General features: G+C 66.7%; 49 protein-coding genes and 3 tRNA genes (2 of these 52 running past the window's edge). 28 read left to right on the forward strand and 24 right to left on the reverse strand.

Going from position 1 to position 56,049, the window contains the following annotated elements; genetic code table 11:
* From IG194_RS05935 to IG194_RS05945, 3 genes are all read left to right on the forward strand, one after another.
* Positions 1-37: the end of a GreA/GreB family elongation factor gene (locus IG194_RS05935; RefSeq protein ID WP_058490866.1), read on the forward strand. The gene continues 446 nt to the left of window position 1, outside the view; only the last 37 of its 483 coding nucleotides appear in the window; the start codon falls outside the window, past its left edge; its stop codon occupies positions 35-37.
* A 71-nt stretch (positions 38-108) separates the two neighbouring features.
* On the forward strand, positions 109-450 hold the full coding sequence (locus IG194_RS05940; RefSeq protein ID WP_009620588.1) for a carboxymuconolactone decarboxylase family protein: 342 nt from the start codon (positions 109-111) through the stop codon (positions 448-450).
* A gap of 91 nt (positions 451-541) precedes the next feature.
* On the forward strand, positions 542-913 hold the full coding sequence (locus IG194_RS05945) for a hypothetical protein (protein WP_058490868.1): 372 nt from the start codon (positions 542-544) through the stop codon (positions 911-913).
* Here IG194_RS05945 and IG194_RS05950 read toward each other — a convergent pair.
* Complete coding sequence (locus IG194_RS05950; RefSeq protein WP_192353643.1) at positions 901-1,950, reverse strand: diguanylate cyclase; 1,050 nt, start codon at positions 1,948-1,950, stop codon at positions 901-903. The two genes, IG194_RS05945 and IG194_RS05950, sit on opposite strands and share 13 nt — an antisense overlap.
* A gap of 293 nt (positions 1,951-2,243) precedes the next feature.
* On the opposite strand from IG194_RS05950, the gene IG194_RS05955 reads away from it, so the two are divergent.
* The 3 genes from IG194_RS05955 to IG194_RS05965 all read left to right on the forward strand — a co-directional run bounded on the left by IG194_RS05955 (position 2,244) and on the right by IG194_RS05965 (position 3,875).
* Positions 2,244-3,080, forward strand: coding sequence for a 5'-nucleotidase, lipoprotein e(P4) family (locus IG194_RS05955; RefSeq protein WP_058490871.1), 837 nt, complete (start codon positions 2,244-2,246; stop codon positions 3,078-3,080).
* Positions 3,081-3,249: 169 nt separating this feature from the next.
* Entirely contained in the window at positions 3,250-3,678 is a 429-nt protein-coding gene (locus tag IG194_RS05960) for a hypothetical protein (protein WP_058490873.1), read from the forward strand.
* Positions 3,675-3,875 (forward strand): hypothetical protein, encoded by a 201-nt coding sequence (locus IG194_RS05965; protein WP_058490875.1) that lies wholly within the window; start codon positions 3,675-3,677, stop codon positions 3,873-3,875. The genes IG194_RS05960 and IG194_RS05965 overlap by 4 nt, the downstream gene beginning before the upstream one ends.
* A gap of 148 nt (positions 3,876-4,023) precedes the next feature.
* Here the strand turns inward: IG194_RS05965 and IG194_RS05970 are convergent.
* The 5 genes from IG194_RS05970 to dapA all read right to left on the reverse strand — a co-directional run bounded on the left by IG194_RS05970 (position 4,024) and on the right by dapA (position 7,733).
* Positions 4,024-4,113 (reverse strand) — tRNA-Ser (locus IG194_RS05970).
* A gap of 95 nt (positions 4,114-4,208) precedes the next feature.
* The gene (gene purC, locus IG194_RS05975; RefSeq protein ID WP_009620599.1) at positions 4,209-4,919 is read right to left on the reverse strand and encodes a phosphoribosylaminoimidazolesuccinocarboxamide synthase; all 711 of its coding nucleotides are present in this window, start codon (positions 4,917-4,919) and stop codon (positions 4,209-4,211) included.
* Positions 4,920-4,950: 31 nt separating this feature from the next.
* A complete protein-coding gene (locus IG194_RS05980; protein WP_058490877.1) occupies positions 4,951-5,709 on the reverse strand; it encodes an MBL fold metallo-hydrolase in 759 nt (252 codons plus the stop codon).
* Positions 5,648-6,844: an outer membrane protein assembly factor BamC gene (gene bamC / locus IG194_RS05985; protein WP_043271108.1), complete on the reverse strand. Its 1,197-nt coding sequence runs from the start codon at positions 6,842-6,844 to the stop codon at positions 5,648-5,650. The genes IG194_RS05980 and bamC overlap by 62 nt, the downstream gene beginning before the upstream one ends.
* A 10-nt stretch (positions 6,845-6,854) precedes the next feature.
* Positions 6,855-7,733, reverse strand: coding sequence for a 4-hydroxy-tetrahydrodipicolinate synthase (dapA, locus tag IG194_RS05990; RefSeq protein WP_043271110.1), 879 nt, complete (start codon positions 7,731-7,733; stop codon positions 6,855-6,857).
* A gap of 171 nt (positions 7,734-7,904) precedes the next feature.
* Here dapA and IG194_RS05995 point away from each other — a divergent pair, with 171 nt between their 5' ends.
* A complete protein-coding gene (locus tag IG194_RS05995) occupies positions 7,905-8,462 on the forward strand; it encodes a glycine cleavage system protein R (RefSeq protein WP_043271112.1) in 558 nt (185 codons plus the stop codon).
* A gap of 42 nt (positions 8,463-8,504) precedes the next feature.
* The gene (locus tag IG194_RS06000) at positions 8,505-8,978 is read left to right on the forward strand and encodes a peroxiredoxin (protein WP_009620610.1); all 474 of its coding nucleotides are present in this window, start codon (positions 8,505-8,507) and stop codon (positions 8,976-8,978) included.
* Positions 8,979-9,169: 191 nt separating this feature from the next.
* Here the strand turns inward: IG194_RS06000 and IG194_RS06005 are convergent, their stop codons facing one another.
* Complete coding sequence (locus IG194_RS06005; RefSeq protein WP_009620612.1) at positions 9,170-10,249, reverse strand: AI-2E family transporter; 1,080 nt, start codon at positions 10,247-10,249, stop codon at positions 9,170-9,172.
* Between the two features lie 50 nt (positions 10,250-10,299).
* Entirely contained in the window at positions 10,300-10,551 is a 252-nt protein-coding gene (locus IG194_RS06010; RefSeq protein ID WP_009620615.1) for a sulfurtransferase TusA family protein, read from the reverse strand.
* A 216-nt stretch (positions 10,552-10,767) separates the two neighbouring features.
* Between IG194_RS06010 and IG194_RS06015 the strand changes: the two genes are divergently transcribed.
* Positions 10,768-12,204, forward strand: coding sequence for a M48 family metalloprotease (locus IG194_RS06015; RefSeq protein WP_009620617.1), 1,437 nt, complete (start codon positions 10,768-10,770; stop codon positions 12,202-12,204).
* Between the two features lie 391 nt (positions 12,205-12,595).
* On the opposite strand, the gene nadA is transcribed toward IG194_RS06015, so the two are convergent.
* Positions 12,596-13,654, reverse strand: a complete 1,059-nt coding sequence (gene nadA / locus IG194_RS06020; RefSeq protein ID WP_009616958.1) for a quinolinate synthase NadA — start codon at positions 13,652-13,654, stop codon at positions 12,596-12,598.
* Between the two features lie 445 nt (positions 13,655-14,099).
* Here nadA and IG194_RS06025 point away from each other — a divergent pair, with 445 nt between their 5' ends.
* From IG194_RS06025 to IG194_RS06035, 3 genes are read left to right on the forward strand one after another with little or no spacing between them, the layout of a single operon-like run.
* Positions 14,100-14,903 (forward strand): energy transducer TonB, encoded by an 804-nt coding sequence (locus IG194_RS06025; RefSeq protein ID WP_058490879.1) that lies wholly within the window; start codon positions 14,100-14,102, stop codon positions 14,901-14,903.
* A gap of 31 nt (positions 14,904-14,934) precedes the next feature.
* The gene (locus IG194_RS06030; RefSeq protein ID WP_058490881.1) at positions 14,935-15,654 is read left to right on the forward strand and encodes a MotA/TolQ/ExbB proton channel family protein; all 720 of its coding nucleotides are present in this window, start codon (positions 14,935-14,937) and stop codon (positions 15,652-15,654) included.
* 1 nt (position 15,655) lies between these two features.
* Positions 15,656-16,057: an ExbD/TolR family protein gene (locus tag IG194_RS06035; RefSeq protein WP_009616955.1), complete on the forward strand. Its 402-nt coding sequence runs from the start codon at positions 15,656-15,658 to the stop codon at positions 16,055-16,057.
* 287 nt (positions 16,058-16,344) lie between these two features.
* Here the strand turns inward: IG194_RS06035 and gcvT are convergent, their stop codons facing one another.
* The 5 genes from gcvT to dinB all read right to left on the reverse strand — a co-directional run bounded on the left by gcvT (position 16,345) and on the right by dinB (position 23,783).
* Positions 16,345-17,457: a glycine cleavage system aminomethyltransferase GcvT gene (gene gcvT, locus IG194_RS06040; protein ID WP_058490883.1), complete on the reverse strand. Its 1,113-nt coding sequence runs from the start codon at positions 17,455-17,457 to the stop codon at positions 16,345-16,347.
* 93 nt (positions 17,458-17,550) lie between these two features.
* Positions 17,551-20,412, reverse strand: a complete 2,862-nt coding sequence (gcvP, locus tag IG194_RS06045) for an aminomethyl-transferring glycine dehydrogenase (protein ID WP_058490885.1) — start codon at positions 20,410-20,412, stop codon at positions 17,551-17,553.
* A gap of 14 nt (positions 20,413-20,426) precedes the next feature.
* On the reverse strand, positions 20,427-20,804 hold the full coding sequence (gene gcvH / locus IG194_RS06050; RefSeq protein ID WP_043271120.1) for a glycine cleavage system protein GcvH: 378 nt from the start codon (positions 20,802-20,804) through the stop codon (positions 20,427-20,429).
* Positions 20,805-21,069: 265 nt separating this feature from the next.
* Complete coding sequence (locus IG194_RS06055) at positions 21,070-22,596, reverse strand: sigma-54-dependent transcriptional regulator (protein WP_043271122.1); 1,527 nt, start codon at positions 22,594-22,596, stop codon at positions 21,070-21,072.
* Positions 22,597-22,655: 59 nt separating this feature from the next.
* Complete coding sequence (gene dinB, locus IG194_RS06060) at positions 22,656-23,783, reverse strand: DNA polymerase IV (protein WP_225617181.1); 1,128 nt, start codon at positions 23,781-23,783, stop codon at positions 22,656-22,658.
* Positions 23,784-23,930: 147 nt separating this feature from the next.
* Between dinB and IG194_RS06065 the strand changes: the two genes are divergently transcribed.
* From IG194_RS06065 to IG194_RS06085, 5 genes are all read left to right on the forward strand, one after another.
* Positions 23,931-24,007: transfer RNA gene (locus IG194_RS06065), tRNA-Met, on the forward strand.
* 114 nt (positions 24,008-24,121) lie between these two features.
* Positions 24,122-24,198: transfer RNA gene (locus tag IG194_RS06070), tRNA-Met, on the forward strand.
* A 164-nt stretch (positions 24,199-24,362) separates the two neighbouring features.
* On the forward strand, positions 24,363-26,996 hold the full coding sequence (gene mprF / locus IG194_RS06075) for a bifunctional lysylphosphatidylglycerol flippase/synthetase MprF (RefSeq protein WP_058490887.1): 2,634 nt from the start codon (positions 24,363-24,365) through the stop codon (positions 26,994-26,996).
* A gap of 1 nt (position 26,997) precedes the next feature.
* On the forward strand, positions 26,998-28,278 hold the full coding sequence (locus IG194_RS06080; RefSeq protein ID WP_058490889.1) for a virulence factor family protein: 1,281 nt from the start codon (positions 26,998-27,000) through the stop codon (positions 28,276-28,278).
* Positions 28,279-28,397: 119 nt separating this feature from the next.
* Complete coding sequence (locus IG194_RS06085) at positions 28,398-28,961, forward strand: cytochrome b (RefSeq protein ID WP_058073370.1); 564 nt, start codon at positions 28,398-28,400, stop codon at positions 28,959-28,961.
* Positions 28,962-29,210: 249 nt separating this feature from the next.
* On the opposite strand, the gene IG194_RS06090 is transcribed toward IG194_RS06085, so the two are convergent.
* Entirely contained in the window at positions 29,211-31,115 is a 1,905-nt protein-coding gene (locus tag IG194_RS06090; RefSeq protein ID WP_058490891.1) for a potassium transporter Kup, read from the reverse strand.
* Positions 31,116-31,365: 250 nt separating this feature from the next.
* On the opposite strand from IG194_RS06090, the gene rimO reads away from it, so the two are divergent.
* The 3 genes from rimO to tsaA all read left to right on the forward strand — a co-directional run bounded on the left by rimO (position 31,366) and on the right by tsaA (position 34,293).
* The gene (gene rimO / locus IG194_RS06095) at positions 31,366-32,688 is read left to right on the forward strand and encodes a 30S ribosomal protein S12 methylthiotransferase RimO (protein ID WP_058490893.1); all 1,323 of its coding nucleotides are present in this window, start codon (positions 31,366-31,368) and stop codon (positions 32,686-32,688) included.
* A gap of 53 nt (positions 32,689-32,741) precedes the next feature.
* Complete coding sequence (locus tag IG194_RS06100) at positions 32,742-33,203, forward strand: DUF1456 family protein (protein ID WP_058490895.1); 462 nt, start codon at positions 32,742-32,744, stop codon at positions 33,201-33,203.
* A gap of 382 nt (positions 33,204-33,585) precedes the next feature.
* Positions 33,586-34,293, forward strand: coding sequence for a tRNA (N6-threonylcarbamoyladenosine(37)-N6)-methyltransferase TrmO (gene tsaA, locus IG194_RS06105; protein ID WP_058490897.1), 708 nt, complete (start codon positions 33,586-33,588; stop codon positions 34,291-34,293).
* A gap of 243 nt (positions 34,294-34,536) precedes the next feature.
* On the opposite strand, the gene fpr is transcribed toward tsaA, so the two are convergent.
* A complete protein-coding gene (fpr, locus tag IG194_RS06110) occupies positions 34,537-35,313 on the reverse strand; it encodes a ferredoxin-NADP reductase (protein WP_009616858.1) in 777 nt (258 codons plus the stop codon).
* A gap of 233 nt (positions 35,314-35,546) precedes the next feature.
* Here fpr and IG194_RS06115 point away from each other — a divergent pair, with 233 nt between their 5' ends.
* The gene (locus IG194_RS06115) at positions 35,547-36,473 is read left to right on the forward strand and encodes a LysR family transcriptional regulator (protein ID WP_009616855.1); all 927 of its coding nucleotides are present in this window, start codon (positions 35,547-35,549) and stop codon (positions 36,471-36,473) included.
* A gap of 314 nt (positions 36,474-36,787) precedes the next feature.
* Here the strand turns inward: IG194_RS06115 and IG194_RS06120 are convergent, their stop codons facing one another.
* Positions 36,788-37,159 (reverse strand): diacylglycerol kinase, encoded by a 372-nt coding sequence (locus IG194_RS06120; protein ID WP_058070966.1) that lies wholly within the window; start codon positions 37,157-37,159, stop codon positions 36,788-36,790.
* Positions 37,160-37,241: 82 nt separating this feature from the next.
* Positions 37,242-37,892, reverse strand: a complete 651-nt coding sequence (gene erdR, locus IG194_RS06125) for a response regulator transcription factor ErdR (protein ID WP_009616852.1) — start codon at positions 37,890-37,892, stop codon at positions 37,242-37,244.
* Positions 37,893-38,118: 226 nt separating this feature from the next.
* On the opposite strand from erdR, the gene IG194_RS06130 reads away from it, so the two are divergent.
* Positions 38,119-39,000 (forward strand): DMT family transporter, encoded by an 882-nt coding sequence (locus tag IG194_RS06130; protein WP_058490901.1) that lies wholly within the window; start codon positions 38,119-38,121, stop codon positions 38,998-39,000.
* Positions 39,001-39,003: 3 nt separating this feature from the next.
* On the opposite strand, the gene IG194_RS06135 is transcribed toward IG194_RS06130, so the two are convergent.
* Positions 39,004-39,744, reverse strand: coding sequence for a tRNA-uridine aminocarboxypropyltransferase (locus IG194_RS06135; protein ID WP_058490903.1), 741 nt, complete (start codon positions 39,742-39,744; stop codon positions 39,004-39,006).
* 166 nt (positions 39,745-39,910) lie between these two features.
* Here IG194_RS06135 and IG194_RS06140 point away from each other — a divergent pair, with 166 nt between their 5' ends.
* Both IG194_RS06140 and IG194_RS06145 read left to right on the forward strand, forming a co-directional pair.
* Positions 39,911-40,318, forward strand: a complete 408-nt coding sequence (locus IG194_RS06140) for a quorum-sensing-regulated virulence factor family protein (RefSeq protein ID WP_043271144.1) — start codon at positions 39,911-39,913, stop codon at positions 40,316-40,318.
* Positions 40,319-40,328: 10 nt separating this feature from the next.
* The gene (locus IG194_RS06145; RefSeq protein ID WP_058490905.1) at positions 40,329-40,550 is read left to right on the forward strand and encodes a DUF3820 family protein; all 222 of its coding nucleotides are present in this window, start codon (positions 40,329-40,331) and stop codon (positions 40,548-40,550) included.
* A 6-nt stretch (positions 40,551-40,556) separates the two neighbouring features.
* Here the strand turns inward: IG194_RS06145 and IG194_RS06150 are convergent, their stop codons facing one another.
* Entirely contained in the window at positions 40,557-42,962 is a 2,406-nt protein-coding gene (locus IG194_RS06150) for a xylulose 5-phosphate 3-epimerase (protein WP_058490907.1), read from the reverse strand.
* Between the two features lie 128 nt (positions 42,963-43,090).
* On the opposite strand from IG194_RS06150, the gene IG194_RS06155 reads away from it, so the two are divergent.
* Together IG194_RS06155 and IG194_RS06160 are read left to right on the forward strand one after the other, a co-directional pair.
* Complete coding sequence (locus IG194_RS06155; RefSeq protein WP_009616845.1) at positions 43,091-44,512, forward strand: MBL fold metallo-hydrolase RNA specificity domain-containing protein; 1,422 nt, start codon at positions 43,091-43,093, stop codon at positions 44,510-44,512.
* Between the two features lie 85 nt (positions 44,513-44,597).
* The gene (locus tag IG194_RS06160) at positions 44,598-45,689 is read left to right on the forward strand and encodes an LOG family protein (RefSeq protein WP_058490909.1); all 1,092 of its coding nucleotides are present in this window, start codon (positions 44,598-44,600) and stop codon (positions 45,687-45,689) included.
* A gap of 472 nt (positions 45,690-46,161) precedes the next feature.
* Here the strand turns inward: IG194_RS06160 and IG194_RS06165 are convergent, their stop codons facing one another.
* Complete coding sequence (locus IG194_RS06165; RefSeq protein WP_176707149.1) at positions 46,162-46,311, reverse strand: hypothetical protein; 150 nt, start codon at positions 46,309-46,311, stop codon at positions 46,162-46,164.
* A 353-nt stretch (positions 46,312-46,664) separates the two neighbouring features.
* Here IG194_RS06165 and IG194_RS06170 point away from each other — a divergent pair, with 353 nt between their 5' ends.
* Positions 46,665-50,864: an Ig-like domain-containing protein gene (locus IG194_RS06170; RefSeq protein ID WP_153010647.1), complete on the forward strand. Its 4,200-nt coding sequence runs from the start codon at positions 46,665-46,667 to the stop codon at positions 50,862-50,864.
* 949 nt (positions 50,865-51,813) lie between these two features.
* Here IG194_RS06170 and recX read toward each other — a convergent pair.
* From recX to IG194_RS06185, 3 genes are all read right to left on the reverse strand, one after another.
* Positions 51,814-52,278, reverse strand: coding sequence for a recombination regulator RecX (gene recX / locus IG194_RS06175; protein ID WP_043271149.1), 465 nt, complete (start codon positions 52,276-52,278; stop codon positions 51,814-51,816).
* An 8-nt stretch (positions 52,279-52,286) separates the two neighbouring features.
* Complete coding sequence (recA, locus tag IG194_RS06180; protein WP_043271151.1) at positions 52,287-53,348, reverse strand: recombinase RecA; 1,062 nt, start codon at positions 53,346-53,348, stop codon at positions 52,287-52,289.
* 87 nt (positions 53,349-53,435) lie between these two features.
* The gene (locus IG194_RS06185; protein WP_058490911.1) at positions 53,436-53,948 is read right to left on the reverse strand and encodes a CinA family protein; all 513 of its coding nucleotides are present in this window, start codon (positions 53,946-53,948) and stop codon (positions 53,436-53,438) included.
* Positions 53,949-54,030: 82 nt separating this feature from the next.
* Between IG194_RS06185 and mutS the strand changes: the two genes are divergently transcribed.
* Positions 54,031-56,049: the 5' portion of a DNA mismatch repair protein MutS gene (mutS, locus tag IG194_RS06190; protein WP_192353644.1), read on the forward strand. 555 nt of this gene lie beyond the right edge of the window; the window shows 2,019 of its 2,574 coding nt (coding positions 1-2,019); the start codon lies at positions 54,031-54,033; the stop codon falls past the right edge of the window.

The following is a 56,049-nucleotide window of genomic DNA, read 5'->3' on the forward strand; positions in this document are numbered from 1 at the left end:
GGCGCGCCAGGCCTACGAGATCGTCGCGACGCTCTGAGCACCCCGCCCGCAGACCGGCGAATCCCGGACTAAGCTGCATGGCCGTCAACCCGAAAAGGAGATGCCGCCATGCTGTTCAACTGGTCCGAATACGTTCCCGCGGTGAAGAAGGCCTTCGGCTCATTGGGTAAGAAACATCCGAAGATGATCGCCGCCTACCAGGCGCTGGATGCCGCCGCCGCGGATGGCGATGCGCTGGACGCCAAGACCCGCGAGCTGATCTCCCTGGCGGTGGCCATCACCACCCGCTGCGACGGCTGCATCGGCGTGCACGCCGAGGCCGCGCGCAAGGCCGGCGCCAGCGAGGCCGAAGTAGCCCAGGCGCTGGCCACGGCGATCGCCATGAACGCCGGCGCCGCCTACGTCTACTCGCTGCGCGCGCTGGAGGCCTTCGAACAGCCGCAGGGCTGAGGTTCAGGCGCGGCGCCGGGCGCCGCGCCCAGGCTTTCTCCGGCGGCAGAATTGGGTTATCCATTGCGTTTTCGCCCGACGATGAGCCGCCATGTCCTCGCCCAGCATCAGTTTCTGCAAACTCGCCCTCGGCATCGCCGCCGGCATCTGGCTGGGCTTCGTCGCCGTTGCCCTGAGCTGCGTCCTGCTCCTGCGCTTGTGGCCCGGCGCGCCCCTGCCATTGCCCGCCGGCCTGTCGCCGGCGCCGGCCAGCGCTCCGGCGCCCACCCCGGATGCCAACGCGGCGATGTTCCAGCAGTACCTGGAGAACCAGCGCAAGGCCCAGGCCGAGCAGAGCCGGCAGGTCGAGCAGAGCGAGCGGGAGCGGCGCTTCAACAGCGCGCCCTGCCAGTTCTGGCGCCAGCAGTACCAGGCCGACCCCAGCGAGAAGAACCGGCTGAAGATGGACGGCTACTGCGGCTGAGGCCCGGCGCCCACCACCTGGTTGCGGCCCTGGTGCTTGGCCCGGTACAGCGCCTTGTCCGCGTCGCTCAGCCAGGCGCTGGCATCCACCTGGTAGGGGCTGTAGGACGCCACGCCGATGCTCAGGCCGACGGACAGGTCCGTCGCCAGCTGGTAGTGCTTTTCCGCGAAGCTCTGGCGCAGGCGCTCCATGATCTCCACCGCCAGCGTCTGGGTGGTGCCGGGCAGGATCACGCAGAATTCGTCGCCGCCATAGCGTCCCGGGGTGTCGGTTTCACGCAGCGAATGGGTGAGCAGGTGGCTGAGCTCGGTGATGACCATGTCGCCCAGCACATGGCCGAAGCGATCGTTGATGCCCTTGAAGTGGTCGATGTCGATCAGCACCACGCTGGCCCGGGTGTGCTGCTGGCGGCACTTCTGGAATTCGTTCTCCAGCTGGTCCATCCAGGAACCATGGTTGAGCAGCCCGGTGAGGCTGTCGGTGCGGCTGACCGCGCGCAGCGCCTGCTTGTGCTCGGACAGGCGCCTGGCCAGGCTGTAGCTCACGCCGCCCACCGCCAGCGGGTAGACCACCAGCATCGGCAGGCAGGCATACACCTGCAGCGGCGTGGCCATGGCGGTGAAGGCGATGCCGAAGCACAGCCAGGCCAGCAGCACGCCCAGCAGCTGCGCCACGCTGCCCAGCAGGAAGAAGCGCAGGCCACCGGCGGCGATGTTGTCCATCGCCATCATCGACAGGATGGTCACGCTCGGCAGCGGGTTGAGCTGCATGGCGCCGGCCCAGAAGCCGCCGAACAGCGAATCCAGCAACAGGTTGCGCCGCTCCGCCTGGTACGGCGCCCGCGACAGGCGCGCCAATTGGTAGGCTAGGTGCGGCCAGAGAAAGCCGTTGGCCACCAGCAGAGCCCAGGCCCAACCCGGCCGCTGCAACGGCTCCAGCGCCGCCGCCACGCAGAAGAAGCCGATGCCCAACCCGACCATGCGCGGCACGTAGATGCGCCTGGCGAAAGACAACCCCTTACCGACCACAGCCCCCATACATCATCCTGATCCAGGCATCCGATAGAGCAAGCTAGCAGATCGGCAGGAAAGCGCCTACGCGGATTGGCGGCAATTTGACATTACCTCCCGCCCACGCCATCGCCCGGCTACAGCGCCAATCCCATGGCGGAACGAGTCTGTAGGCCATCCCCCGCGACCGGGTCCGATCCTTCCGCAAGCACGCCAACTCCTTACGGATATGCGTCGCCCCGATTGAGGCCCGCCCCCGCCTGGGGTATGAGAACTCCACCCCCGCCGCCATGGCACACAAGCCACAAGGATCGTCACCCATGCCCAATCCAGGAACGACAATCGCTGCCGCCCTGCTCGTCCTCGCCGCGCCCTTCCAACTGGCACTGGCTGACACTGCGAAAACCGACACCGCCTCGCCCAACCTGCTGACCGCCGCCGTCGCCTGGCGGCAGACGGCCGCCGAATACCGCGCCCTCTACTACCAGGGCTTCAACCTGGCCAAGCTGCGCCTGGACCAGGCCCTGGCCGAACGCAAGCCCGGCGCCAGGCCACCGGCGATCATCAGCGACCTCGACGACACCATCCTCAGCAGCAACAGCTATTGGGGCGCCCTGCTCAGCCAGGGCAAGGACTTCTTCGACGATGCCCTCTGGGACCGCTGGGTAGCCGCCAACGGCCCCACCCTGACGCCCGGCGCGCTGGACTTCCTCGACTACGCCAAGTCCCGGGGCGTGGAAATCTTCTACGTCTCCAGCCGCGACCAGGGCGACAGGACCGACGAATACGCCCTGAACAACCTGCGCAGCCTGAAAGTGCCTTTCGCCGACAAGGAACACGTCACCATCCTGCGCGAAAGCTCCAACAAGGAACCCGCGCAGAAAGCCATCGCCGAACGCTACGACGTGCTGCTGATGCTGGGCGACAACCTCAACGACTTCAAACGCCGCTACTACGTCGACGACGCCAGGCAACGCGCCGCCCTGCTCGACGAGGACCGCGCCCAGTTCGGCGAGCGCTTCATCCTCTTCCCCAACCCCACCGACGGCCACTGGATGAAAGCGATCTTCGGCGAGTCGGAACCGGCCGACACCCCGGCCAACCGCGCCAAGTTCCGCGCCGCGGCGACTTCGGGGGCGTGGAAGGGGCAGGATTGAGGGCTGCCTGAGAGCGAGCTCCTGAGTACGCGAGCGCGCCTCAGTGCTCACGCCTTCCGCATACCGATCGAAGCCATGCCTTTCCTACAAATCAACAGGAAGGAACCTGCATACCGCCCATGCGCTGAAGGGAACCCTCCATGAGTTGATTCATGGAGGAGGCGCAGGAATGTCATCGTTCTACAGCTATTTCAAGGAAAACATGGAAGCACTGGGCCTGCCGGCGCCCGAATCGCTTTACGGCACAGCCGCTACCGCGCTCGCCACACTCTCGACCCTGAATACCTTGCTCGAGAAGTTCGGCCGAAACGTAACGGTGACTGAGCTGGCTAGGGCCGGACTCAAGGGTGAGCGCCTGCTGACCATGGGCTCGATGCTGGCGAGCTTCTACATTGGCGCCGTCATCGGCAGCCTGGCCGTGGCATTGGGCAGGACGCTATCTGGAGGAACGCGCCTGGCCGATGCGCTTGCCCTGGCGAGCCGAAACGAGGTGTACAGTTTCGACGTGCACCTGGTACTCAGGAACAACCCCGGCCTGTACGATCGAGCCATGCCTGCGAACGTCCGCCGAGCCATGACGTGGAGAGCCTGCGTGTGAAGGACCGCATCCTGTTGATTCTTGCGAGCCTGCTGGCGGCCGGGCTTGCCTGGGCATTCTTCCATTACCTCGGACAGGACGCGTGGTCCCTCCTTTCGGGCGCACTCATCGTAGCCCTGGGTTGCCAGAACGTTCGGCTGCAGCGGAAGCTCAAGGCGTTAAGATCCGATATGGATTCGCAGTCACACAACATCTAAATCGCTTTGTCGTGCTCGCAGCTATGCCATGGGGCGATAGGATTTCGCAGGTAATGGGATTCAGGGGAGAAGCCGCCCTAATTCACAGGACCAGAAAAGACAAAACCCCTGAAACGCTAGGCATTTCAGGGGCTTTGGCTATCTGTAATGGCGGAGAGATAGGGATTTGAACCCTAGGAGCCATTGCTGACTCAACGGATTTCGAATCCGTCCCGTTCGACCACTCCGGCATCTCTCCGTGCGGCGCGCATCATATCAGCTTGATCGGCGAACGCGAAGCCTTCTTTTGAGAAATTTTCGCGTGCTATCAGATGCTTGCGCGCCTGGAACAGGTCAGAGCGGTACGCCCAGGCGCTGCGCCACTTCCTCGTAGGCCTCGATCACGCCGCCCAGGCCCTGGCGGAAGCGGTCCTTGTCCATCTTCTTGCGGGTTTCCTTGTCCCACAGGCGGCAGCCGTCCGGGCTGAATTCGTCGCCGAGGACGATCTGGCCGTGGAACACGCCGAATTCCAGCTTGAAGTCCACCAGCAGCAGGCCGGCGTCGTCGAACAGCTTGCTCAGCACTTCGTTGACCTTGAAGGAGTAAGCCTTCATCTGCGCCAGCTGTTCCAGGGTCGCCCAGCCGAAGGCCTGGACGTGGGATTCGTTGATGAAGGGGTCGCCCAGGGCGTCGTTCTTCAGGAACAGCTCGAAGGTCGGCGGGTTGAGCTGCAGGCCCTCTTCCACGCCCAGGCGGCGCACCAGGCTGCCGGCGGCGTAGTTGCGCACCACGCACTCGACCGGGATCATCGCCAGCTTCTTCACCAGCACTTCGTTGTCGGCCAGCAGCTTGTCGAACTGGGTCGGGATGCCCGCCGCTTCCAGCTTCTGCATGATGAAGGCGTTGAACTTGTTGTTCACCATGCCCTTGCGGTCCAGCTGTTCGATGCGCTTGCCGTCGAACGCCGAGGTGTCGTTGCGGAACAGCAGGACGAGGCGGTCGGGGTCGTCGGTGGTGTAAACCGATTTGGCCTTGCCGCGATAGAGTTCTTCGCGTTTTTCCATGATGGGCTCCGCTTGCTAGGTTGGTAGGGGGTCAGGCGATTTCGCGCCAGTCCAGCCCCGAATGCTGATCGGCTACCTGCAGCCAGTCCGGGTCGCACCCGAGGGTGTCGACGAAACATTGCCGGGCCAGCTGCGGCGTGTTGTTCTTTTCGCTGAGGTGGGCCAGCACCAGGTGCTGCAGCCCTTCCCAGCCCAGTTCCGCGACGAATTGCGCGGACTGGCGGTTGTTCAGGTGTCCCCACTGGCCGCCCACGCGGACCTTCAGCGGGTAGGGATAGGGGCCGCGCGCCAGCATGTCGCTGTCGTGGTTGGCCTCCACTACCAGGGCATCCAGGCCACGATAGCATTCCAGCACCTCGGCGGTGACGCTGCCCAGGTCGGTGAGCTGGCCGAAACGCCGCCGGCCATCGGAAATCACGTATTGCAGGGGCTCGCGGGCATCGTGGGCCACGCCCACCGCGGTCACTTCCAGGCCCTTCAGCTCCAGGCGCTCGCCGGCCTTGAGCAGGCCCGCCGGCTGCAGCGGCTTGCGCAGCCCGCGCAGGGTGCCGTCGCTGAGGTACACGGGAATGCCGTAGTGCCGGGCCAGCAGCTCGACGCCGTGGACATGATCGGAATGCTCGTGGGTCACCAGGATGGCGTCCAGCTCGCCGGGGTGCATACCCAGGCGAGCCAGACGCTTGATGGTTTCACGCAGCGCAAAGCCGCAATCGATCAGTACCCGGGTGTCAGAACTGCTCACCAAGGCCGAATTGCCCCGGCTTCCGCTCCCCAGTACCGCGAAACGCATTGCGCATGCTCTCTTGAAGTTTTTCCAGGACGCTCTGCGCGACGTCGGTCGGCGCGGAAGTGTTGATGTCCTTGTCGAGGGTGACCTGCACCGTGTTGCTCACGGTGGTCAGGCGCACCTGGTAGCGCTGCGCCTTGGCGTCTTCCTCGGCCTTGGCCTTCTCTTCGCTGGCGCCGAACAGGCGGCTGAAGAAGCCGGGCTTCTTCGCTTCCTCGAGCTTCTTCGCGCCCTCGGCGACGTTCACGTAGTAAACGCCCAGGCTGCGGTTGAGGTCGTCGACGCGGATGTCGGCGCGCTCCAGGGCGCGGCCGACACTGACCCAGGCGCGGTCGAAGTCGGAGTCGAGGGTCAGCATCGGGTTGCCGTTGCCGTCTTTCTCCAGGGTCACGCTGCCGGGGGTGTCGTAGGTGGAGTGCGCGGCCAGCAGGGACACCGAACCGCCCTTCTCGGCGCTGGTGGACATGTTGGCGAGCATTTCGTCGAGCAGCGCGGCGTCCAGCGCCGGGACCACCGGCTTGCCCGGCCAGTCGGCGCTGGCGCTGCTGCCGGCCGGACGGGTTTCGCTGAGGACGTAGACTTCGCTGGTGTTGGTCTGCACGCCCGGCTCGATGCGCACGCGCACGCGCGCCTCGCTGCTGGGGTCGACGCCGGCGACGCGGCTGCCCAGGCGGCGGGCCAGGGGCGCGGAGAGCTGCGTCAGCGGCTGCCAGTTGGTGGAGAACTCACCGGTCTGCGGACGCTCGTCGGCGAAGGAGAAGCCGTTGTCCTGGAAGAACTGGTGGGCCACCGGCCAGACTTCCGCCGGCGGGCGCTGGGCGATCAGCCAGCGCGAATCGCCGCTCTTCTGCAGGCTGTAGTCGCTGGAGCTGCCGGCGTTGGCCAGGGGCAGCGGGCGCGGCACTTCGAACTCGCCGGCCTTCTCGTGGCTGTCGGCGATGTTCATGGGAATCGGCAGCAGCGGGTCGAGCTGCTTGCTCTGCAGCCCCTCGGGCACCTTCATCGGCCCGGTCTGCCGGGAATCCAAGTAGTCGGTGCCGCGGTCACGGAAGTAGCCGTCCTTGCCCCACAGCCAGCCGCAGCCAGAGGTGTTGCCGATGACCAGGGCGAGCGCGGTCAGTCCTGCCAGTCGCTTCATGCGATGCTCCTCAGGCCAGCACGCCGGTCTGGCGCATGGCCTGACGCAGCGGCTCGTGGCAACGCGGGCTGAGCCAGGTCAGGGGCAGGCGGATGCCCTCGGGGATCAGGCCCATCTCGTGCAGGGCCCATTTCACCGGAATGGGGTTGGATTCGATGAACAGCGCCTTGTGCAGCGGCATCAGGCGGTCATTGATGGCGCGCGCGGCGGCGGCGTCACCGCGCATGGCGGCGGCGCACAGCTCGCTCATGGCGCGCGGGGCGACGTTGGCGGTCACCGAGATGTTGCCCTTGCCGCCCATCAGCATCAGCTCGACGGCGGTGGCGTCGTCGCCGGAGTAGACCAGGAAGTCCTTGCCGACGCGCTCGAGCACTTCCTTGCCGCGCTGCAGGTCGCCGGTGGCTTCCTTGATGCCGATGATGTTCGGCACCTTGGACAGGCGCTCGATGGTCTCCGGCAGCATGTCGCAGGCGGTGCGGCCGGGGACGTTGTAGAGGATCTGCGGGATGGCCACGGCTTCGGCGATGTGGCGGAAGTGCTGGTACAGGCCTTCCTGGGTCGGCTTGTTGTAGTACGGGGTGACCAGCAGGCAGGCATCGGCGCCGCCGCTCTTGGCCGCCTCGGTCAGCTCGACTGCTTCGCGGGTGGAGTTGGCGCCGGTACCGGCGATCACCGGGATGCGGCCCTTGACCTGGTCGACCACGCGGCGGATGACTTCCAGGTGCTCGGCGACGTCGAGGGTCGCCGATTCACCGGTGGTGCCGACGGCGACTATGGCGTTGGTGCCTTCCTGCAGGTGGAAGTCCACCAGCTTGGCGAGGCTGTCCCAGTCCAGTCGACCCTGAGCATCGAAGGGGGTGACCAGCGCCACCATACTGCCCGCAATCATGCAACCGCTCCTGCCGGAAAAAGAAAGCCGTAATGGTACTGGTGCCACCTGCCTTGCACAAGCTGAGCGCGGCGCCCGACGCACGCCGGACATTCCCCTGGCGGCCGCTTTTCGCTACCCTTCCCCCTTTGTCGACGCGGCCCTCTTGGCCGCCCATCCCAGGAAAGCTGCATGTCCGCCTCACACCCCCGTGAACAATTCCTGCTGATCAGTGCCCTGGGGCCCAACCCCATGGAGCTGACCAGCGTGCTCTGCCGCACCTGCGTGGACAACCGCTGCTCGGTCGTCAGCAGCCGCCTGACCCGCCACGGCGAGTTCAGCGCGCTGGTGCTCCAGGTGTCCGGCAGCTGGGACGCCCTGGCCCGCCTCGAGGGCGGCCTGCCGGCGCTGGCCAAGCGCCATGCCTTCACCCTCAGCCTGACCCGCAGCAACGCCCATGTCACCCGAGCCCAGGCCCTGCCTTACGTGGCGTACGTCAGCGCGGTGTACCGCCCGGACATCCTCAACGAGCTGTGCCAGTTCTTCATCGACCACAACATCGAGCTGGAGAACCTGACCTGCGACACCTACCAGGCGCCGCACACCAACACCAGCATGCTCAACGCCACCATCACCGTGACGCTGCCGGCCGGCACCCAGATCAGTTGGCTGCGCGACCAGTTCCTCGACTTCGCCGACGCCCTGAACCTGGACGCGCTGATCGAACCCTGGCGCCCGCAGCACCCGTAAGTCGCCAGTATTTCCAAGGCCGATATTTCCAAGGAGAGCTCCATGGCCGTCGAACTCGACAAACCCGTCGCCGATTTCCAGGCCCCGGCCACCAGCGGCCAGCAGGTGCAACTCTCGGCCCTGAAAGGCCAGCAGGTGGTGCTGTACTTCTACCCCAAGGACAGCACCCCGGGCTGCACCACCGAAGGCCAGGGCTTCCGCGACAAGATCGAGGCCTTCGCCAAGGCCAACACCGTGATCTTCGGCGTCTCCCGCGACGGCCTGAAGTCCCATGAGAACTTCAAGGCCAAGCAGTGCTTCCCCTTCGAGCTGATCAGCGACAAGGACGAGGCGCTGTGCCAGCTGTTCGACGTGATCAAGCTGAAGAAGCTCTACGGCAAGGAATACATGGGCGTGGACCGCAGCACCTTCCTGATCGACGCCAAGGGCGTGCTGCGTCGTGAGTGGCGCGGGGTCAAGGTGCCTGGCCATGTCGACGAGGTTCTTGCCGCTGCGCAGGAACTGGCCAAGGCCTGAGCCCGCTGCCAGGAAATCCCTCTCACCCCAGGAGAGGGAGCTGTTCGTGCCACCGGGACGGCCGGCACGGCCGGAGAATCCAATCGCGGACAGAGTCCGCTCCTACGCCCGCGCTTCCCTGTAACCGTAGGAGCGGACTCCGTCCGCGATGTGGGAGGGAGCGGCCTGGGCTCCCCCGCTCAGCCAAACGCTCACATCATCGGACTGACCTGAGGCTGCGCCTCCGGCTGCCGCGGCCAGGCATCGAGCACCGCCTTGACCAGGGTAGCCAGGGGAATGGCGAAGAACACCCCCCAGAATCCCCACAGCCCGCCGAACAGCAGCACCGCGCAAATGATCGCTACCGGATGCAGGTTCACCGCCTCGGAGAACAGCAGCGGCACCAGCACGTTGCCATCCAGCGCCTGGATGATCGCGTGGGCGGCCATCAGGTAGATGAACTGGTCGCTCCAGCCCCACTGGAACAGCGCGATCAGCGCTACCGGCACGGTCACCACCACCGCGCCTATGTAGGGCACCACCACCGACAGGCCGACCAGCAGGGCCAGCAGCGCCGCGTAGTTCAGGCCCAGGGCGACGAAGGCCACGTAGGTGACGCCGCCGGTGATGATGATCTCGATCACCTTGCCGCGGATGTAGTTGGCGATCTGCTTGTCCATCTCCGCCCACACCTGCTTCATCAGCCCGCGCTCGCGCGGCAGGTAGCTGCGGAACCAGTTGTAGAAGCGCCGGCGGTCCTTGAGGAAGAAGAACACCAGGATCGGCACCAGCACCAGGTAGATCATCACGTTGACCAGCACCGGCAGGCCCGACAGGGAGAAGGTCAGCGCCCACTGGCCGAGCTGGCCGAGTTCGTTGCGCGCGGTCTCGATCAGGCGCAGCACCTGCTCCTCGGTGACCATCGCCGGGTAGCGCTCGGGCAGCATCAGCAGCACCGACTGCCATTCGCCGAACATCCGCGGCAACTCGTTGAGCAGGGTGAACAGCTGCTTCCAGATCAGCGGCACCAGCACCAGCAGGAACAGCGCGAGCATGCCCAGGAACAGCGCGTAGACCAGCCACAGGGCGAACAGGCGCGGCACCCGCAGGCGCTCCAGGTGGCCCTGCAGGCCCTTGATCAGGAAGGCGATGACCATGGCCGCGAGCACCGGCGCGAGCATGCTGCCGAAGGCCAGGATGACGGTGAAGCCAAGGGCCAGGATGACCGCCAGCACCACTGCTTCCTCGTCGGAAAAGTAGCGCTGCATCCAGCCTTGCAGAACTTTGAGCATCGGGGTTCCTGCGATCGATGAGGACGCCGTCCCGGGCGTCCGGGGGCGGGTTACTTCTTGCGCAACCAGTAGCGGTACAGGCCGTCTTCGACCTCTTCATGCAGCAACTGGTGCCCGGCCAGCTGGGCGAAGGCGCGGAAATCGCGCTGCGAGCCGGCATCGGTGGCCGTCACCTTGAGCACCTGGCCACTGGCCAGGCGGTTGAGCTCCAGCTTGGCCTTGAGCAGGGGCAAGGGGCAATTGAGACCGCTGGCGTCCAGTTCCGCGTCACAAGGAATTTCGGCGGACGAGACAGGTGGCATGGCGAAGCACTCCGAGATGGGCGCCCAAGAATACCGAATCCGTTGGAAAAGCCGCCAGGGGCCGGCGCGCACGCGGCCTTAAGCGATCCTTCAGGCGCGCGGCCTACAAGGGTTGGACGGCCTTCGCACAGACGGCCGCCGGGCGCCGCCCCGACCTAGGCATGGGCGACGACCTGCGGCTAAAGTAGAGCCTTTCCCGGAACGAGCTCCCTGTACATGAAAGTACTGCGCCCCGCCCTGCTGTCGCTTGCCTGCCTGTTGGCCATGCCCACCCTGGCCGACGACCTGCCCGCCCTGGGCGACGCCAGCTCGTCCATCGTCTCGCCGGAACAGGAGTTCCAGCTCGGCCGCGCCTGGCTGAGCATGCTGCGCAACCAGGTCGACTCGATCAACGACACCCAGCTCAAGGACTTCGTCGAAAGCAGCGTCTACCGCCTGGCGGAAACCAGCGACCTGCAGGACCATCGCCTGGCCTTCATCCTGATCAAGGACCCGCAGATCAACGCCTTCGCCGCCCCCGGCGGCGTCATCGGCGTCAACGGCGGCCTGTTCCTCTACGCCCAGACCGAAGGCGAGTACGCCGCGGTGCTGGCCCACGAACTCGGCCACCTGATCCAGCGCCACTTCGCCCGCGGCCTGGAAGCGCAGAAGCAGATGCAGCTGCCGGTGATGGCGGCGATGCTCGCCGGCATCGTGGCCGCGGCGGCGGGCGCCGGGGATGCCGGCATCGCCGCCATCGCCTCGACCCAGGCGGCGGCGATCCAGAACCAGCTGCGCTTCTCCCGGCAGAACGAGCAGGAGGCCGACCGCGTCGGGGTGACCAACATGGTCCGCGCCGGCTACGACCCGCGCTCCATGCCGACCATGTTCGAGCGCCTGGCGCGGCAGTACCGCTACGACGCCAGGCCGCCGGAGTTCCTGCTCACCCACCCGGTGACCGACTCGCGTATCGCCGACACCCGCAACCGCGCCGAGCAGTACCCGCAGGGCGGCAAGGAAGACTCGCTGCGCTACCAGCAGATGCGCGCCCGCGTACAGCTGCTCTTCGAGGAAACCCCGGGCATCGCCGGCAAGCGCTTCCGCGCCATGCTCGACGACAATCCCAAGCTCGACGCCGCGCGCTACGGCCTGGCGCTGTCGCAGATCCGCGTCGGCCAGCTCAACGACGCCCGCGCCACCCTCCAGCCGCTGCTGGCCAAGGCGCCCAACGACGTGGCCTACAACCTGGCCCAGGTCGACCTGGACATCACCTCGAACAAGCTCGGCGACGCTCTCGCCCGGGTACAGCGCCTGCTCGGCCAGTACCCCGGCAACTACCCGCTGGTCCAGGCCCAGGCCGACATCCTGCTCAAGCAGAACAAGGCCGCCGACGCCGAGAAGATCCTGATCAAGCTGACCCAGGACCGCCCGCTGGACCCGGACGTCTGGAGCCGCCTGGCCGACGCCCGCACCATCGACGGCAACGCCATCGGCGTGCACCAGGCCCGCGCCGAGTACCTGGCGCTGACCGGCGACTACCCCTCGGCCATCGAGCAGTTGGACTTCGCCAAGCGCCGCGCCGGCGGCAACTTCACCCTGGCGGCCAAGCTGGACGCGCGCCAACAGGCGTTCCGCGAGCAGGAGAAGATCCTCAAGGAGATGATGCGCGGTTAACCGGATCGCGGTCGTAGAAGCGATTGCGGGCTCTTCGTAGGAGCGGACCTTGTCCGCGATAGCCGGACGTTCCGGCGCGATTCGCGGATAAGATCCGCTCCTACGCCGCCCCACCCGCGCCATTCCCCTGTAGGAGCGCGCCCTGCGCGCGAATCGCGGGCAGGGCCCGCTCCTACAACTCACCATGAGGCATGGCGTCCCCCGTAGGAGCGGACCTTGTCCGCGATAACCGGACGTCCCGGCGCGATTCGCGGATGAGATCCGCTCCTACGCCGCCCCACCCGCGCCATTCCCCTGTAGGAGCGCGCCCTGCGCGCGAATCGCGGGCAGGGCCCGCTCCAGTAAAAGAAAAGCCCGGCATCGCCGGGCTTTTTCATCTCCGCTGGAAGGCTCAGGCGTTGCCCGCCACCTTCAGCCTCGCCGCCTGGGTGAACTCCAGCATGCGCTTGAGCGGGCGGATGGCCCGCGGGATCAGCGCCGGGTCGACGAAGATCTCGCCGCTGCCTTCCTTCAGGCAGGCCAGGGTGCGTTCCAGGGTGTTCATGGCCATCCACGGGCAGTGCGCGCAGCTGCGGCAGGCCGCGCCGTTGCCGGCGGTGGGGGCCTCGATGAATTCCTTGTCCGGGCACAGCTGCTGCATCTTGTAGAAGATGCCGCGGTCGGTGGCGACGATGAAGCGCTTGTTCGGCAGGGTCTGCGCGGCCTTAATCAACTGGCTGGTGGAACCCACCGCGTCGGCCAGCTCTACCACCGCCTCGGGCGATTCCGGGTGGACCAGGATGGCCGCGTCCGGGTACAGCGCCTTGAGGTCTTCCAGCTGCTTGGCCTTGAACTCCTCGTGGACGATGCAGGCGCCGTCCCAGAGCAGCATGTCGGCGCCGGTCTCGCGCTGGATGTAGCGGCCCAGGTGCTGGTCGGGGGCCCAGAGGATCGGCTCGCCGTTGTCCATCAGGTGCTCGACGATCTCCACCGCGCAGCTGGAGGTCACCACCCAGTCGGCGCGCGCCTTCACTGCCGCCGAGGTGTTCGCGTACACCACCACGGTGCGTTCCGGGTGCTGGTCGCAGAAGGCCGAGAACTCCTCCACCGGGCAGCCCAGGTCCAGCGAGCAGGTGGCCTCGAGGGTCGGCATCAGCACGCGCTTCTCGGGGTTGAGGATCTTCGCCGTCTCGCCCATGAAGCGCACCCCGGCCACCACCACGGTCTGCGCCGGGTGCTGGTTGCCGAAGCGGGCCATCTCCAGGGAGTCGGAGACGCAACCGCCGGTCTCCTCGGCCAGGGCCTGGATCACCGGGTCGCAATAGTAGTGCGCCACCAGCACGGCGTTCTGCGCCTTCAGCTCGGCGGCGATGGCCGCGCGGTACTCGGCCTCTTCCTGCGCGCTCAGCACACGGGGCTGCTTGGCGGCGAGGTGGGCCTGGACCAGGAGGCGTTCGGATATCTGCGTCATGTCTTCACTGCACCTGCGGGGTACGACCAGCTGTGGGGGCGATTTTACATCGCCGCGAAAGCGAGCGCGCGATCTTGCGGGGAAAGCCGCCGGGAGGCAAGCGCCAGGCGGCCGCGGGCTGGCGCGGGCCTGGGTGTGGGACTCGGCAACGGCGATGGTTTCGGGGCACCTGGCGACGCCCTGTCGCGAAGGCTCTGGAACGGGCTCCGGCGCCCAGCCCTGCGGGCATATTTTTCATGCCGCAAAGGCATGAAGGCTTCCAGCGGATCGGCCAAACCCTAGTGCCACGCCGCCTGCAGCGATCCGCACGAATCACTTATTCCTTAAGGAAATTTAAATAAGGCAAACAATTACTTTAATAGCTAAGGCGCTCCCTCAATCATCCAGCCCGTACCCGGCACCTCCACGGTGCCGCGCTTTCGCTAGAAACCCGAGGAGATCGTCCATGGCCAACCCCCAGCCCGCCGTCGCGCAGGACCCGCTCCTGCGCCACGCGCCCGGTGGCGATATGGTCGAGCTGGGCCGGCCGCTGCGCCCGCCCCTGCAGCTGGTGCGCCACGTGCCGGCGAAACACAGTGTGCTGGGCCGCCGCGAAGCGCTGCTGCTCGGCCTGCTGGTCCTGACCCTGCATGGCTCCGTGGCCTACTGGCTGAGCCAGCAGCCCACGCCCAGGCTGCCCGAGGTGCCGCCGCAGGTACCGCCCATGACCATCGAATTCAGCGCCCCCACCCCGCCGGTGGTGGAACCGCCGCCACCCGAGCAGACGCCGCCGGTGGTGGAGGAACCGCCGCCGCCCGTGGTGGACGAGAACGCGGTGAAACCGCCGCCGTCCAAGCCGATCCCCAAGCCCAAGCCGAAACCGGTGGCCAAGCCCAAACCCAAGCCGGTGGAACAGCCGCCCGCGCCGCCCAAAGCGGAAACCCCGCCGGCGCCGCCCGCGCCCCCGGCTCCACCGGCGCCGGCCCCGGTCACGCCACCCTCGGCCCACGCCGGCTACCTGCACAACCCGGCGCCGGAATACCCGGCCCTGGCGCAGCGCCGCGGCTGGGAAGGCACGGTGCTGCTGCGCGTCCACGTGCTGGCCAGCGGCGGCCCGAGCGAAATCCAGGTGCAGACCTCCAGCGGCCGCGAGGCCCTCGACCAGGCGGCGATCAAGGCCGTGCAACGCTGGAAGTTCGTACCCGCCAAACGCGGCGACGTGGCCCAGGACGGCTGGGTCAGCGTGCCCATCGACTTCAAACTGAATTGATCTGCGATCCGTTCGCACAGGAGAGAACCCCATGAGTCTGCCCCTCAACCCCGTGGAATCCGTCGAAGGCGCGGTGATCTGGCTGCTGGCCGGCTTCTCCGTCCTCACCTGGAGCCTGGCCCTGGTCAAGGGCATCCAGTTCGGCCGGCAGAAATCCCAGGACCGCCGCTTCCAGAAGCAGTTCTGGGGTGCCACCAGCCTCGAATCGGCCGGCGAGCAGTCCGCCGGCCAGCCCGGCGCCGGCGCCCGCGTGGCCCAGGCCGGTTTCGCCGCCATCCAGGTGCCGGACGGCAACCAGCATGACCTGGCCCAGTCGATCAACCACCAGGACCGCCTGGAGCGCGCCCTGCGCCAGCAGATCCAGCGCGAGCGCCGCTCCCTGGAATCGGGCCTGGCGGTGCTCGCCTCGATCGGCTCCACCTCGCCCTTTATCGGCCTGTTCGGCACCGTGTGGGGCATCATGGAAGCGCTCAAGGGCATCAGCGCCGCGGGCTCGGCGAGCCTGGAAACCGTGGCCGGCCCGATCGGCTCGGCACTGATCGCCACCGGCGTGGGCATCGCCGTCGCCGTGCCCGCGGTGCTGGTCTACAACTACTTCCTGCGCCGCCTGAAGCTCACCGCGGCCGACCTCGACGACTTCGCCCACGACTTCTACAGCCTCGCCCAGAAGAGCGCCTTCCGCGTCATCGTGCACCCCGCCACGGCCCGCAAGCCGGTGGCCGGCGGCAAAAGCGTGAAGGAGGCGAGCTGACATGGCCTTCTCGACCCAGGACAGCGATGAGGTTCTTTCCGAGATCAACGTCACCCCGCTGGTGGACGTGATGCTGGTGCTGCTGGTGGTGTTCATCGTCACCGCGCCGCTGCTGACCAACGCCATCCCGATCAACCTGCCCAAGACCGAATCGGTGGCCCCGCCGGAACAGAAGGATCCGCTGGTGGTGAGCATCGACGGCGCCGGCAAGTGGTTCATCAACAAGGACGAAATCCAGCCCGAGCTGCTGCAGGGCAGCCTGGAGGCGGCCAAGGCCAAGGAACCTGAACTGCGCGTGCAGCTGCAGGCCGACGAGGGTGTGAACTACGGCCAGGTGGCCAAGGCCATGGCCTCGATCGAAAAGGCCGGGATCACCAAGCTGTCGGTGATCACGGCACGCTGAGAGGTTCCGCGCGGTTCTTCGTGTAATACCCCATCGAAACATCCGTTCTTCCAGGTCGCTTTCTTCAACTCAGGCAGGGGAAAGCGGCCTTTTTTTATCTTCGCGAAAGAGCCTTGAGGTCGGACACATCGACCGTAGGGCGCATAACGCCTGCGGCGTTATCCGCCGTTCGGACGCTTCATTTCGCACCCGCATGACCATGGCGCTCGGAACTACGGCGTATAACCGCGAACGGTCATACGCCCTACCCCGCTTTTCGTAGGAGCGGACTCCGTCCGCGATGCTCTTCAGCCGCGGTAATACCGCTGCGGCACGAACGGCGTGCGCGCCACCTTCATCGGCACGCGCTTGCCGCGCACCATGGCGAAGACTTCGCTGTCCAGCGTCGCATGGGCGCTGGCCACGTAGCCCATGGCCACCGGCGCGCCCAGGCTCGGGCCGAAGCCGCCGCTGCTGACCTTGCCGATCACCGCGCCATCCGCGTCGACGATCTCCGCCCCTTCACGCACCGGCACGCGCTCCTGCGGCAGCAGGCCGACGCGCTTGCTGGCCACGCCTTCGCGCTGCTGGGCGAAGATGCGCTCGGCGCCGGGGAAGCCGCCGGCACGCTCGCCATCGGCGCGGCGCACCTTGGAGATGGCCCAGCCCAGGCTCGCTTCCACCGGGGTGGTGGCGCTGTCCATGTCATGGCCGTACAGGCACAGGCCGGCTTCCAGGCGCAGCGAGTCGCGCGCGCCGAGGCCGATCGGCTGCACTTCTTCCTCGGCCAGCAGCGCGCGGGCCAGGGCTTCGGCGTGGGCCGCGGGCACGGAAATCTCGTAGCCGTCCTCGCCGGTGTAGCCGGAGCGGCTGACGTTGCATTGCGCGCCCAGCAGCTCGACGCTCGCTACCTGCATGAAGGTCAGGTCCTTCACCGCTGGGGCGAAGCGCGCCAGCACCTCGGCCGCGGCCGGGCCTTGCAGGGCCAGCAGGGCGTGGCTGTCGAACAGCGACTCGATCTCGCAGCGCGCGCCGATGTGCTGGCGCAGGTGCGCCAGGTCCTGGTCCTTGCAGGCGGCGTTGACCACCAGGAACAGGTGGTCGCCGGCGTTGGCCACCATCAGGTCGTCGAGGATGCCGCCCTCGGCGTTGGTGAACAGCGCGTAGCGCTGCTGGCCGACCGGCAGGTCGAGGATGTCCACCGGCACCAGGCTTTCCAGCGCAGCAGCGGCGTCGGCGCCGCGCAGGCGCAGCTGGCCCATGTGCGACACGTCGAACAGGCCGGCCCGGGCGCGGGTGTGCAGGTGCTCCTTGAGCACGCCCAGCGGATATTGCACCGGCATCTCGTAGCCGGCGAAGGGAACCATCTTCGCACCCAGTTCCAGGTGCAGGTCGTACAGCGGCGTCTTGGCGAGGCTCATGGCGTCTCCTTGGCGAAAAAAAGGCCGCGCCGGCGCATCCGGCGCCCACCGCGGCCACGGCGCCCGCAGGAGCGGGCACAGGGACTTAAGGGTTCACGCGTCCTGGTAGTCGGCGATCGACGGGCAGGAGCAGGCCAGGTTGCGGTCGCCGTAGACGTTGTCCACGCGGCCCACCGGCGGCCAGTACTTGCCGTCCACCAGGCTCGCCAGCGGGTACACCGCCTGCTCGCGGCTGTAGGGGTGCGACCACTCGCCAACCAGCTCCGCCGCGGTGTGCGGAGCGTTCTTCAGCGGGTTGTCGTCCTTGTCCAGCTCGCCGCGTTCCACCGCGCGGATTTCCTCGCGGATGCGGATCATGGCGTCGCAGAAGCGGTCCAGCTCCTCTTTCGACTCGCTCTCGGTGGGCTCCACCATCAGCGTGCCGGCCACCGGGAAGGACATGGTCGGGGCGTGGAAGCCGAAGTCGATCAGGCGCTTGGCCACGTCGTCGACGTTGATCCCGCTGGTTTCCTTGAGCGGGCGCAGGTCGAGGATGCACTCGTGGGCCACCAGGCCGTTCTCACCGGTATAGAGCACCGGGTAGTGCTCTTCCAGGCGGCGGGCGATGTAGTTGGCGCCGAGGATGGCCGCCTGGGACGCGCGCTTGAGGCCCTGCCCGCCCATCATGCGGATGTACATCCAGGTGATCGGCAGGATGCTGGCGCTGCCGAAGGGCGCCGCGCTCACCGCGCCCTGCTTGCGCTCCAGCTGCTCGCCGTGGCCGGGCAGGAAGGGCGCCAGGTGCGCCTTCACGCCGATCGGGCCGACGCCCGGGCCGCCGCCGCCGTGGGGGATGCAGAAGGTCTTGTGCAGGTTCAGGTGCGAGACGTCGCCGCCGAACCTGCCCGGCGCGCACAGGCCGACCATGGCGTTCATGTTGGCGCCGTCGATGTACACCTGGCCGCCGTTGTCGTGGACGATGGCGCAGATGTCGCGCACCGCTTCCTCGAACACGCCGTGGGTCGACGGGTAGGTGATCATGATCGCCGCCAGGCGCTCGCGGTGTTCCTCGGCCTTGGCCTTGAGGTCGGCCAGGTCGACGTTGCCGCGCGCGTCGCAGGCGGTGACCACCACGCGCAGGCCGGCCATCTGGGCGGTGGCCGGGTTGGTGCCGTGGGCCGAGGACGGGATCAGGCAGATGTCGCGGTGACCTTCGCCACGGCTGGCGTGGTAGGCGCGGATGGCCAGCAGGCCGGCGTACTCGCCCTGGGAACCGGCGTTGGGCTGCAGCGACACGGCGTCGTAGCCGGTGGCGGCGCAGAGCATGGCCTCCAGTTCCGCGGTCATGGCCCGGTAGCCGGCGGCCTGCTCGGCCGGGGCGAAGGGGTGCAGGTTGCCGAACTCGGCCCAGGTGATCGGGATCATCTCGCTGGCGGCGTTCAGCTTCATGGTGCAGGAGCCCAGCGGGATCATGCTGCGGTCCAGCGCCAGGTCCTTGTCGGCCAGCCTGCGCAGGTAGCGCATCAGCTCGGTTTCCGAGTGGTAGCGGTTGAACACCTCGTGGCGCAGGAAGGCCGAGGTGCGCAGCAACGCTTGCGGCAACTGGTCGCCGACACTGGCGGCCAGGGCGGCGAAGTCCGGCAGCGTCTGGCCGGCGGCGAACACCGCCCACAGGGCTTCGACGGCGGCCTGCTCGCAGGTCTCGTCGAGGGAGACGCCGACGCGGCCGTCGTCGATCACCCGCAGGTTGATGCCGGCGGCCTGGGCGGCGGCATGGACTTCGGCGGCCGGGCGCGCGGTGGCGACGCTCAGGGTGTCGAAGAAGTATTCCTGCTCGACCTTGTGGCCCAGCTGCGCCAGGCCGGCGGCGAGGATGGCGGTCAGCCGGTGCACGCGCCGGGCGATGTCGCTCAGGCCCTGCGGGCCGTGGTAGACGGCGTACATGCTGGCGATGTTGGCCAGCAGCACCTGGGCGGTGCAGATGTTGCTGGTGGCCTTCTCGCGGCGGATGTGCTGCTCGCGGGTCTGCATGGCCAGGCGCAGCGCCGGGTTGCCGAAGCGGTCGATGGAGATGCCCACCAGGCGGCCGGGCATGTCGCGCTTGAAGGCGTCGCGGGTGGCGAAGTAGGCCGCGTGCGGGCCGCCGAAGCCCAGCGGCACGCCGAAGCGCTGGGCGCTGCCGAGGACCACGTCGGCGCCGAATTCGCCCGGCGGGGTGAGCAGGGTCAGCGCCAGCAGGTCGGCGGCCACGCCCACCAGGGTGCCGGCGGCGTGGGCGCGCTCGATCAGCTCGCGGTAGTCGATGACCGCGCCGGTGCTGGCCGGGTATTGCAGCAGCACGCCGAAGTAGGCGGAAAAGTCCTGCAGCGCGGCTTCGTCGCCGACCACCACTTCGATGCCCAGCGGCTCGGCGCGGGTGCGCAGCACGTCGAGGGTCTGCGGGTGGCAATGCATGGAGGCGAAGAACGCCTGGGCGGCCTTGTTCTTCGACAGGCGCTTGCAGAAGGTCATGGCCTCGGCGGCGGCGGTGGCTTCGTCCAGCAGCGAGGCGTTGGCGATCTGCATGCCGGTGAGGTCGCCGATCAACGTCTGGAAGTTCAGCAGCGCTTCCAGGCGGCCCTGGGAGATTTCCGGCTGGTAGGGCGTGTAGGCGGTGTACCAGGCCGGGTTTTCCAGGAGGTTGCGCAGGATCGGCGCCGGGGTGTGGCAGGGGTAGTAGCCCTGGCCGATGTGGTTGCGCAGCAGCTGGTTCTGCGCGGCGATGGCGCGCAGGTCGGCCAGGGCCTGGGCCTCGCCCTGCCCCGCGCTGCCGTCGAGCACGCTGGTGCCCTTGATGCTGTTGGGGATGACGCTGTCGGTCAGGGCGTCGAGGCTGGCGTAGCCGACCAGTTCGAGCATGGCCTGGGTGTCGGCCTCGCGCGGGCCGATGTGGCGGGCGATGAATTCGTTGCTGGTGCTCAGTTGGACCTTGCTCATGCGGGCTCCCCGGTTCAGGCGCGGGCGGACAGGTAGGCTTCGTAGCCGGCCTGGTCCATCAGGGTGTCGAGGGCGGCGGCGTCATCCAGGCGGATGCGGAAGAACCAGCCGTCGGCCAGCGGCGCCTGGTTGACCAGCTCCGGGCCGTCGATCAGCGCGGGGTTGACCTCGGTGACCTCGCCGGCCAGCGGCATGACGATGTTGCTGGCGGCCTTCACCGACTCCAGCACCGCCACTTCGGCGCCCTGCTCATGGCGGCCGAGCTCCGGCAGCTGGACGTAGACCACGTCGCCCAGGGCCTCCTGGGCATAGTCGGTGACGCCGACGGTCACTTCGCCGGAAGCTTCGAGGCGCAGCCATTCATGGTCGGGTGTGAAGCGCAGGGTGGTCATGGGTCGTCCTCTTGGTCTCGAATCGAGCCGTCGGGTGGCTCGCGATTTTTCCCGGCACGAGAGCAAGGGCGATGCCAAAACCAATAAAACACTTACAAATCAATTAGTTGATCAATATAACCGCCAGGTGCGATCCAGCCTTTGGAACGAAATCATTCCACAAAAACCAACCAGTCTCCTGGCCTTTAGCGCATCAGGGCCCCGGCTGGCGCGGCCGCCGCCAAATGGAACGAAAACGCTCCACCGGAGCGAAATCGTTCCACTCTCAGCGCTCGCCGATCCCGTACTTGCGCAGGCGCTGGCCGATGGCGGTGTGCGAGGTGCGCAGCCGCGCGGCCAACTGGCGCGTCGAGGGGTAGGCCGCGTAGAGCCGTTGCAGCAGCGACTTCTCGAACTGCTGTACGGCCTCCTCCAGGCTGGTGACCTCCTCGTCGGCGGCCTGGCGGGTGTCCAGTTCGGTGCCGGCCACTTCCAGGTCCTCGACGCCGATCACCTCGCCCTCGCCGATGGCCGCGGCGCGGAAGATCTTGTTCTGCAACTGGCGCACGTTGCCGGCCCAGCGGTTGCCCAGCAGCAGCGGATGGGTTTCCGGCGCCAGCCGGCACGGCGGGCGCTGGATCTGCGTGCAGGCCAGGCGCAGGAAGTGCTCGGCCAGCAGCAGGATGTCCTGGCCGCGCTCGCGCAGCGGCGGCACCTGCAGGTTGAGCACGTTGAGGCGGTAGTAGAGGTCTTCGCGGAAGCTGCCTTCGCCGACCATCTTCGCCAGGTTGCGGTGGGTGGCGCAGAGCACCCGCACGTTCACCCGCACCTCGCGCTCGCCGCCGATGCGGCGGAAGCAGCCGTCGCTGAGGAAGCGCAGCAGCTTGGCCTGCAGGTAGGGCGACATCTCGCCCACTTCATCGAGGAACACCGTGCCGCGGTCGGCCAGTTCCAGCAGGCCCGGCTTGCCGCCGCGCTGGGCGCCGGTGAAGGCGCCGGAGGCGTAGCCGAACAGCTCGCTCTCGGCCAGGCTTTCCGGCAGCGCCGCGCAGTTCAGCGCCAGGAAGGGTTCCTCGCGGCGTGCGCTCAGGGCATGGCAGGCGCGCGCCACCAGTTCCTTGCCGGTGCCGGTTTCGCCCTGGATCAGCAGCGGCGCGTCCAGCCCGGCAACCTTGCGCACCCGCGCCTTGAGTTGCATCAGCGGCGCGGAACGACCGATCAGGCCCTGCAGGCCCTCGGCATGGTCGTGGTGCAGCAGCGACAGACGTTCGCCGATGCGGCTCGGCGGGTAGAGGGTGAGCAAGCCGCCGTCCAGCGCGTCACCGGTGCCGCGGATCGGCGTGGCGTCCAGCAGCAGCGGCTGGCCACCCAGGCTGACCTCGTGCATCGGCAGGCGGAAGCCCTTCTCCATCAGGTGCTCGGCCAGGCCCGGCTCGTCGAACAGGGTGGACAGCGACTCGCCGGCCGGCTGGCGGCCGCACAGGTCGATCAGCCGCGGATTGGCGAGGAGCACCCGGGCCTGGGCGTCCACCGCCAGCACCGGGTCGCCCATGGCCGCCAGCAGCGCATCCAGGTGCAGGCTGCGGCGCTGGCCGGGGAGCATGTCGACGATCTGCACCGAGAGCACGCCGCGCACCCGCAGCAACGCGCCGTGCAGTTCGTGGAGCACTTCCTGGCGCAGCTCGGGGGCATCTATATAGACGTTCGGCGGCACCATCTCCACCGCGTCCAGGTTCAGGTTGCGCGCGCCCAGCAGCGCCAGGACTTCCTGGGTGATGCCGACGCGGTCGGTGAAGGTGACGTGGATTCGCATGCTCGGGGCCCTGGCTACGCGCTGCGCATGATCGGACTTTTACCCAACGCCGGCAACGCTCAGAACAGGCTGAGTTGCTCGGCCCTGCCACGCAGGTCGACCAGGCGCACGCCCACGCCAATCAGCCGCACCGGCCGCTCGCCGCGCTGGAAGGCCTGGGCCAGCAGCAGCCGGTAGCTGTCCAGGTCGCGGCTGGCGTTGGCCTGCTCCAGGGTGGTCTGGGTGAAGTCGTGGAACTTCAGCTTGACGAAGGGCTTGCCCGGCCGGTAGCTGGCGTCCAGGCGCTGCATGCGCCGCTGCAGTTCGTCGAGCAGGCCGGGCAGCTCGGCCAGGCAGGCGTCGACGTCGGGCAGGTCGCGGTCGAAGGTGTTCTCCACGCTGATCGACTGGCGCCGGCTGTCCACCTGCACCGGGCGCTCGTCGATGCCGCGCGCGAGGTTCCACAGGCGCTCGCCGAAGCCGCCGAACTCGCGCACCAGCGCCAGGCGCGACCAGTCGCGCAGTTGCCGGCAGTCCTGCACGCCCAGGCGCGCCAGCTTCTCGGCGGTGACCTTGCCCACGCCGTGGAGCTTCTTCACCGGCAGTTCGGCGACGAAGTCCTCGACCTGCTCCGGGGTGACCACGAACAGGCCGTTGGGCTTGCGCCAGTCACTGGCGATCTTGGCCAGGAACTTGTTCGGCGCCACCCCGGCGGACACCGTGATGCCCAGCGACGACCAGACGCGCCGGCGGATGTCCTGGGCGATCAGCGTGGCGCTGCCGGAAAACTGCTGGCAGTCGCTGACGTCGAGGTAGGCCTCGTCCAGGGACAGCGGCTCGATGAGGTCGGTGTAGTCGCGGAAAATCCCGTGGATTTCCCGCGACACGCCTTTATAGACGTCCATGCGCGGGCGCACGATGGTCAGGTCCGGGCACAGCTTGACCGCGGTGCGCATGGCCATGGCCGAGTGCAGGCCGTAGACGCGCGCCTCGTAGTTGCAGGTGGCGACCACCCCGCGCTTGTCCGGCGAGCCGCCCACGGCCAGCGGCTTGCCCGCAAGGCTCGGGTCGTCGCGCATCTCGATGGCGGCGTAGAAGCAGTCGCAATCGATGTGGATGATCTTTCGCTGCCGGGAACTCAACGCGGAACCTGCTCGGAGGGGATAGCGCCGGAACTCGGAGGAGATACCCCGTCCGTTCCTGCGCATTAGCTGAAGGCTTCCATGGTAATGCAAAACGGCGCGAACGCCTGCGCCGCCCGCCCGCTGCGGCCCCGCTTCGCTAAGCATCTGAAGAAAAACCAGTTTTTCTGAAAAAACGGTTGACAGGGTGGCCGTCCTGAGTAGAATGGCCGCCGCGGGATGGAGCAGTCTGGTAGCTCGTCGGGCTCATAACCCGAAGGTCGTTGGTTCAAATCCAGCTCCCGCAACCAACATAGAAAAAGGCCACTCTTCGGAGTGGCCTTTTTCGTTTGCGCTCAATTTAAATAATTGATCGGAAAGCAGAAATCGATTGACAGGGTGTTCATCCCGAGTAGAATGGCCGGCGCGGGATGGAGCAGTCTGGTAGCTCGTCGGGCTCATAACCCGAAGGTCGTTGGTTCAAATCCAGCTCCCGCAACCAACATAGAAAAAAGCCACTCTGCGGAGTGGCTTTTTTCGTTACAGCGGAAAAAGACCGAGCCTGATCCAGGCCGCGGCCCCCATAATTGCAGTCATTTGTTCCCATGGACTTGGGAATTCGCGCGGGTGCCCCCACCTGTCGCGCAACAGCCATTGAGGTGCCCGATGCGCGTCGACTCCACCGCGCCTGAGACTCCGGAAACTGCCAGCGCTCCTTCCCGCCCGCGCCTGATCGAACGGCTCGGCGCCCACCGCCAGGCCATCGGCGTCGGCGTCACCCTGCTGCTGTTCGCCCTGGCGCTGGTGGCCTGCTACCACCTGCTGCGCGACATCGACCCCTATTCCCTGCACGACGCCCTGCTGGACATCCCCGGCAACGCCCTGCTCGGCGCCCTGGCCGCCACCGTGGCCGGCTTCGTCTGCCTGCTCGGCTACGAATGGTCGGCCACCCGCTTCGCCGGGGTGAAGCTGCCGCTGCCGACGCTGCTCACCGGCGGCTTCAGCGCCTTCGCCATCGGCAACGCGGTGGGCCTGTCGATGCTCTCCGGCGGCTCGGTGCGCTACCGCCTGTACGCCCGCGCCGGGCTGAACGCCATGGAAGTGGCGCGCATGACGCTGTTCGCCAGCCTGTCCCTGGGTTGCGCGCTGCCGGTGCTGGCGGCCATGGCGGCGCTCAGCGACCTGCCCGACGCGGCCCTGGCGCTACGCCTGCCGCAGTGGCTGGTAGCGGTCCTGGCAGTAGCGATCCTGGCCTTCTGCGTGCTGCTGGTGATCGGCATGGAGCGGCGCCGCGAGGCGGAACAGCCGTCGCCGGACAGCCAGCTGATCCGCATCGGCCGACGCTCGGTGCGCCTGCCGGGCCTGCGCCTGTCGCTGCTGCAGCTGCTGATCACCGCGCTGGACGTGGCCGCCGCCGCCACCGTGCTCTACCTGCTGCTGCCCGAGGCGCCGCCGTTCGGCGCCTTCCTGCTGGTCTACATGATCGCCCTGGCCGCCGGCGTGCTCAGCCACGTGCCCGGTGGCGTCGGGGTGTTCGAGGCGATCCTGCTGGCGGCCTTCTCCGGGCAGATCGGCGCCGCGCCCCTGGCCGCCGCGCTGCTGATGTACCGCCTCATCTATGTGGTGCTGCCGCTGCTGCTGGCCTGCCTGCTGCTGCTGGTGGTCGAGGCGCGGCGCATGCTCCTGGCGCGCCAGGCCATGCGCGTGGCCTCCGGCCTGGCCGCGCCGGTGCTGGCGGTGCTGGTGTTCATTTCCGGCATCGTCCTGCTGTTCTCCGGCGCCACCCCGTCCATCGACACCCGCCTGGAGGAGCTGGACTTCCTGGTCCCGCACCGCCTGGTGGACGCCTCGCACTTCGCCGCCAGCCTGATCGGCGTGCTCTGCCTGCTGCTGGCCCAGGGCCTGCGCCGGCGCCTGTCGGCGGCCTGGGCGATCACCCTGGTGCTGCTGCTCAGCGGCGCGGTGCTGTCGCTGCTCAAGGGCGTGGACTGGGAGGAAGCGTCGATTCTCGGCGTCACCGCCCTGCTCCTGGCGATATTCCGCCGCTCCTTCTACCGCCGCAGCCGGCTGATGGAAGTGCCCTTCTCGCCGCTGTACCTGGCCGCCGCCGGCTGCGTGCTGGCCAGCTCCATCTGGCTGTTCCTCTTCGCCTACCAGGACGTGCCCTACAGCCACGAGCTGTGGTGGCAGTTCGCCCTCGACGCCGACGCCCCGCGCGGCCTGCGCGCCCTGCTGGGCAGCTGCCTGCTGCTGGCCGCGGTGGGCCTGACCTGGCTGCTGCGCACCTCGCCGCCAGCGATCCACGAGCCAACGCCCGAGGAACTGGACCGCGCCGCCGCCATCCTCGCCCGCTCCGAGCAGCCCGACGGCGGCCTGGCGCTGTCCGGCGACAAGGCCCTGCTGTTCCACCCGAGCCAGGACGCCTTCCTCATGTACGCCCGCCGCGGCCGCAGCCTGGTGGCGCTGTACGACCCGATCGGCCCGACCCAGGCCCGCGCCGAGCTGATCTGGCAGTTCCGCGACTTGTGCGACCTGCACCACGCGCGCCCGGTGTTCTACCAGGTGCGCGCGGAGAACCTGCCGTTCTACATGGACATCGGCCTGACCGCCCTCAAGCTCGGCGAGGAAGCGCGCGTGGACCTGCAGCGCTTCGACCTGGAAGCCAAGGGCAAGGACATGAAGGACCTGCGCTACACCTGGAACCGCGGCCAGCGCGACGGCCTGGCCATCGAGTTCCACGAGGCCGGGCAGGCGCCGCTGGACGAGCTGCGGGCGATTTCCGACGCCTGGCTGGGCGGCAAGGCCACCCGCGAGAAGGGCTTCTCCCTGGGCCGCTTCACCCCCGAGTACCTGCGCTACTTCCGCGTCGCCGTGGTGCGCCACCAGGGCCGCGCGGTGGCCTTCGTCAACCTGCTGGAAACCGCCAGCCACGGGCTGGCCAGCCTGGACCTGATGCGCGTGGTGCCGGACGCGCCGAAGATGACCATGGAATTCCTCATGCTCGGCCTGATCCTGCACTACAAGGAGCACGGCTACGCCCGCTTCAGCCTCGGCATGGTGCCGCTCTCGGGCCTGCAGCCGCGCCGCGGCGCGCCGTTGGCCCAGCGCCTGGGCGCGCTGGTGTTCCACCGCGGCGAACAGTTCTACAACTTCCAGGGGCTGCGTCGCTTCAAGGACAAGTTCCAGCCCGACTGGGAACCCCGCTACCTGGCCGTGCCCGCCGGACTGGATCCGCTGGTGGCGCTGGCCGATACCGCCGCCCTGATCGCGGGCGGCCTGTCCGGACTGGTGAAACGCTGATATGTCGAAACGTCGCTGGCGCCTGTTGGCCATCGTCCTGCTGCTGATAGTCGCCGCTGCCGCCGTAGCCGTGGCGCTGTGGTTCCACCCGCTGTCCCAGGCGCGCCTGGAGCACGGCAAGCTGCCCGACGGCAGCCCGGTGAGCCTGGCCATTCCCGCCCGCCATCCGACCGCCACCGTGCTGCTGGCGGTGCCCCAGGACAACAAGCTGGACGACGCCCAGCTGCTGGCCCTGGCCCACGACAATGGCGCCCGGGTGGTGCAGTTCCTCTTCCCGGACAATGATTGCGTGGCCCAGCAGCACCGCGTGCAGGCCGCGCTGAACCTGCTCGACGCCCAGCCCACCCTGGTCGCCGGCGTGCACCAGGGCGGCGCCTGGGCCTGGCGCTGGCTGGCCGGGCAGAACAGCGACAAGGCCAAGGCCCTGTCGGTCGGCTTCGCCCTCGACAAGCCCGACTGCGCCGCGCCTAAGCTGCCGCAGAGCGCCCCCCACGGCCACTGGACCGCGGCCTGGAACGACAACCCGGACGACGGGACCGCGCGCTTCGCCCGCAGCCAGCAGAACGCGGAGACCGTCATCGCCAACTACTACGACAGCCTGCCGGTGGTCCTCGACGACCAGCTCAAGCGCCTGATCCAGGGCAGCGGCGACGACTTCCCGGTGGTCGAGGTGCCGGCCGCCAAGCCCTCGCCCACCGTCACCCTGTTCTATTCCGGCGACGGCGGCTGGCGCGACCTGGACCGCGACGTCGCCGGGCAGATGGCCGAGCTGGGCTACCCGGTGGTGGGCATCGACGCGCTGCGCTACTTCTGGGAGCACAAGAGCCCCGAGCAGAGCGCCGCCGACCTCGCCCTGCTGATGCAGCACTACCGCGAGAAATGGGGCGCCACCCACTTCGTGCTGGCCGGCTACTCCTTCGGCGCCGACGTGCTGCCGGCCATCTACAACCGCCTGCCCGAGGCCGACAAGCAGCAGGTCAGCGCCGTGCTGCTGCTGGCCCTGGCGCGCAGCGGCAGCTTCGAGATCGAAGTGCAGGGCTGGCTGGGCAAGGCCGGCCAGGAAGCCGCCACCGGCCCGGAACTGGCGCGCATGCCCGGGCCCAAGGTGCTCTGCGTGTACGGCATCGACGAGAAGGACGAGAGCGGCTGCACCCAGCCCCAGGCCATCGGCGAGAACCTCGAACTGCCCGGCGGCCATCACTTCGACGAGAACTACCCGGCCCTGGCCAAGCGCCTGGTGAACGCCATCCGCGCGCGCCAGGTGCCGCCGAACGAGTCCTGAGCCGAAGGCTGGCTTACACTTCAGGCATTGGCTGCGTCTTCAGCCCAGCTTCAGGCTGCGGACGCAAGCTGCCCCGACCCGCCGCCACGAGCGGGACAGCCTGAAGAGAAGGAGTTTCCATGAGCCAGCCCCCCTACCCGCGCCGCTACGGCAGCCTGTCCATCGCCCTGCACTGGCTGATGCTGGTGCTGATCGCCGGCGTCTACGCCTGTATCGAACTCAAGGGCAACTACCCCAAGGGCAGCGACACCCGCGCCCTGCTAAGCCAGTGGCACTTCATGCTCGGCCTGAGCGTGTTCTGCCTGGTCTGGCTGCGCCTGATCGGCCGTTTCATCTACCCCACCCCACCGATCGTGCCCGCCCCGCCGGCCTGGCAGATGCTGCTGGCCAAGACCGTGCACGTGGCGCTCTACGCGATGATGATCGGCCTGCCGCTGGCCGGCTGGACCATCCTCAGCGCCGCCGGCAAGCCGATCCCCTTCTGGGGCCTGCAACTGCCGCCTCTGGTGGCGGAGAACCCGGACCTGGCCAAGCAGGTCAAGGCCGTGCACGAGACCGTCGGCAACATCGGCTACTTCCTGATCGGCCTGCACGCCGTCGCCGCGCTGTTCCATCACTTCATCAGCCGCGACAACACCCTGGTGCGCATGCTCCCCGGCGCCGGCGAGGCGCGGCCGGAGTAACCGCGCCATCCCACACCTGCGCGCGAATCGCGGACGGAGCCCCGTAGGATGGGTTGAGCCTGCGAAACCCATGCGGTTGCGCTGATGGGTATCGCTTCGCTCAACACCATCCTACGAAAAGCCGTGCATCCTGGAACCGTAGGAGCGGACTCCGTCCGCGATCGGCCGATCCCACGCACGGTCGATTGGCGAGGCCCCAAAACGAAAAAGCGCGCCCGAAGGCGCGCTTTGTCTTCCCGATAAAGCCGGTCAGATCTCCACCTGCGTCCCCAGCTCGATCACCCGGTTCAACGGCAGGTTGAAGTAGCGCAGGTTGCCGTTGGCGTTCTTCAGCAGGAAGGCGAACAGCCCCTCGCGCCAGCGCGCCATGCCGATGCGCCGGGACGGGATGACCGTCTCGCGGCTGAGGAAGTAGGTGGTGCGCATGGGGCTGAAGTCCAGCTCGTTGAGGTGGCAGTACTTCAGCGCCGCCGGGATGTCCGGGTCCTCCATGAAGCCGAAGTGCAGCAGCACGCGGAAGAAGCCCTCACCGTAGGCATCCACCTCGAAGCGACGGTCGGTGGCAACCCGCGGGCTGTCTTCGTTGACCACGGTGAGCAGCACCACCTGCTCGTGCAGCACCTGGTTGTGCAGCAGGTTGTGCAACAGCGCGTGGGGCACGGCGTCGGAGCGCGCGGTGAGGAACACGGCGGTGCCCTGCACGCGGTGCGGCGGCTGCGAGCGGATGCTGGCGATGAACAGCGGCAGCGGCAGCGAGCCCTCGTCCAGGCGCTCCACCAGCAGCTGGCGGCCGCGCTTCCAGGTGGTCATCAGGATGAACAGGGCGATACCGGCCACCACCGGGAAGGCGCCGCCCTGCACCACCTTCGGCAGGTTGGCCGAGAAGAACAGCACGTCCACCAGCAGCATCAGGCAGAAGAACGGAATGGCCAGCCACAGCGGCCACTTCCAGTGCAACCAGAGCACCACGCCCATCAGCAGGGTGGTCACCAGCATGGTCCCGGTCACCGCCACGCCGTAGGCCGAGGCCAGCGCCGCGGAGGACTCGAAGCCCAGCACCAGCAGCACCACGCCGACCATCAGCGCCCAGTTCACCCCGGCGATGTAGATCTGCCCCTGCTCCTGGCTGGAGGTGTGCTGCACGAACATGCGCGGCACGAAGCCCAGCTGGATGGCCTGGCGGGTCAGCGAGAAGGCCCCAGAAATCACCGCCTGGGAGGCGATCACCGTGGCCACGGTGGACAGCGCCACCATCGGCAGCAGCGCCCAGGACGGCGCCAGCAGGTAGAAGGGGTTGCGCGCGGCCTCCGGGTTGTAGAGGATCATCGCGCCCTGGCCGAAGTAGTTCAGCACCAGGCCCGGCAGCACCAGAGCGAACCAGGCGCGGGAAATCGGCTTGCGGCCGAAGTGGCCCATGTCCGCGTACAACGCCTCGGCGCCGGTCAGCGCCAGCACGGTGGCGCCGAGGATGGCCACGCCGATGCCCGGGTGGACGATGAAGAAGTTCGCCGCCCAGTACGGGTTCATCGCGTTCAGCACCACCGGGTGCTGGTAGATGCCGTACAGGCCGAGCGCGCCCAGCACCACGAACCAGATCACCATCACCGGGCCGAACAGGATGCCGATGCGCGCCGTGCCATGGCGCTGGATGAGGAACAGGCCGACCAGCACGATCAGCGCCAGCGGCACCACCCAGTGCTCCAGGCCGTCGAAGGCGATCTCCAGGCCCTCGATCGCCGAGAGCACCGAGATCGCCGGGGTGATCATGCTGTCGCCATAGAACAGCGAGGCGCCGAACAGGCCCAGCACCACCAGCACCGAACTGAGCTTCGGGTAGCCGTGGGCAGCGCGGCGCGCCAGCGCGGTCAGCGCCATCACCCCGCCCTCGCCCTGGTTGTCGGCGCGCAGGACGAAGATCACGTACTTGATCGAGACCACCCAGACCAGCGACCAGAAGATCAGCGAGAGGATGCCGAGGATGGCGTCGTGCCCCACCTGCACGCCGTAGCCGCCGACGAAGACTTCCTTGAGCGTGTACAGCGGGCTGGTGCCGATGTCGCCGTAGCAGACGCCCACCGCGGCCACCATCATGCCCAGGGCGGAGCTTGAATGGTTTTCCTGCTGCTCCGCGGTTCCAGCGCTGGCGTTGGACATGTAACAAAATTCCTCTAGGAAAAATTCGGCGCATCCTGCGCCGACGGGCCACGCGATGCAAGAGCCACGAAAACCTGATCTGAGTGACTATAGAAGGTGTTTGGCGGCCTTACCCTGTGTCTGCCGGCGCTTTCGCCGGCCACTGCGGCAGCTTGTCTCACGGAGGCTGGTCAAGCGCGCGGGCGGCCGCTAGAATTGCGCACTTTTTGATCAGAGGCGCCGCCAGCGCGCCCTTAGAGGTTAGCCGCCCATGTCCACCGCAACGCCCAAAGTCGGTTTCGTCAGCCTCGGTTGCCCCAAGGCAACGGTCGACTCCGAACGCATCCTCACCCAGCTGCGCATGGAGGGCTACGAGATCGTGCCCACCTACGAGGACGCCGACGTCGTTGTGGTGAACACCTGCGGCTTCATCGACAGCGCCAAGGCCGAATCTCTGGACGCCATCGGCGAGGCCATCGCCGAGAACGGCAAGGTCATCGTCACCGGCTGCATGGGCGTGGCCGAGGACAGCATCCGTGACGTGCACCCCAGCGTGCTGGCCGTGACCGGCCCGCAGCAGTACGAGCAGGTGGTCAGCGCCGTGCACGAGGTGGTGCCGCCCAAGGCCGAGCACAACCCGCTGATCGACCTGGTGCCGCCGCAGGGCATCAAGCTCACCCCGCGCCACTACGCCTACCTGAAGATTTCCGAGGGCTGCAACCACAGCTGCAGCTTCTGCATCATCCCGTCGATGCGCGGCAAGCTGGTCAGCCGCCCGGTGGGCGACGTGCTCAGCGAGGCCCAGCGCCTGGTCAAGGCCGGCGTCAAGGAACTGCTGGTGATCTCCCAGGACACCAGCGCCTACGGCGTGGACCTGAAGTACAAGCTGGACTTCTGGGACGGCCAGCCGGTGAAGACGCGCATGCTGGAGCTGTGCGAAGCGCTGTCGAGCATGGGCGTGTGGGTGCGCCTGCACTACGTCTACCCCTACCCCAACGTCGACGACGTCATCCCGCTGATGGCCCAGGGCAAACTGCTGCCCTACCTGGACATCCCCTTCCAGCACGCCAGCCCGAAAGTGCTCAGGTCCATGAAGCGCCCGGCCTTCGAGGACAAGACCCTGGCGCGCATCAAGAAGTGGCGCGAGCTCTGCCCCGAGCTGACCATCCGCTCGACCTTCATCGTCGGCTTCCCCGGCGAGACCGAGGAAGACTTCCAGTACCTGCTCGACTGGCTGACCGAGGCCCAGCTCGACCGTGTCGGCTGCTTCCAGTACTCCCCGGTGGAAGGCGCCCCGGCCAACGACCTGGGCCTGGAGCCGGTGCCCGATGACGTCAAGCAGGAGCGCTGGGAGCGCTTCATGGCGCACCAGCAGGCGATTTCCGCCGCGCGCCTGCAACTGAAGGTGGGCAAGGAAATCGACGTGCTGATCGACGAAGTGGACGCCGAAGGCGCGGTGGGCCGTTCCTGGGCCGACGCCCCGGAGATCGACGGGGCCGTCTACATCGATACCTTCGACGTGAAGCCGGGCGACAAGGTGCGCGTGCGCATCACCGATGCCGACGAGTACGATCTCTGGGCCGAGCTGGCCTGAGTCGCCGAAAGCCCCGCCTTGCGGGGCTTTTTCTTTCAACCGGGACACTACCGATGCTCAACAACGACATCCTGCGCAGCCTGCGCTACAGCCTCGACATCGCCGACCGCGAGGTCGCCGCCATCGCCGGCCTGGCCGGATTGACGCTGGACGAGGCCGAAGTCGCCGCGCTGCTGGCCCGCGAGGACGAACCCGGTTACCGCGAGTGCCCGGACGAAGTGCTGGCGCGCTTTCTCGACGGCCTGATCATCCACCGCCGCGGCCGCGACGACAGCCGGCCGCTGCCACCGCTGGAACTGCCGCTGACCAACAATCTGGTGTTGAAGAAGTTGCGGGTGGCCTTCGAACTGCGCGACCACGACCTGCTGGCGATCCTCGACGACGCCGGGCTGGTGATGACCAAGGGGGAACTCAACGCGCTGTTCCGCGCCCCCGGCCACAGTAACTACCGTCCCTGTGGCGACCAGTTGCTGCGCAATTTCCTCAAGGGCCTGGTCCGGCGCGACAGGCGCTGAGCCGCGGGCGGCCATGCCCTGGGTCTGGCTGCCCACGCACTTGTCTTGCGCCGAGGTGCTCTTCGTAGGATGGGTTGAGCTTGCGAAACCCATGCGGTTGCGCTGATGGGTATCGCTTCGCTCAACACCATCCTACGAAAAGCCGTGCTTCCTGGAACGTAGGACTTTGTCCGCGATTGGATTCATCGGCCACGCCGGAGGCCCCGGTGGCACGAACGGCTCCCTCTCCCTCCGGGAGAGGACTGGGGTGAGGAGCGAAACCAGGCCTGGACACCTTCTACGGCTGGCTGTTGCTGCGCAGGCGCCAGCGATGACGCAAGCGGCGGGGTTTGCAGTGCCGATCGGGTAACATGACGGCCCCCTGCTCCATGCGCGTGCCGCCATGTCCTACTCCGTCTCCCCCATCGGCCATATCCGTTCCTGCTTCAAGGAGAAGTTCGCCATCCCGCGCCAGCCGCAGCTGGCCCCGGCGGCGCGGGGCGTGCTGGAGCTGCTGCCGCCGTTCGACGGCGGCGAGGCGGTGGAAGGCCTGGAGCAGGTCAGCCACGTCTGGCTGCTGTTCCTCTTCCACCAGGCCCTGGAAGACAAGCCGCGGCTCAAGGTGCGCCCGCCGCGCCTGGGCGGCAACCGCTCCCTGGGCGTATTCGCCACCCGCGCCACGCACCGGCCCAACGGCATCGGCCAGTCGGTGGTGCGCCTGGAGAAGGTCGAGCCCGGGCGCCTGTGGCTGTCGGGCATCGACCTGCTGGACGGCACCCCGGTGCTCGACATCAAGCCCTACGTGCCCTATGCCGACGCCGTGGCCGACGCGCGCAACGGCATAGCCGAGGCGCCGCCGGCGCCGATCCCGGTGCAGTGGAGCGACACCGCCCTGGCCCAGGCCCGCGAGCAGGCCCTGCGTCTGGGCGAGCCGGTGGTCGAGCTGGTCGAACAGTGCCTGGCCCAGGACCCGCGCCCGGCCTACCAGCAACCCACCCCGGAACGCCGCTACGGCGCGCGGCTGTGGGACCTGGACGTGCATTGGCATTACCCCGAGGCAGGGGTGATCCGGGTACTGGATGTGCAACCCGCCCCCTCTAATCGCGGATAAATTTGTACGGCGCGCCGAGGCGCTTTTCGTAGGATGGGTTGAGCTTGCGATACCCATCGGACCGTGGTGATGGGTATCGCTTCGCTCAACCCATCCTACGCCAGCGTTTCGCCACCTCACCTTGTAGGAGCGCGCCCTGCGCGCGATTCGCGGGCAGGGCCCGCTCCTACGCACGGCATTTCCCCATGTCCGCCATGAACGAAAAAGCCCGCCGGGTGGCGGGCTCCTTCAATTGCGGGCAGCTTACTTCTCGACGAAGGCGCGCTCGATCAGGTAGTCGCCCGGCTCGCCCATGCGCGGGGAGATCTGCAGGCCGAAGCCGTTCAGCACTTCGCTGGTCTCGTCCAGCATGCTCGGGCTGCCGCAGATCATGGCGCGGTCGTCCTGCGGGTTCATCGGCGGCAGGCCGATGTCGGCAAACAGCTTGCCGCTGCGCATCAGGTCGGTCTGGCGGCCCATGTTGCGGAACTCTTCACGGGTGACCAGGGGGTAGTAGATCAGCTTCTCTTTCACCATGTCGCCGAAGTACTCGTGCTCCGGCAGGACCTTGGTAATGAAGTCGGCGTAGGCCAGCTCGCTGACCCAGCGCACGCCGTGGACCAGGATGACCTTGTCGAACTTCTCGTAGACTTCCGGGTCCTGGATCACGCTCAGGAACGGCGCCATGCCGGTGCCGGTGCTCAGCAGGTACAGGTGCTTGCCGGGCTTGAGGTCGTCCAGCACCAGGGTGCCGGTGGGCTTGCGGCTGACCATCAGCTCGTCGCCTTCCTTCAGGTGCTGCAGGCGCGAGGTCAGCGGGCCGTCCGGGACCTTGATGCTGAAGAACTCCAGGTGCTCCTCGTAGTTCGGGCTGGCGATGGAGTAGGCGCGCATCAGCGGGCGACCGTTGACTTCCAGGCCGATCATCACGAACTGGCCGGTCTTGAAGCGCAGGCCCGGGTTACGGGTGGTCTTGAAGCTGAAGAGAGTGTCGTTCCAGTGGTGCACGCTGAGAACGCGCTCGGTGTACAGGTTGCTCATCAAGGACTCCTAGAGATTCGTGGCGCACCCCAGCAGATCCCGGACGTAGCGCGATTGCGCGACATTTTATAGGGGGCGAGAATATCCGCAAAATAAATTATCTGGATATTGCTAATCCAAAACGCAGATAAGGGACGCCTGGCGGCCAGCGCGCGCCAGCTTACGCCCCCTGCCGCCCCGCCTGGGGCGACCGAATGTCGCGCCCCTCGCCCGCCACGGAGCCAGCCGAACCGATGAAATTCACCCTGCGCCAGATGGAAGTCTTCGTCGCCGTGGCCCAGCAGGAAAGCGTGTCGCGCGCCGCCGAAGCGCTGTCGCTGTCGCAGTCGGCCACCAGCACGGCCCTGGGCGAACTGGAGCGGCAGTTCGACTGCAAGCTGTTCGACCGCGCCGGCAAGCGCCTGACGCTGAACGCCCTGGGCCGCCAGCTGCTGCCCCAGGCGGTGGCGCTGCTGGACCGCGGCAGCGAGATCGAGACGCTGCTCAACGGCAAGAGCGCCTTCGGCTCCCTGGACCTGGGCGCCACCCTGACCATCGGCAACTACCTGGCCACCCTGCTGATCGGCACCTTCATGCAGCGCCAGCCGGACTGCCGGGTGCGCCTGCACGTGCACAACACCGCCCACGTGGTGCAGCGCATCGCCCACTACGAGCTGGACCTGGGCCTGATCGAGGGCGACTGCCAGCACCCGGACATCGAGGTGCAGCCGTGGATGGAGGACGAGCTGGTGGTGTTCTGCGCGCCGCAGCACCCGCTGGCCAACGCCGGGCCCGTGGACCTGCATCGGCTCAGCAGCGAGGCCTGGATCCTCCGCGAGCAGGGCTCGGGCACCCGCCTGACCTTCGACCAGGCCATGCGCCATCACATCGAGCCGCTGAACATCCGCCTGGAGCTGGAGCACACCGAGGCGATCAAGCGCGCCGTGGAGTCGGGCCTGGGCATCGGCTGCATCTCGCGCCTGGCCCTGCGCGACGCCTTCCGCCGCGGCAGCCTGGTGCCGGTGGACACCCCGCAGCTGGACCTGCGCCGGCAGTTCTACTTCATCTGGCACCGGCAGAAGTACCAGACCGCGACCATGCGCGAATTCCTCGACCTGTGCCGCAGCGAGACGGCGGGCATCAGCCGCAGCGACGAGATCGTGCTGCCGATGATTCCCTGAGGCGGTCTTGTCGACCACGCCGGGACGCTCTTCGTAGGATGGGTTGAGCCTGCGAAACCCATGCTGCCGTGGTGATGGGTATCGCTTCGCTCAACCCATCCTACGACGGCATTTCTCCGCACCTTGTAGAGCGTAGGGCGAATAACGTTCGACGTTATCCGCCGTTTGGCCTTGGCTTCAGGCGCGCTCCGGGTTTGGCCACGAAGTGCCTGTTTCAGGGCACTCCGGGCTCGACCAAGGAGCCGGGCACGAGGCCGGTGTAGCGGCGTATGACCGCGAACGGTCATACGCCCTACGCGCCTGCTCCCATGGGCTCAGCCCAGCAGGATCACCGCCCAGGTCACGGTGATGATGCTCAGCGCGACGAACTGCGCGGCGCTGCCCATGTCCTTGGCGTTCTTCGACAGCGGGTGGCGCTCCAGGGAGACGCGGTCGACCACCGCTTCCACCGCCGAGTTGAGCAGTTCGACGATCAGCGCCAGCAGGCACACGGCGATCATCAGTGCGCGCTCGCCGCGGGTGACGTCGCAGAAGAACGCCAGCGGGACGAGGATGACGTTGATCAGCACCAGTTGGCGGAAGGCCGCCTCGCCACGGAAGGCGGCGACGAAACCGGCCATGGAGTAGCCGGCGGCGTTGAGGATGCGCTTCAGGCCGGTCTGGCCCTTGAAGGGGGAAGAAGTCACGAAGGGCTCTCTGCGAAAAAAGACGCGGCACTCTAAACCAGGTGCCATAGGAAAGTGTGAAACCAAGGTCACGGGCGGCCGATCAGGCGCCCGGAACCGTTTCCATCTGTTGCAGCAACAGCGCCGCCTGGGTGCGGGTGCGCACGTTGAGCTTGCGGAAGATCGCCGTGACGTGGGCTTTGACGGTGGCCTCGGAAACGCTCAGTTCGAAGGCGATCTGCTTGTTCAGCAGGCCTTCGCAGACCATGGTCAGCACGCGGAACTGCTGCGGCGTCAGGCTCGCCAGGCCGGCGCTGGCGGCGCGCACTTCCTCGCTCAGCTCGGTCACCGCGTCGGCCTGCGGCGGCCACCAGACGTCGCCGTCGAGCACCGCGCGCACCGCCTGCTGCAGGGTGGCCATCTCGCTGGACTTGGGGATGAAGCCGCTGGCGCCGAACTCGCGGGAGCGCTGCACCACGGCGGCGTCCTCCTGGGCCGAGATCATCACCACCGGGATCTGCGGGTACTGCCCGCGCAGCAGCACCAGGCCGGAAAAGCCGTATGCGCCGGGCATGTTCAGGTCCAGCAGGACCAGGTCCCAGTCGGCCTTCTCGTTGAGCCTGGCTTCCAGCTCGGCGATGCTCGCCGCCTCCACCAGTTTCGCTTCGGGGCCCAGGCCCAAGGTGAGGGCCTGGTGCAGGGCACTGCGGAACAGCGGATGATCGTCAGCGATCAGGATTTCATAGGAAGCCATGTAAGTTCCTTGATGGCCAGGCTCGATCCCGGCCGCGGATAACGGCGGGGCCAGCATGGGAAAGGTCGTGACCTGATTGGCGCATTGTACGCAAATGCATCGGCCGATGCCTGCCGAGAATGCAGATGCGGGCGACTCCCGGCGCACCCGCTGACGGAATGGACAGCTTTTCAAAGTCCCCGGCTTGCGGCAGAGTTGCGCTCTTTTTTTGCCTGCCGAGAACACCATGAAGAGCCACGCCCTGCGCGCCGATATCCTGATGCTGGTCACCGCCATGATCTGGGGCGTGTCCTTCGTCGCGCAGCGCCTGGGGATGGATGCCATCGGGCCCTTCCTCTATACCGGCCTGCGCTTCGCCCTCGGCGCGCTGATGCTGCTGCCGCTGCTGGCCTGGTCGGCCAGGCGCGGGGCCCAGCCGTTCAACCGCGGCCTGCTGCTGGCGGGCCTGGCCATCGGCACCGCGCTGACCCTGGGCATCAACCTGCAGCAGGTCGGCCTGCTGTTCACCAGCGTGACCAACTCCGGCTTCATCACCGGCCTGTACGTGATCATCGTGCCGCTGCTCGGCCTGCTGCTGGGCCACCGCACCGGCACGGGCACCTGGCTCGGCGCGGCGCTGGCGGTGATCGGCATGGCCATGCTGAGCATCGGCCCGGGCTTCAAGGTGGCCTCCGGCGACTGGCTGCAACTGACCGGCGCGCTGGTGTGGGGCTGCCACGTGTTGCTGGTGGGCCTGTTCGCCAGCCGCTACGACGCTATCCGCCTGGCCTTCCTGCAGTTCGTCACCTGCTCGGTGGTGAGCATGGCGCTGGCGCTGGTGTTCGAGGAAATCCACTGGGACGCCATCGTCCAGGCCGGCCCGGCACTGCTCTACGGCGGCCTGCTCGGCGTCGGCACCGGTTTCACCCTGCAGGTGATCGCGCAGAAGCACGCCATCGCCTCCCACGCGGCGATCATCCTGTCGCTGGAAGCGGTGTTCGCCGCCATCGCCGGGGCGATCTTCCTCGACGAGAGCCTGCACGCGCGCGGTTACTTCGGCTGCGCGCTGATGCTCGCCGGCATGCTGGTGGCCCAGCTGTGGCCGCAGAAGAAGGCCGCGGCGGCCTGAACCCTAGAGCGCGGTGTAGGGCCGCAGGGCCTGGTGCGCCGGGCTCTGCTCGTCCAGGCCGCGCTGGTGCTTGGCGCCCAGGTAGCGCTCGCTGAACACGTCCAGGTAGGCATCCAGCGCATCCCCCGCGCGCTGGTCGCCGGCCAGGCCCAGGCACAGCGCCGCCACTTCCGCGGTGCACAGGTGCTCGTCGAACTTGGAGCGGCGCAGGCGGTAGCGCGATAACGCGTCCGGGGTGATGCTCAGCACCGGGAAGCGGTCCAGGTAGGGGCTCTTGCGGAACATCTTGCGCGCCTCGTTCCAGGTGGCGTCCAGCAGGATGAACAGCGGGCGCTTGCCGGGTTGCGGCGCGACCTTCTCCACCACCCGCTCGGCGGCGACGAACTCCCCCGGAAACACCACGTAGGGCTGCCACTGCGGATCGTCCAGCAGCGCCAGCAGGGCCGGGTCGACCTCGATCCGCGACCAGCCGAAGGCCCAGGTGTCCGGCACCGTCTCGGCGATCAGCCAGCCGGTATTGCTCGGCTTCAGCGGCTCGGTATCGAACATCACCAGGCACATGCCGGCGTTGGCCTGCACCTGCGGCTGCCAGGCGCACATGCAGTAGTCCGGGCGCAGGCGGCAGCCGGCGCAGCGCGGCGAACGCGAGCCGCGGGCCACGAAGGGCTTCACGCAACGGGCCAGGCGCTCGGCGCGGAGGCGGGCGACGGCATGGTTCTTGGTGGCGGGATGGGCAGGCGACATCGGTGGCTCGGGCGGGCAGTCTCGGCGGGCGGCGATTGTAACAGAGCCCCTGCGCGCCAAGGCCGCTCGGCAGCCGGGCGGTTTTCAGGGACAATGGGGATTTGCGGCGCCGGCGAACCGTGCCGGCGTCGCGCGGTCGAATACGCACCCGTTTCAGGAGAAGCCCATGCTGCGCCTAACCGCCCTCGCCCTCTGCCTCGTCCTGCCCGCGGCCCACGCCGCGTCGCTCAAGGACTTCGAACTGGCCAAGACACTGGAGAAAGTCGCCAAGGAAAGCAGCGAAGGCACTCCGCGCGCGATCAACGAGGACATCCTCGACCAGGGCTATACCGTCGAAGGCAACCAGTTGATCAACCACCTCAGCGTGCGCGCCAGCCACGCCGCGAAGATGCGCGCCAACCCCGAGAGCGTGCGCAGCCAGCTGGGCGACAGCGTGTGCAGCAACACCGGCTACCGCCAGTTGCTGGCCCAGGGCGCGGTGCTCACCTACGACTTCACCGAGTACCACAGCAACGCCCCGGTGGCCGTCGAGCGCTTCGATGCCGGCAGCTGCCGCATCAAGCTGCAGAAGTGAAGCCGGCGCCATGCTGGAGTCGGAAAAGCTCAACCTGCTGAAGATCGCCCGCACGCCGATGCCCTTCGGCAAGTACCAGGGACGCATGCTGGTGGACCTGCCGGAGGAGTACCTGCTGTGGTTCCAGCGCAATGACAGCTTTCCCAAGGGCGAGCTGGGCCGCCTGATGCAGATTGTGCTGGAGCTGAAGGTCGAGAGCCTGGATTCCCTCGTCAAGCCGCTGAAGCGCTGAGGCGCCTCAGCGCAGGGCCCGCGGATCCCCCTTGCCGGCAAGCGCCGCGACCTCCTCGGCGGTCAGCAGCGCGCTGCGCGGTACTTCCAGCAGGCGCGCGCAGGCCGCCAGCACATCGCCCCAGCAGGCCCGGTTGGCGAACAGCATGCCGGGCTCGTCGAGGGTCCCGCCGCGGTTGCGGTAGCCCAGCACCGAGCTGCGCAGCGCATCCGGCAGGATCGGCCAGAGATGCCCGCGCGCCACTTCCGGGCGCATGTGGGTGAGCAGCACGCGGCGCCCGTAGGCGTCCGGGAACAGTTGCTCGATCAACGCCTCGTCGGCCACCGCCGCCAGTTCCCAATTGTCCCTCGGCGCGCGGAAGCGCCCGGGCTCCTGCAGGTAGACCAGGCGGTACGGGTAGCCGGCCTCGGCCAGGCGCTCCACGGCGCGGCGCATCTCGCCGAGCTGGTAGCTGCCGTTGGCGATCAGCAGCAACGGATCGCTGCCGGGATGTTCTTCCACCACGATGGCGCCATCGCGCGCCAGTTGTTCGGCCTGGGCCCGGTCGAACAGGTTCGGCCGCTCGCGCTTGGGCGCCACCACGCAGGCGAGCTGGCCACGGCTGCGGTAGATCTGCGGCAGCAGCGCCAGCAGGCTGTTGTGGTCGGCGGGGAACAGCACCCGCACCATGTCGCTCATCTCGCCCAGCAGGCTTTCGCAGAAGGTGGTGTCCTGGTGCGATTGCTGGTTCTTGCCGTTCTCCCAGGTGTGCGAGGTGGCCACCAGCGGCCAGCCGAGCCAGCCAGCCGGGCGCCCCGCCTCTTTCTGCAGGCGGGCGAAGATCAGCGTCTGGCGCACCGCGCCGAGCATCTTCACGCAGAACGCCTCGTAGCTGGCCACCAGGTTGAGCCCGCCCTGGTTGGCCAGGCAGGCGGAGACCACGGCCTCCTCGTTGAGCGCGGTGATGACCCGCCCGTCGATGGCCTCCAGCGCGCTCTCCGGCTGGCAGACGCGGTGCTTCAGCGCCTTGAGCACGCCACCCAGGCGGTTGCTGGCCAGCTCGTCGGGGTTGCCGACGCGGGCCCGCAGGTCCGGGTTCGCCGCGCACAGTTCGCTGAAGAAGCGGTCCAGCGCCAGCATCGGCGAGCACTGGTCGTTGCGGTAGTGCAGTTCCGGCAGGCTGGGCTCGATGGGCCGCCGCACCGCCAGCGGGTTGTCGCGCTCCAGCAGGCGCCCCTGGCGGCTCGCGGTGAACAGCGCGCAGGCGGCGTCCAGCTCCGCTTCCGGCACCCACAGCCGCGCCGCATGCTGGTTGAACAGCTCACGGGCGTTCTCGTCTTCGCGGGGGTTGCCCGGCAGCGGCAGGTTGTGCGCGGCGTTACTGCCGGCGCCGTAGAAGCCGAAGCCCTTGACCGTCTCGGCGATGCCGTAGGGAATCGGCAGCGGGTACTGCAGGATGCCGCTGTTCTTCTCGTGAATGCGATGGGCCAGGCGCTGCTCCATCTCCCAGAGGGCGCAGACGAAGGCGGCCGGGTCGCGGCCATCGAAACTCAGCGGGTCGAAGCCGCAACCGCTCAGGTGGTGCTTGAAGCCCTCCAGACCCTCGCGGGTGCCCAGTTGGGTACGCTGCTCGATGCGCCGGCCATTGGCGATCATCACCGGCAGGGCCACGCCGCAGTCCTCGGCGCGCCACCAGCGCGGCATCCAGTCGCTGCCGCGCTGCTCCTCGGCGGCGCCGTCGGAGAGGAAGGCCACCAGGGTCTCGCCGGGCAGCGGCAGGTGCGCGTACTGCAGTTCGGCGAAGCCCAGGTAGCCGCCTTCGGCGATGCCGCCGGCGGTATGCGGGTTGACGTGGCTGCCCAGGGGCGCGGCAACGCTGCCGTCCGGCGCCTGGGCGTAGCTGTAGAAGTCCTGCACCAGGCGCTCCAGGCCGGCGGCGTCGATGCTGTAGCGCCGCGCCTGCTCGGGGTGCAGGTTGGCGGTCAGCACGTTGAGCGCCTCGATGGCCGCCACGCAGTGCCCCTGCCCCATCAGCCAGCCGCGGGTGGTGCCGGTCAGGGCATTGAGCGCCAGGTAGCCGGCGTAGGCCGGCACCATGTTCAGGGCGCCGCCGGTGTGGCCCTCGGGGCTGGCCTTGAAGTCCTCGGCCTGCAGCGGCGTGCCATCCAGGTGCACACGGCGCGTGTAGGTCATGTGCACCACCAGCCAGAGCCCGGCGCAGGTCAGCCGGTCCAGCGCGCGGAACATCCGGTAGACGCTCGCCAGGTCCGGCTGCAGGCCGGCCTGGACCAATTGATGAGCCACGCGGAAGACCGCAGCCTGGGTCAGCGCGCTATGCTCAAGCGGACCGTATCCGCTCAGCCATTCGGCGAATGCCGGCTGCTCCGCCGCGTGCGCGGCCAGTTCGTCCGGACTGGGCAGTATCTGCGACATGCTCGACGTTCTCCCTGGGGCTATGGGGGAAGTCTAGGTCGCCGGATGGGAGGGGCGCTGACCTGTATCAACGCCATTTCGTTCCAGCTACGCGAGTCTGAAATACCGAATCCTGCTAAGGAGGCCCCATGGCCCTACTCACCTTCATCGGCGCAGCCCAGGAAGTCACCGGCTCCTGCTACCTGCTGGAAACCCGGGACGGCGCGCGCGTGCTGCTCGAGTGCGGCATGCGCCAGGGCCGCAGCAACGGCAAGAGCACCCGCGACAACGAGGCCGGCAACCGCACGCCCTTCCCCTTCGACCCGAAGAGCCTGAACGCGGTGGTCATCTCCCACGCCCACATCGACCACAGCGGGCTGCTGCCGCGCCTGGCGAAGGAAGGCTACAAGGGGCCGATCTATGCCACCGAGTCCTGCTGCGAGCTGCTGGAACTGATGCTGATGGATTCGGCCAACATCCAGGAAAAGGACGCCGAGTGGGAGAGCAAGTGGCGCGCCCGCCTGAACAAGCCGCCGGTCACCCCGATCTACACCGTGGAAGACACCGAGAAGGCCCTGAAGCTGCGCCGCAGCGTCAGCTACGGCAGCACCGTGGAAGTGGCGCCCGGCATCCGCGTGACCTTCCACAACGCAGGGCACATCCTCGGCTCGGCCATCGTCGAGATCGAGATCCACGAGCAGGGCTTGACGCGCCGCCTGGTGTTCTCCGGCGACCTGGGCAACACCTGCTCGCCGCTGATGCGCACGCCGACGCCGCTGAGCCGCGCCGACGTGGTGCTGCTGGAATCCACCTACGGCGACCGCGACCACCGCGACAACAACGAGACGCTGCTGGAACTGGCGGACATCCTCGAACAGGCGCAGAAGGACGGCGGCAACGTGCTGATCCCCGCCTTCGCCGTCGGCCGCACCCAGGACCTGCTGTTCTACCTCGGGCGCTTCTACCAGGAAGGCCGCCTGCCGCAGCAGATGGTCTTTCTCGACAGCCCCATGGCCGCGCGGGCCAACGATATCTACCTGCGCCACTCCGGCGAGTTCTCCGACAGCGACCGCGAATACATCCGCGGCACCGGCACCGTGAAGCTGTCCGAATGGCTGCCGCTGCTGCGCACCACGCAGACGCCGGAAGACTCCATGGCGATCAACCGCATCAAGAGCGGCGCCATCATCATCGCCGGCAGCGGCATGTGCACCGGCGGGCGCATCGTCCACCACTTCAAGCACAACCTCTGGCGCCAGGAGTGCCACATCGTCTTCCCCGGCTTCCAGGCCAAGGGCACCCTGGGCCGCGCCATCGTCGACGGCGCCGAGAGCGTGCGCGTGCTGCGCCAGCGCATCGCCGTGCGGGCGAAGGTCCACACCCTCGGCGGCTTCTCCGCCCATGCCGGACAATCGCAATTGATTCAGTGGGTTGGCCACTTCGAGAACAAACCCGAGCTATACCTGATACATGGCGAGCGGGAAAAGATGGATGCCCTGCAGGCGGCACTGCTCGAACGCCTCGACTGGAAAGCCAACATTCCCGAACAGGGGGACCGTATCGCAATCTGAAACAGGGTCATCGCCGACTGTCATCGGCGGCATGTCAGACTGGCGCACGCCTACGACAAGGGGTTGAAGAACAAGGAGTATCCCCATGCCCTATGAACCCGAGGACTACCTTTCCCGGCACTTCCAGACCAGCGGCACCGACCTGACGCAAAAGGTCGAGGAGCTGGCCGCCCTCGCCGCGCCGGGCAACAGCCCGAACCTGCCGCTGTACCGCGAGATGCTCTTCACCGTGGCGCGCATGGCCCAGGCCGACCGCAACCGCTGGGACGCCAAGATCATGCTGCAGACGCTGCGCGAGATGGAGCACGCCTTCGCCACCCTCGAGCAGTTCAAGCGCCGGCGCAAGGTCACGGTGTTCGGCTCGGCGCGCACGCCCCCGGACCACCCGCTGTACGCCCTGGCCCGGGACCTGGGGCGCACCCTGGCGCGCTACGACCTGATGGTCGTCACCGGCGCCGGCGGCGGCATCATGGCCGCCGCCCACGAAGGCGCGGGGCTGGAGAACAGCCTGGGCTTCAACATCACCCTGCCCTTCGAGCAACAGGCCAACCACACGGTGGCCGGCACCAACAACCTGCTGTCGTTCCACTTCTTCTTCCTGCGCAAGCTGTTCTTCGTCAAGGAAGCCGACGCCCTGGTGCTCTGCCCCGGCGGCTTCGGCACCCTGGACGAGGCGCTGGAAGTGCTGACGCTGATCCAGACCGGCAAGAGCCCGCTGGTGCCGGTGGTGCTGCTCGACCAACCCGGCGGGCATTACTGGGAGCAGGCGCTGCAGTTCATGCAGGAGCAACTGCTGGACAACCGCTACATCCTGGCCAGCGACATGCACCTGATGAAACTGGCCCGCTCGGTGGAGGACGCGGTGGGGGAGATCGCCCACTTCTACAGCAACTTCCACTCCAGCCGCTGGCTCAAGGACAACTTCGTCATCCGCCTCAACCACCGCCTCAGCGACCAGGCCATGCAGCGCCTGCACGAGGAGTTCGGCAACCTCTGCCTGCACGACGGCTTCCACCAACAGGCCTGCGGCGAACTGGAAAAGGACGAGCCGGAATTCACCCAGCTCACCCGCCTGGCCTTCGCCTTCAACGGCCGCGACCACGGCCGCCTGCGCGAGCTGGTGAACTTCATCAACGACAAGCAGAACTGGACCGAAGCCTGCCCCGTTCCGGCATAGGCCACTGCACCTGTAAGCGGGCCCTGCCCGCGATTCGCGCGCAGGGCGCGCTCCTACATGGGATGGCGCGGGTGGGTGGCGCGCGGATCTCATCCGCGATCCGCGCCGGTGGTTCCGGCTATCGCGGACGGAGTCCGCTCCTACGCTCTCCGGCCCCCGTGGGATGGGTTGAACGAAGCGATACCCATCACCATGGCCCGATGGGTATCGCAAGCTCAACCCATCCTACGAAAAGCGCCTCGGTGCGGTGGACAAGGCCCCCATGTCCAGCAGGTAAAGAAACAGCCGCTTTCTCGAATATGGCGTATTACGTCATTATCTTGAGAAACTCCTAAACGCCGAACTAATTAATCCGACCACTATCCCCCAAGTTACAGTCTCGCACGGCCTTCTTGAAGAGAAGTAAAAAAGTCCTTGGCTATGCAACTCTTGACTCGGTAATAGGGGATTATAAAACCTCTCGTCGTGGCAGTTACCGTGTCGACTCATGCTGCTGACGAGATTGTTGGCCTTGAGGAAACCCCGCCAGTCCGATCGGCAACTTTCGCAGCACGCAGGCCACGCCAATCACTTTCCCGACCGCTTCGAACTTGAATTCTTCGGGATAATGCCGGTTGCTCATGGCACCTCCTGATGGGCCTCATTATGAGGCTCGGAGGTGTCTAAGAAACCAGGGGCGATTCACCTTCAAAAAGCCATTGGAACAGACACGATCAAATCAAACATCTCTCTCGAACTTGTCAGGTATACGATTAATTAGCTTCTATCTAGCATTCTCGAGCCGCTAATGTCGCGACCACCACCGAGCAGCAAATACCCAGCCCAGCCTTCCAAAGAAATCCCAAGAATGTGTCAGGGACACCCCGATGGCATAGCGTTTACGGTGAGCGCTCAGTTGATTGGGTGATAGAAGGCTACTGGCTCCTGGTGTCGTCTACTGCGCAAACCCTGTAATTATTTGGCTACCTGACCCCCATGAAGAATTTCTTTGATAGCCCCCTCTATTTCTCGGTCATCACCGAGGATTCACTGATGCAGACTGTGGTCTTGGATGCCGTTCAGCAACACGCCATTCAGAAGCTGGTCTCTAGCGCAGACGTACTCAATGTGCTGCAACATCCGGAAGCAGGCTCCCTCGACGAATGCCTGGCAGCCTCTCGCTCTGGCGAGGACCTGCTACTGTCCTTCCGCACTCACGAAGAACACCCGGCGCTGATCCTCGAAAACTTCTTCACCAGCAGCAGCCGATTGCACGTCCTGCGCCAGGACGGCGAGCTCCTGCGCGGCATCGTGGCTCAGGATAATCCTTCCCAAGGCCCTTTGAGTTTCAGCAGCGAGTCGGTCGGCGACGTCGCGCAACAAGCCGAAGCCCCAGCTTTGGCGGCGCTCCATCAAGCCATTCTTCCCATCGAGCCAGCCGCGGATGTGTCGCCGGCAGCGGATCTTGAGCTCAAGATCACCAACGCCCTGGATCAGGTGGGGGCCCGTCAAGGCACGCTTGAATCAGGGGCGGTGACTGATGATCGCTCGTCCATCCTGGAAGGTACGGGAGTTGCCGACTCCATCCTCGAAATCTTCGATGGCGCAGAGCTCATCGGCGAAGTACGAGTTGGCAAAGACGGGCACTGGCGCTTCGAGCCCGAAGAGTCGCTTCAAGAGGGTGGTCACCTCTTTACCGCTCGAGTCAAAGGTGGCAGCGACACTTCCAATGCCTTCGTGTTGATCCTCGACTCCATTGCTCCCTCTCGAGCGATCATCGAACAGATCAGTGACGACCTGACTGGTTCGCCGATCAAAATTGCCAAGAATGGCCATACCGCAGACAACACGCCGCTCATCGAAGGTAAAGCCGAAGCCTACAGCATGGTTGCCATCTACAACGGCAAGACGCTGATTGGCACTTCTTTCGCCGACGCCAATGGTAAATGGTCGCTTTCGTCTTTCTTCACCTGGCCCGACGGCCAATACAGCATCACCGCTCAGGCAATCGATCACTCCGGTAATGCTGGTCTTTCCTCGACTCCGTACCAGTTCACCATCAACGCCGCGCCCATCCCTGCGCCGGTAATCCTGCAAGTGTTCGACGATGTCGGCGACCAGCAAGGCGCGATCGGCAACAACGCGCAAACTGACGACCAGCAGCCCACCCTCACCGGCTCTGCCGAACCTAACGCTCGTGTCGAGATCCTCGACAAAGGTACGAGGCTCGGGGAAGCCCTTGCCGACGCCAGTGGCAAGTGGTCCTTCACCCCGACTCAACCCCTGGGCGAAGGCACGCATAGCTTCACCGCACGCGCCATCAGCCAGACCGGCAAGGTCTCCGAGTCCTCTGCGGCCTGGAACATCACCATCGACGTCACTGCGCCCAGCAAGCCGGGCACTGATGGCGAAGGCCCTGGCCTGCACGAAATTGGCGGCAGCGACGGTCCGATCGAGAACGGCGGCACCACCAACGACAATACCCCCAGCTTCAAGGGCAAAGGCGAGCCGGGCGACACCATCATTATCATCGACGAAAAGAGTGGTGAAGTGATTGGTGAAACCAAGGTCGATGAAAACGGCAACTGGGAACTGATCCCGAACCCGCCTCTCGAAGATGGCGAGCACGAGATCGTGGTCATCATCCAGGATCCGGCAGGTAACCAGTCCGAGAAATCCGATCCGGTCATCATCATCGTTGACACCGTGATCGCCAAGCCCTCCATCACTGACGTCATTGATGATGTGGGCTCGGTAAAAGGCAGTATCGCCAACAACGGCACCACCGACGATTCCACCCCGACTCTGTCCGGTAAAGCCGAGGCCGGCGCCCTTGTTGTCATCACCGCCACTGGCAAGGTCAATAACGAGGATATCTTCACCATTCTTGGCGGCGTGTACGCGGATGCCGACGGCAACTGGAGCTTTACCCCCGGCGCGCTGGATGATGGCCAGTACGTATTCACCGTCTATGCCGAGGATGCCGCTGGCAACATGAGCAGCAACTCGAATAGCTATGCCATCACTATCCAGACTTCGACGGCCAAACCGACCATTTCAGACGCATTCGACGACGTGGGGCCGGTGACGGGCAGCATCGCCAACAACGGCGTCACCGATGACACTCAGCCCACCCTCACCGGCAAGGCTATGGCTGGCGCCACCGTCACCATCAAGAATGGCAGTACCCTGCTCGGCTCCGTCGTGGCTGACGCCAGCGGTAACTGGAGCTTCACGCCGTCCAGCGCCCTGGCTGAAGGCAAGTACGTCTTCACCGTCACCGCCACCGATAGCACCGGCAAAAGTGCGACCTCGGACACCTACACCCTCACCGTCGACACCTCGATCGCCAAGCCGGCGATCGCGAACGTAACCGATGACGAGGGTTCGGTGACAGGCAACGTCGCCAACAACGGCACCACCGACGATCCCACCCCGACCCTGTCCGGTAAAGCCGAGGCCGGCGCCCTTGTTGTCATCACCGCCACTGGCAAGGTCAATAACAAGGATATCTTCACCATTCTTGGTGGCGCATTCGCGGATGCCGACGGCAACTGGAGCTTTACCCCCGGCGCGCTGGATGATGGCCAGTACGTATTCACCGTCTATGCCGAGGATGCCGCTGGCAACATGAGCAGCGACTCGAATAGCTATGCCATCACTATCCAGACTTCGACGGCCAAACCGACCATTTCAGACGCATTCGACGACGTGGGGCCGGTGACGGGCAGCATCGCCAACAACGGCGTCACCGATGACACTCAGCCCACCCTCACCGGCAAGGCTATGGCTGGCGCCACCGTCACCATCAAGAATGGCAGTACCCTGCTCGGCTCCGTCGTGGCTGACGCCAGCGGCAACTGGAGCTTCACGCCGTCCAGCGCCCTGGCGGAAGGCAAGTACGTCTTCACCGTCACCGCCACCGATAGCACCGGCAAAAGTGCGACCTCGGACACCTACACCCTCACCGTCGACACCTCGATCGCCAAGCCGACGATCGCGAACGTAACCGATGACGAGGGTTCGGTGACAGGCAACGTCGCCAACAACGGCACCACCGACGATCCCACCCCGACCCTGTCCGGTAAAGCCGAGGCCGGCGCCCTTGTTGTCATCACCGCCACTGGCAAGGTCAATAACAAGGATATCTTCACCATTCTTGGCGGCGCATTCGCGGATGCCGACGGCAACTGGAGCTTTACCCCCGGCGCGCTGGATGATGGCCAGTACGTATTCACCGTCTATGCCGAGGATGCCGCTGGCAACATGAGCAGCAACTCGAATAGCTATGCCATCACTATCCAGGCCTCGATGGCCAAACCGACCATTTCAGACGCATTCGACGACGTGGGGCCGGTGACGGGCAGCATCGCCAACAACGGCGTCACCGATGACACTCAGCCCACCCTATCCGGTAAAGCCGAGGTCGGCGCCCTTGTTCTCATCACCGCCACTGGCAAGGTCAATAATGTGGATATCTCCACCACTCTTGGCGGCGTGTACGCGGATGCCGACGGCAACTGGAGCTTTACACCCCAAAGCCCTCTGCCTCTTGGGACGTATTCATTAACTGCTACTGCAATCAACGTAGCGGGCACCGCCAGCGCTTCGTCGGAGCCTTATAACATCACTGTAGCCATGCAGCCGGTCATTTATGCTGAGGATACAGTCGATGCGCTCACCGGCAACGTGCCCAACGGTACAACTCAGCCAATAACCACTTTTGCCTTGCTGAATGACAGCATGGAAACTCAGGTTGTCTTTGACTCCGATACTTTGAAAACCACAAACGAGCGTTCTCTTAGTGGCAATGCTGCTCAAAGCGCGGAGGAGCCTTTCAGCCTGCAGGCAGGCGACACCCTGTTACTGGATGGCAAGCACATGGCGCTAGACCTTGACGCTCTGGTGGATCGCATCACCGGAATCGAAAAGATCGACCTCGGCGCGGGGGGATCCAACAGCCTCAGCGCCGACGCCCTGGAAGGCATGGGACAGGCGGACATACTGTTGGCCGACGGCAAGAACCAACCTGTCATCAGCGGCGACGGCTCCAATAGCCTCCAGTTACTGGACAGCCTGTCCGAACACTGGATGCAGCCCAGCCAGGCGGAGGTCGGCGGAGTGGTCGACCAGACCTACATTTCCGGCGCCAATGAGTTGCTGATCGAGCAGAGCATCCTGGTTACCCTAGCGTAACCCGCTCCGGCACCTGCCGCCCCCAAGGACGGGAGCGGCAGTGCATCGAAGAACCGACGCCCCGGCAGCGCAGGAGGTTCCCGAGCCCTTCCCGCCCGCTGCTCTTCCCACCGCGTCTTCAGCCTGGAGCAAGTTCAGTCTGAAGTCAGAATATATGTACTCCAATACCGTCAGATTTCTGCGCAATACCGCCTTCCCTTCTATTGATTTGCGCAAGTTGTAATTCTTCTATCGGCACCCCCGAACTGAACCGAGCGGACAACGTCGCAACTTGCCCTAGAAGGAAGCGAGGGCGTCGCCACGCCTGTACGCTTAAGACAAATAGCGTTTCAGTTGTTATTGGTCTGTACTTCCGTTCGAAACTGGAGAGCACTGTCCTGCCGCTAGTCGTAATCCCTATTCCCATGAATAGTCTGATTGATAATTCCCTCTGCTGCTCAGTCATCACCGAGGGCTCGCTGATGCAAACCCACCGCCTGTCACTTCCCTGGCAAACGCCAGCCAGACACTGTTGAGCGTGCCGGGATTGCCGCTCACCACTGAGCTTCAACGCCGAGCCCCGGGCGCCATCACGCAGCAGATCGAGGCGCACGTGCTAACCGCCCAGCACCAGGCCATGCTCGTCACTTGGGAATATGCAGGCCGCGCCGAGGCGCTCTTCGTAGGATCGGGGGGGCGCCTAGTTCTTGCTCGCGAATGAGCCTCGCAGCGGAGTGCGTTCGCGAGCAAGCTCGCTCCTACGAAAAGCCGAGCCCCCGTGTACAACGAAGCGCGGTATGTGGATGGCGTAGGGGCAACTGTCTTGCCGGCCGCGCCAAGGTGCGCCTCAACGGATGGGTATCGCTTCGCTCAACGCCATCCTACGGGTCTTGTGTTTGCCGGAGGGCGTAGGAGCGGACTCCGTCCGCGATCCGGCCGACAGGCCGGTCAACCAGCGCCGGGCCCGGGCTCAGTCGTCCCCGCCCCGCCCACTGAACAGGCGGTTGATGGCTTCCATGGAAAAGCCCCGGTAGGCGAGGAAACGCCCCTGCTGGGCACGCTCGCGGGCGTCCTGGGGCAGGCGGGGGAACTTGCGGCGCCACACATCCTGCAATTGCGCTCGCCAATCGACATCCGCCTCGCCCAGGGCCTTTTCGATCTCGCCCCGTGGCAGGCCGCGCTGGCTCAGTTCCTCGCGGATGCGCAAGGGGCCATAGCCGCTGCGCGCCTTGCTGGCGATGAAGGCTTCCAGGTAACGGGATTCGTTGAGCAGCCCTTCCTCGGCCAGGCGGTCGAGGGCGGGCTCGATAAGTTCCGCAGGCGCGCCGCGCTGGCGCAGCTTGCGGACGAGCTCGGCGCGACCGTGCTCGCGTCGCGCCAGGAGGTCCATGGCGGCCCGCCGCACGGCGACGGGCGTATCGAGCACGGTCGGCATCGGCGGGATCAGTAGTCGAGGTCGGCTTCAGCGGCCTCGGCAGCTTCGGCTGCAGCCAGCTCGGCCTTGGTCGGCGCCGGCTGGTTGTTCAGCAGTTGCTCGCGGATGGCCTTGTCCAGCACCGCGCAGATTTCCCCGTTCTCTTCCAGGTACTTGGCGGCGTTGGCCTTGCCCTGGCCGATCTTGCTGCCCTGGTAGCTGTACCAGGCGCCGGATTTCTCCACCAGGCCCAGTTGCACGCCCAGGTCGATGATCTCGCCGGTGCGGTAGATGCCCTTGCCGTAGAGGATCTGGAACTCGGCCTGGCGGAACGGCGGGGCGACCTTGTTCTTCACCACCTTGACGCGGGTTTCGCTGCCGACCACCTCGTCGCCTTCCTTCACCGCGCCGGTACGGCGGATGTCCAGGCGCACGGAGGCGTAGAACTTCAGGGCGTTACCGCCGGTGGTGGTTTCCGGGTTGCCGAACATCACACCGATCTTCATGCGGATCTGGTTGATGAAGATGACCAGGCAGTTGGCGTTCTTGATGTTGCCGGTGATCTTGCGCAGCGCCTGGGACATCAGGCGGGCCTGCAGGCCGACGTGGGCATCGCCCATCTCGCCTTCGATCTCGGCCTTGGGCACCAGCGCCGCCACGGAGTCGACGATGATCACGTCCACCGCATTGGAGCGCACCAGCATGTCGGTGATTTCCAGGGCCTGCTCGCCGGTGTCCGGCTGCGAGACCAGCAGGTCGTCGACGTTGACGCCCAGCTTGCCGGCGTAGTCCGGGTCCAGCGCGTGCTCGGCGTCGACGAAGGCGCAGGTGGCGCCCTGGCGCTGGGCTTCGGCGATGACCGAGAGGGTCAGGGTGGTCTTGCCCGAGGATTCCGGGCCGTAGATCTCGACGATACGGCCTTTCGGCAGGCCGCCGATGCCCAGAGCGATGTCCAGGCCGAGGGAGCCGGTGGAGATGGCCGGGATGGCCTGGCGCTCGTGGTCGCCCATGCGCATTACCGCGCCCTTGCCGAATTGGCGTTCGATCTGTCCCAGGGCCGCGGCCAGGGCGCGCTTCTTGTTGTCGTCCATTGAAGTCCTCGCGAAGTCAGGCGGCCGGGATGGGCCACGAACAACTGTATAAGTAGACAGTATTATTTCACAGGGCAAGGCGCGCGCCTACCCCCGAACGGGATTTTCCCCGACGGCCAGTCGCAACACCCCGTCCAGAGCGGCCGCCACCGCCTGCCGGCGCACCGCGAGGCGGTCACCGGGAAAATGGAAGCACTGCGGATAGCATTGTTCGCCATCAGCCCAGCACAACCAGACGGTTCCTACAGGCTTCTCTGGCGAACCACCGTCCGGACCGGCGATGCCGCTGACCGCAACAGTGAAACGCGCGCCACTGCGCGCCTGTGCGCCGCGGGCCATGGCCTCGACCACTTCCCGGCTGACCGCGCCGACCTGTGGGAAAAGTTCGTCAGGCACACCCAGCTGCGCGCTCTTCTGCGCGTTGGAATAGGTGACGTAGCCGGCGTCGAACCAGGCCGAACTGCCGGCGATCCGCGTGATCGCCTCGGCGATGCCGCCGCCGGTGCAGGACTCGGCGGTGCTGACCCGCGCGCCCAGCCGCTGCAACTGCGCGCCCAGGCGCGCGGCCAGATCGGTGATGCCTTCGTCGCTGATGCTCATTGCGTACTCCGATGCTTAAGCCGTCAGGCCGGATACCGTACACTAGGCGCTTTTGCATATAGAAGACGGACCGCCCAAAGTCATGAGCCAAAGCGACCTTTCTGCTCACACCCCGATGATGCAGCAATACTGGAAGCTGAAGAGACAGCATCCGGAACAACTGCTGTTCTACCGCATGGGCGACTTCTACGAGCTGTTCTACGAGGACGCCAAGAAGGCCGCCAAGCTGCTCGACATCACCCTCACCACCCGCGGCCAGTCCGCCGGCACGCCGATTCCCATGGCCGGCATCCCCTTCCACGCCGTGGAGGGCTACCTGGCCAAGCTGGTCAAGCTGGGCGAGTCGGTGGCCATCTGCGAACAGATCGGCGACCCGGCCACCAGCAAGGGCCCGGTGGAGCGCCAGGTGGTGCGCATCATCACCCCCGGCACGGTCAGCGACGAGGCGCTGCTCGACGAGCGCCGCGACAACCTGCTGGCCGCCCTGCTCGGCGACGAGCGGTTGTTCGGCCTGGCGGTGCTGGACATCACCAGCGGCCGCTTCAGCGTCCAGGAAATCCGCGGCTGGGAAACCCTGCTGGCCGAGCTGGAGCGCCTGAACCCCGCGGAACTGCTGATCCCCGACGACTGGCCCGCCGGCCTGCCGGCAGAGAAGCGCCGTGGTGTGCGGCGTCGCGCGCCCTGGGACTTCGACCGCGACTCGGCGTTCAAGAGCCTCTGCCAGCAATTCGCCACCCAGGACCTGAAGGACTTCGGCTGCCAGGACCTGACCCTGGCCATCGGCGCCGCCGGCTGCCTGCTGGCCTACGCCAAGGAAACCCAGCGCACCGCCCTGCCGCACCTGCGCAGCCTGCGCCACGAGCGCCTGGACGACACCGTCATCCTCGACGGCGCCAGCCGCCGCAACCTGGAGCTGGACACCAACCTCTCCGGCGGCCGCGACAACACCCTGCAATCGGTGGTGGACCGCTGCCAGACCGCCATGGGCAGCCGCCTGCTGACGCGCTGGCTGAACCGCCCGCTACGCGACCGCGCCGTACTGGAGGCCCGCCAGGAATCCATTGCCTGCCTGCTGGAACGCTACCGTTTCGAGAACCTTCAGCCACAGCTGAAGGAAATCGGTGACGTCGAGCGCATCCTCGCCCGTATCGGTCTGCGCAACGCCCGCCCGCGCGACCTGGCGCGCCTGCGCGACGCCCTGGCCGCTCTGCCGGAGCTGCAACGCGGCATGACCGAGCTGGAAGCCCCGCACCTGGGCGAACTGGCCGCCAGCATCCGCACCTACCCGGAACTGGCCGACCTGCTGGCGCGCGCGATCATCGACAACCCGCCGGCGGTGATCCGCGATGGCGGCGTCATCAAGCGCGGCTACGACGCCGAGCTGGACGAACTGCAGACGCTCAGCGAGAACGCCGGCCAGTACCTGATGGACCTGGAGATCCGCGAGAAGGAACGCACCGGGCTGTCGGGTCTGAAGGTCGGCTACAACCGCATCCATGGCTACTACATCGAGCTGCCGCGCATGCAGGCCGAGCAGGCGCCGGCCGATTACCAGCGGCGCCAGACGCTGAAGGGCGCCGAACGCTTCATCACCCCCGAGCTGAAGGCCTTCGAGGACAAGGCGCTGTCCGCCCAGAGCCGCGCCCTGGCCCGCGAGAAGCAGCTCTACGAGGAGCTGGTGGAGCTGCTGATCGCCCAGTTGGCGCCGCTGCAGGACACCGCCGCCGCCCTGGCCGAGCTGGACGTGCTGGCCAACCTGGCCGAGCGCGCGCTGAATCTCGACCTGAACCGCCCGCGCTTCGTCGAGGAGTCGGGCATCCTCATCGAGCAGGGCCGCCACCCGGTGGTGGAGCAGGTGCTGGACACGCCCTTCGTGGCCAACGACCTGAAGCTCGACGAAGACACCCGCATGCTGGTGATTACCGGCCCGAACATGGGCGGTAAATCCACCTACATGCGGCAAACGGCGCTGATCGTGCTGCTGGCGCACATCGGAAGCTTCGTCCCGGCGGCGCGCTGCGAGTTGTCGCTGGTGGACCGCATCTTTACCCGTATCGGCTCGTCCGACGACCTCGCCGGCGGCCGTTCCACCTTCATGGTG

The sequence above is a fragment of the Pseudomonas sp. ADPe genome (genome assembly GCF_014843515.1).
Lineage (GTDB): Bacteria > Pseudomonadota > Gammaproteobacteria > Pseudomonadales > Pseudomonadaceae > Pseudomonas > Pseudomonas citronellolis.

What these genes read in the sequence shown, in the direction of transcription:
- IG194_RS06055 (WP_043271122.1), bottom strand. Translation starts at nt 22,596, where the DNA reads ATGCGAATCCACGTCACCTTCACCGACCGCGTCGGCATCACCCAGGAA.
- IG194_RS06010 (WP_009620615.1), bottom strand. Translation starts at nt 10,551, where the DNA reads ATGCCACCTGTCTCGTCCGCCGAAATTCCTTGTGACGCGGAACTGGAC.
- IG194_RS05945 (WP_058490868.1), top strand. Translation starts at nt 542, where the DNA reads ATGTCCTCGCCCAGCATCAGTTTCTGCAAACTCGCCCTCGGCATCGCC.
- gcvH (WP_043271120.1), bottom strand. Translation starts at nt 20,804, where the DNA reads ATGACCACCCTGCGCTTCACACCCGACCATGAATGGCTGCGCCTCGAA.
- IG194_RS06145 (WP_058490905.1), top strand. Translation starts at nt 40,329, where the DNA reads ATGCTGGAGTCGGAAAAGCTCAACCTGCTGAAGATCGCCCGCACGCCG.
- IG194_RS06185 (WP_058490911.1), bottom strand. Translation starts at nt 53,948, where the DNA reads ATGAGCATCAGCGACGAAGGCATCACCGATCTGGCCGCGCGCCTGGGC.
- IG194_RS05950 (WP_192353643.1), bottom strand. Translation starts at nt 1,950, where the DNA reads ATGGGGGCTGTGGTCGGTAAGGGGTTGTCTTTCGCCAGGCGCATCTAC.
- erdR (WP_009616852.1), bottom strand. Translation starts at nt 37,892, where the DNA reads ATGGCTTCCTATGAAATCCTGATCGCTGACGATCATCCGCTGTTCCGC.
- gcvT (WP_058490883.1), bottom strand. Translation starts at nt 17,457, where the DNA reads ATGAGCCTCGCCAAGACGCCGCTGTACGACCTGCACCTGGAACTGGGT.
- nadA (WP_009616958.1), bottom strand. Translation starts at nt 13,654, where the DNA reads ATGACGCAGATATCCGAACGCCTCCTGGTCCAGGCCCACCTCGCCGCC.
- IG194_RS06150 (WP_058490907.1), bottom strand. Translation starts at nt 42,962, where the DNA reads ATGTCGCAGATACTGCCCAGTCCGGACGAACTGGCCGCGCACGCGGCG.
- purC (WP_009620599.1), bottom strand. Translation starts at nt 4,919, where the DNA reads ATGGAAAAACGCGAAGAACTCTATCGCGGCAAGGCCAAATCGGTTTAC.
- gcvP (WP_058490885.1), bottom strand. Translation starts at nt 20,412, where the DNA reads ATGAGCAAGGTCCAACTGAGCACCAGCAACGAATTCATCGCCCGCCAC.
- IG194_RS06035 (WP_009616955.1), top strand. Translation starts at nt 15,656, where the DNA reads ATGGCCTTCTCGACCCAGGACAGCGATGAGGTTCTTTCCGAGATCAAC.
- IG194_RS05940 (WP_009620588.1), top strand. Translation starts at nt 109, where the DNA reads ATGCTGTTCAACTGGTCCGAATACGTTCCCGCGGTGAAGAAGGCCTTC.
- IG194_RS05995 (WP_043271112.1), top strand. Translation starts at nt 7,905, where the DNA reads ATGTCCGCCTCACACCCCCGTGAACAATTCCTGCTGATCAGTGCCCTG.
- IG194_RS05955 (WP_058490871.1), top strand. Translation starts at nt 2,244, where the DNA reads ATGCCCAATCCAGGAACGACAATCGCTGCCGCCCTGCTCGTCCTCGCC.
- IG194_RS06165 (WP_176707149.1), bottom strand. Translation starts at nt 46,311, where the DNA reads ATGAGCAACCGGCATTATCCCGAAGAATTCAAGTTCGAAGCGGTCGGG.
- rimO (WP_058490893.1), top strand. Translation starts at nt 31,366, where the DNA reads ATGTCCACCGCAACGCCCAAAGTCGGTTTCGTCAGCCTCGGTTGCCCC.
- IG194_RS06030 (WP_058490881.1), top strand. Translation starts at nt 14,935, where the DNA reads ATGAGTCTGCCCCTCAACCCCGTGGAATCCGTCGAAGGCGCGGTGATC.
- dinB (WP_225617181.1), bottom strand. Translation starts at nt 23,783, where the DNA reads ATGCGCAGGAACGGACGGGGTATCTCCTCCGAGTTCCGGCGCTATCCC.
- bamC (WP_043271108.1), bottom strand. Translation starts at nt 6,844, where the DNA reads ATGAAGCGACTGGCAGGACTGACCGCGCTCGCCCTGGTCATCGGCAAC.
- IG194_RS06080 (WP_058490889.1), top strand. Translation starts at nt 26,998, where the DNA reads ATGTCGAAACGTCGCTGGCGCCTGTTGGCCATCGTCCTGCTGCTGATA.
- IG194_RS06170 (WP_153010647.1), top strand. Translation starts at nt 46,665, where the DNA reads ATGAAGAATTTCTTTGATAGCCCCCTCTATTTCTCGGTCATCACCGAG.
- IG194_RS06115 (WP_009616855.1), top strand. Translation starts at nt 35,547, where the DNA reads ATGAAATTCACCCTGCGCCAGATGGAAGTCTTCGTCGCCGTGGCCCAG.
- recX (WP_043271149.1), bottom strand. Translation starts at nt 52,278, where the DNA reads ATGCCGACCGTGCTCGATACGCCCGTCGCCGTGCGGCGGGCCGCCATG.
- fpr (WP_009616858.1), bottom strand. Translation starts at nt 35,313, where the DNA reads ATGAGCAACCTGTACACCGAGCGCGTTCTCAGCGTGCACCACTGGAAC.
- IG194_RS06100 (WP_058490895.1), top strand. Translation starts at nt 32,742, where the DNA reads ATGCTCAACAACGACATCCTGCGCAGCCTGCGCTACAGCCTCGACATC.
- IG194_RS06135 (WP_058490903.1), bottom strand. Translation starts at nt 39,744, where the DNA reads ATGTCGCCTGCCCATCCCGCCACCAAGAACCATGCCGTCGCCCGCCTC.
- IG194_RS05960 (WP_058490873.1), top strand. Translation starts at nt 3,250, where the DNA reads ATGTCATCGTTCTACAGCTATTTCAAGGAAAACATGGAAGCACTGGGC.
- IG194_RS06000 (WP_009620610.1), top strand. Translation starts at nt 8,505, where the DNA reads ATGGCCGTCGAACTCGACAAACCCGTCGCCGATTTCCAGGCCCCGGCC.
- dapA (WP_043271110.1), bottom strand. Translation starts at nt 7,733, where the DNA reads ATGATTGCGGGCAGTATGGTGGCGCTGGTCACCCCCTTCGATGCTCAG.
- IG194_RS06090 (WP_058490891.1), bottom strand. Translation starts at nt 31,115, where the DNA reads ATGTCCAACGCCAGCGCTGGAACCGCGGAGCAGCAGGAAAACCATTCA.
- IG194_RS06140 (WP_043271144.1), top strand. Translation starts at nt 39,911, where the DNA reads ATGCTGCGCCTAACCGCCCTCGCCCTCTGCCTCGTCCTGCCCGCGGCC.
- IG194_RS06155 (WP_009616845.1), top strand. Translation starts at nt 43,091, where the DNA reads ATGGCCCTACTCACCTTCATCGGCGCAGCCCAGGAAGTCACCGGCTCC.
- IG194_RS06130 (WP_058490901.1), top strand. Translation starts at nt 38,119, where the DNA reads ATGAAGAGCCACGCCCTGCGCGCCGATATCCTGATGCTGGTCACCGCC.
- IG194_RS06085 (WP_058073370.1), top strand. Translation starts at nt 28,398, where the DNA reads ATGAGCCAGCCCCCCTACCCGCGCCGCTACGGCAGCCTGTCCATCGCC.
- mprF (WP_058490887.1), top strand. Translation starts at nt 24,363, where the DNA reads ATGCGCGTCGACTCCACCGCGCCTGAGACTCCGGAAACTGCCAGCGCT.
- tsaA (WP_058490897.1), top strand. Translation starts at nt 33,586, where the DNA reads ATGTCCTACTCCGTCTCCCCCATCGGCCATATCCGTTCCTGCTTCAAG.
- IG194_RS06005 (WP_009620612.1), bottom strand. Translation starts at nt 10,249, where the DNA reads ATGCTCAAAGTTCTGCAAGGCTGGATGCAGCGCTACTTTTCCGACGAG.
- IG194_RS06160 (WP_058490909.1), top strand. Translation starts at nt 44,598, where the DNA reads ATGCCCTATGAACCCGAGGACTACCTTTCCCGGCACTTCCAGACCAGC.
- IG194_RS05980 (WP_058490877.1), bottom strand. Translation starts at nt 5,709, where the DNA reads ATGCGTTTCGCGGTACTGGGGAGCGGAAGCCGGGGCAATTCGGCCTTG.
- recA (WP_043271151.1), bottom strand. Translation starts at nt 53,348, where the DNA reads ATGGACGACAACAAGAAGCGCGCCCTGGCCGCGGCCCTGGGACAGATC.
- IG194_RS06015 (WP_009620617.1), top strand. Translation starts at nt 10,768, where the DNA reads ATGAAAGTACTGCGCCCCGCCCTGCTGTCGCTTGCCTGCCTGTTGGCC.
- IG194_RS06025 (WP_058490879.1), top strand. Translation starts at nt 14,100, where the DNA reads ATGGCCAACCCCCAGCCCGCCGTCGCGCAGGACCCGCTCCTGCGCCAC.